Origin of the sequence: Kitasatospora sp. NPDC093102, assembly GCF_040683915.1 — a bacterium.
Lineage (GTDB): Bacteria > Actinomycetota > Actinomycetes > Streptomycetales > Streptomycetaceae > Kitasatospora.
This window is the reverse complement of the sequence record NZ_JBFBFA010000001.1, coordinates 115,344-172,344: the sequence shown is the minus strand read 5'-3', so window position 1 is coordinate 172,344 and position 57,001 is coordinate 115,344. Positions and strand designations below refer to the sequence as shown.

Annotated in this window: 52 protein-coding genes and 1 tRNA gene (2 of these 53 only partly in view); 20 read left to right on the top strand and 33 right to left on the bottom strand. The window is 72.2% G+C overall.

The features are described from left to right. The 7 genes from AB0O11_RS00785 to AB0O11_RS00755 form a co-directional block, all read left to right on the top strand. On the top strand, positions 1-453 hold the 3' portion of the coding sequence (locus AB0O11_RS00785) for an ATP-binding protein (protein ID WP_363380256.1). It extends 555 nt beyond the left edge of the window; only the last 453 of its 1,008 coding nucleotides appear in the window; its start codon lies off the left edge, out of view; it ends in the stop codon at positions 451-453. Positions 454-911: 458 nt separating this feature from the next. Beyond that, the gene (locus AB0O11_RS00780) at positions 912-3,344 is read left to right on the top strand and encodes a SulP family inorganic anion transporter (RefSeq protein WP_363380253.1); all 2,433 of its coding nucleotides are present in this window, start codon (positions 912-914) and stop codon (positions 3,342-3,344) included. 242 nt (positions 3,345-3,586) lie between these two features. Then, positions 3,587-5,545: an acetate--CoA ligase gene (gene acs / locus AB0O11_RS00775; RefSeq protein ID WP_363380251.1), complete on the top strand. Its 1,959-nt coding sequence runs from the start codon at positions 3,587-3,589 to the stop codon at positions 5,543-5,545. A 337-nt stretch (positions 5,546-5,882) separates the two neighbouring features. After that, positions 5,883-7,301, top strand: coding sequence for a Na+/H+ antiporter NhaA (nhaA, locus tag AB0O11_RS00770; RefSeq protein ID WP_363380249.1), 1,419 nt, complete (start codon positions 5,883-5,885; stop codon positions 7,299-7,301). Between the two features lie 259 nt (positions 7,302-7,560). Continuing rightward, a complete protein-coding gene (locus AB0O11_RS00765; RefSeq protein ID WP_363380246.1) occupies positions 7,561-8,037 on the top strand; it encodes a phage holin family protein in 477 nt (158 codons plus the stop codon). 130 nt (positions 8,038-8,167) lie between these two features. After that, positions 8,168-9,259: an alpha/beta hydrolase gene (locus tag AB0O11_RS00760; protein WP_363380245.1), complete on the top strand. Its 1,092-nt coding sequence runs from the start codon at positions 8,168-8,170 to the stop codon at positions 9,257-9,259. 155 nt (positions 9,260-9,414) lie between these two features. Next, entirely contained in the window at positions 9,415-9,624 is a 210-nt protein-coding gene (locus AB0O11_RS00755; RefSeq protein WP_363380243.1) for a hypothetical protein, read from the top strand. A gap of 51 nt (positions 9,625-9,675) precedes the next feature. On the opposite strand, the gene AB0O11_RS00750 is transcribed toward AB0O11_RS00755, so the two are convergent. The 4 genes from AB0O11_RS00750 to nth form a co-directional block, all read right to left on the bottom strand. Then, positions 9,676-10,377, bottom strand: a complete 702-nt coding sequence (locus AB0O11_RS00750) for a metal-dependent hydrolase (RefSeq protein ID WP_363380240.1) — start codon at positions 10,375-10,377, stop codon at positions 9,676-9,678. A gap of 201 nt (positions 10,378-10,578) precedes the next feature. After that, complete coding sequence (locus AB0O11_RS00745) at positions 10,579-11,763, bottom strand: MarP family serine protease (protein WP_363380238.1); 1,185 nt, start codon at positions 11,761-11,763, stop codon at positions 10,579-10,581. Positions 11,764-11,809: 46 nt separating this feature from the next. Further along, positions 11,810-12,583 carry a CoA pyrophosphatase gene (locus AB0O11_RS00740; RefSeq protein WP_363380237.1) on the bottom strand — a complete coding sequence of 258 codons (774 nt, stop codon included), beginning with the start codon at positions 12,581-12,583 and terminating at the stop codon, positions 11,810-11,812. Further along, complete coding sequence (gene nth / locus AB0O11_RS00735; RefSeq protein ID WP_363380235.1) at positions 12,580-13,458, bottom strand: endonuclease III; 879 nt, start codon at positions 13,456-13,458, stop codon at positions 12,580-12,582. Before nth ends, AB0O11_RS00740 begins: the two co-directional genes overlap by 4 nt. Before the next feature lie 123 nt (positions 13,459-13,581). Between nth and AB0O11_RS00730 the strand changes: the two genes are divergently transcribed. Further along, the gene (locus tag AB0O11_RS00730; protein ID WP_363380233.1) at positions 13,582-14,196 is read left to right on the top strand and encodes a response regulator transcription factor; all 615 of its coding nucleotides are present in this window, start codon (positions 13,582-13,584) and stop codon (positions 14,194-14,196) included. 226 nt (positions 14,197-14,422) lie between these two features. After that, positions 14,423-16,951, top strand: coding sequence for an FtsX-like permease family protein (locus AB0O11_RS00725; protein WP_363380230.1), 2,529 nt, complete (start codon positions 14,423-14,425; stop codon positions 16,949-16,951). 18 nt (positions 16,952-16,969) lie between these two features. On the opposite strand, the gene AB0O11_RS00720 is transcribed toward AB0O11_RS00725, so the two are convergent. The 3 genes from AB0O11_RS00720 to AB0O11_RS00710 all read right to left on the bottom strand — a co-directional run bounded on the left by AB0O11_RS00720 (position 16,970) and on the right by AB0O11_RS00710 (position 20,521). After that, positions 16,970-18,205, bottom strand: coding sequence for a histidine kinase (locus AB0O11_RS00720; protein WP_363380228.1), 1,236 nt, complete (start codon positions 18,203-18,205; stop codon positions 16,970-16,972). Between the two features lie 144 nt (positions 18,206-18,349). Beyond that, positions 18,350-18,850, bottom strand: a complete 501-nt coding sequence (locus tag AB0O11_RS00715) for a MarR family transcriptional regulator (protein ID WP_363380226.1) — start codon at positions 18,848-18,850, stop codon at positions 18,350-18,352. 42 nt (positions 18,851-18,892) lie between these two features. Beyond that, positions 18,893-20,521 (bottom strand): FUSC family protein, encoded by a 1,629-nt coding sequence (locus AB0O11_RS00710; RefSeq protein ID WP_363380224.1) that lies wholly within the window; start codon positions 20,519-20,521, stop codon positions 18,893-18,895. 154 nt (positions 20,522-20,675) lie between these two features. Between AB0O11_RS00710 and AB0O11_RS00705 the strand changes: the two genes are divergently transcribed. Both AB0O11_RS00705 and AB0O11_RS00700 read left to right on the top strand, forming a co-directional pair. Further along, positions 20,676-21,464, top strand: coding sequence for an alpha/beta hydrolase (locus tag AB0O11_RS00705; protein WP_363380222.1), 789 nt, complete (start codon positions 20,676-20,678; stop codon positions 21,462-21,464). 281 nt (positions 21,465-21,745) lie between these two features. Next, complete coding sequence (locus AB0O11_RS00700; protein WP_030288117.1) at positions 21,746-22,420, top strand: Crp/Fnr family transcriptional regulator; 675 nt, start codon at positions 21,746-21,748, stop codon at positions 22,418-22,420. A gap of 57 nt (positions 22,421-22,477) precedes the next feature. Here the strand turns inward: AB0O11_RS00700 and AB0O11_RS00695 are convergent, their stop codons facing one another. The 5 genes from AB0O11_RS00695 to AB0O11_RS00675 form a co-directional block, all read right to left on the bottom strand. Next, entirely contained in the window at positions 22,478-23,311 is an 834-nt protein-coding gene (locus AB0O11_RS00695; protein WP_363380220.1) for an MBL fold metallo-hydrolase, read from the bottom strand. Continuing rightward, a complete protein-coding gene (locus AB0O11_RS00690) occupies positions 23,308-23,481 on the bottom strand; it encodes a hypothetical protein (protein ID WP_363380217.1) in 174 nt (57 codons plus the stop codon). The genes AB0O11_RS00695 and AB0O11_RS00690 overlap by 4 nt, the downstream gene beginning before the upstream one ends. 125 nt (positions 23,482-23,606) lie before the next feature. Next, positions 23,607-24,473: an NUDIX hydrolase gene (locus tag AB0O11_RS00685; RefSeq protein ID WP_363380215.1), complete on the bottom strand. Its 867-nt coding sequence runs from the start codon at positions 24,471-24,473 to the stop codon at positions 23,607-23,609. Between the two features lie 115 nt (positions 24,474-24,588). Further along, positions 24,589-25,056, bottom strand: coding sequence for a RidA family protein (locus AB0O11_RS00680; protein WP_363380213.1), 468 nt, complete (start codon positions 25,054-25,056; stop codon positions 24,589-24,591). Then, positions 25,053-25,211, bottom strand: a complete 159-nt coding sequence (locus tag AB0O11_RS00675) for a DUF4177 domain-containing protein (RefSeq protein WP_158835332.1) — start codon at positions 25,209-25,211, stop codon at positions 25,053-25,055. The genes AB0O11_RS00680 and AB0O11_RS00675 overlap by 4 nt, the downstream gene beginning before the upstream one ends. Before the next feature lie 212 nt (positions 25,212-25,423). Here AB0O11_RS00675 and AB0O11_RS00670 point away from each other — a divergent pair, with 212 nt between their 5' ends. Continuing rightward, on the top strand, positions 25,424-26,497 hold the full coding sequence (locus AB0O11_RS00670) for an ArsA-related P-loop ATPase (protein WP_363380210.1): 1,074 nt from the start codon (positions 25,424-25,426) through the stop codon (positions 26,495-26,497). After that, positions 26,494-27,756, top strand: a complete 1,263-nt coding sequence (locus AB0O11_RS00665) for an ArsA family ATPase (protein WP_363380209.1) — start codon at positions 26,494-26,496, stop codon at positions 27,754-27,756. The genes AB0O11_RS00670 and AB0O11_RS00665 overlap by 4 nt, the downstream gene beginning before the upstream one ends. Positions 27,757-27,803: 47 nt before the next feature. On the opposite strand, the gene AB0O11_RS00660 is transcribed toward AB0O11_RS00665, so the two are convergent. Next, positions 27,804-28,127, bottom strand: a complete 324-nt coding sequence (locus AB0O11_RS00660; protein WP_195911063.1) for a WhiB family transcriptional regulator — start codon at positions 28,125-28,127, stop codon at positions 27,804-27,806. A gap of 501 nt (positions 28,128-28,628) precedes the next feature. Here AB0O11_RS00660 and AB0O11_RS00655 point away from each other — a divergent pair. Further along, positions 28,629-30,911 carry a transglycosylase domain-containing protein gene (locus AB0O11_RS00655; protein WP_363380206.1) on the top strand — a complete coding sequence of 761 codons (2,283 nt, stop codon included), beginning with the start codon at positions 28,629-28,631 and terminating at the stop codon, positions 30,909-30,911. A gap of 102 nt (positions 30,912-31,013) precedes the next feature. Here the strand turns inward: AB0O11_RS00655 and AB0O11_RS00650 are convergent, their stop codons facing one another. After that, positions 31,014-31,466, bottom strand: coding sequence for a GatB/YqeY domain-containing protein (locus tag AB0O11_RS00650; RefSeq protein WP_363380203.1), 453 nt, complete (start codon positions 31,464-31,466; stop codon positions 31,014-31,016). A 699-nt stretch (positions 31,467-32,165) separates the two neighbouring features. Here AB0O11_RS00650 and AB0O11_RS00645 point away from each other — a divergent pair. From AB0O11_RS00645 to AB0O11_RS00630, 4 genes are all read left to right on the top strand, one after another. Then, positions 32,166-33,476 (top strand): helix-turn-helix domain-containing protein, encoded by a 1,311-nt coding sequence (locus AB0O11_RS00645; protein ID WP_363380202.1) that lies wholly within the window; start codon positions 32,166-32,168, stop codon positions 33,474-33,476. A 499-nt stretch (positions 33,477-33,975) separates the two neighbouring features. Further along, the gene (locus AB0O11_RS00640) at positions 33,976-34,704 is read left to right on the top strand and encodes a CGNR zinc finger domain-containing protein (protein ID WP_363380200.1); all 729 of its coding nucleotides are present in this window, start codon (positions 33,976-33,978) and stop codon (positions 34,702-34,704) included. Then, positions 34,704-35,648 (top strand): metallophosphoesterase, encoded by a 945-nt coding sequence (locus tag AB0O11_RS00635; RefSeq protein ID WP_363380198.1) that lies wholly within the window; start codon positions 34,704-34,706, stop codon positions 35,646-35,648. Before AB0O11_RS00640 ends, AB0O11_RS00635 begins: the two co-directional genes overlap by 1 nt. A gap of 100 nt (positions 35,649-35,748) precedes the next feature. Then, positions 35,749-35,822: transfer RNA gene (locus AB0O11_RS00630), tRNA-Pro, on the top strand. Positions 35,823-35,941: 119 nt separating this feature from the next. Here the strand turns inward: AB0O11_RS00630 and AB0O11_RS00625 are convergent. The 16 genes from AB0O11_RS00625 to AB0O11_RS00550 all read right to left on the bottom strand — a co-directional run bounded on the left by AB0O11_RS00625 (position 35,942) and on the right by AB0O11_RS00550 (position 49,255). Further along, the gene (locus tag AB0O11_RS00625) at positions 35,942-37,462 is read right to left on the bottom strand and encodes a LacI family DNA-binding transcriptional regulator (RefSeq protein ID WP_363380195.1); all 1,521 of its coding nucleotides are present in this window, start codon (positions 37,460-37,462) and stop codon (positions 35,942-35,944) included. 62 nt (positions 37,463-37,524) lie between these two features. Then, a complete protein-coding gene (locus AB0O11_RS00620; RefSeq protein ID WP_363380193.1) occupies positions 37,525-37,863 on the bottom strand; it encodes a DNA-binding protein in 339 nt (112 codons plus the stop codon). Positions 37,864-38,001: 138 nt separating this feature from the next. Then, positions 38,002-39,261 (bottom strand): DUF3631 domain-containing protein, encoded by a 1,260-nt coding sequence (locus AB0O11_RS00615; protein ID WP_363380192.1) that lies wholly within the window; start codon positions 39,259-39,261, stop codon positions 38,002-38,004. Between the two features lie 81 nt (positions 39,262-39,342). After that, positions 39,343-40,212 (bottom strand): bifunctional DNA primase/polymerase, encoded by an 870-nt coding sequence (locus AB0O11_RS00610; RefSeq protein WP_363380189.1) that lies wholly within the window; start codon positions 40,210-40,212, stop codon positions 39,343-39,345. Between the two features lie 185 nt (positions 40,213-40,397). Then, the gene (locus AB0O11_RS00605) at positions 40,398-41,168 is read right to left on the bottom strand and encodes a DNA methylase (RefSeq protein WP_363380187.1); all 771 of its coding nucleotides are present in this window, start codon (positions 41,166-41,168) and stop codon (positions 40,398-40,400) included. A 191-nt stretch (positions 41,169-41,359) separates the two neighbouring features. Further along, positions 41,360-41,635 carry a hypothetical protein gene (locus tag AB0O11_RS00600; RefSeq protein WP_363380185.1) on the bottom strand — a complete coding sequence of 92 codons (276 nt, stop codon included), beginning with the start codon at positions 41,633-41,635 and terminating at the stop codon, positions 41,360-41,362. Positions 41,636-41,649: 14 nt separating this feature from the next. Continuing rightward, positions 41,650-42,081: a hypothetical protein gene (locus AB0O11_RS00595; protein ID WP_363380183.1), complete on the bottom strand. Its 432-nt coding sequence runs from the start codon at positions 42,079-42,081 to the stop codon at positions 41,650-41,652. 37 nt (positions 42,082-42,118) lie between these two features. Then, positions 42,119-42,307 carry a hypothetical protein gene (locus AB0O11_RS00590; RefSeq protein WP_355266092.1) on the bottom strand — a complete coding sequence of 63 codons (189 nt, stop codon included), beginning with the start codon at positions 42,305-42,307 and terminating at the stop codon, positions 42,119-42,121. 234 nt (positions 42,308-42,541) lie between these two features. Beyond that, complete coding sequence (locus AB0O11_RS00585; protein ID WP_363380181.1) at positions 42,542-44,659, bottom strand: hypothetical protein; 2,118 nt, start codon at positions 44,657-44,659, stop codon at positions 42,542-42,544. A gap of 93 nt (positions 44,660-44,752) precedes the next feature. Continuing rightward, the gene (locus tag AB0O11_RS00580) at positions 44,753-46,414 is read right to left on the bottom strand and encodes a hypothetical protein (protein ID WP_363380179.1); all 1,662 of its coding nucleotides are present in this window, start codon (positions 46,412-46,414) and stop codon (positions 44,753-44,755) included. 90 nt (positions 46,415-46,504) lie between these two features. After that, positions 46,505-46,756 carry a hypothetical protein gene (locus tag AB0O11_RS00575; protein ID WP_363380176.1) on the bottom strand — a complete coding sequence of 84 codons (252 nt, stop codon included), beginning with the start codon at positions 46,754-46,756 and terminating at the stop codon, positions 46,505-46,507. A gap of 17 nt (positions 46,757-46,773) precedes the next feature. After that, the gene (locus AB0O11_RS00570) at positions 46,774-47,148 is read right to left on the bottom strand and encodes an RRQRL motif-containing zinc-binding protein (protein WP_363380174.1); all 375 of its coding nucleotides are present in this window, start codon (positions 47,146-47,148) and stop codon (positions 46,774-46,776) included. Then, positions 47,145-47,519, bottom strand: coding sequence for a hypothetical protein (locus tag AB0O11_RS00565; protein WP_363380173.1), 375 nt, complete (start codon positions 47,517-47,519; stop codon positions 47,145-47,147). The genes AB0O11_RS00570 and AB0O11_RS00565 overlap by 4 nt, the downstream gene beginning before the upstream one ends. Next, positions 47,516-48,535, bottom strand: a complete 1,020-nt coding sequence (locus AB0O11_RS00560; protein WP_363381239.1) for a DUF2637 domain-containing protein — start codon at positions 48,533-48,535, stop codon at positions 47,516-47,518. The genes AB0O11_RS00565 and AB0O11_RS00560 overlap by 4 nt, the downstream gene beginning before the upstream one ends. A 73-nt stretch (positions 48,536-48,608) precedes the next feature. Then, positions 48,609-48,989, bottom strand: coding sequence for a WhiB family transcriptional regulator (locus tag AB0O11_RS00555; RefSeq protein WP_363380171.1), 381 nt, complete (start codon positions 48,987-48,989; stop codon positions 48,609-48,611). After that, on the bottom strand, positions 48,989-49,255 hold the full coding sequence (locus tag AB0O11_RS00550) for a hypothetical protein (protein ID WP_363380168.1): 267 nt from the start codon (positions 49,253-49,255) through the stop codon (positions 48,989-48,991). Before AB0O11_RS00550 ends, AB0O11_RS00555 begins: the two co-directional genes overlap by 1 nt. Positions 49,256-50,282: 1,027 nt before the next feature. Between AB0O11_RS00550 and AB0O11_RS00545 the strand changes: the two genes are divergently transcribed. Then, positions 50,283-50,705 (top strand): GntR family transcriptional regulator, encoded by a 423-nt coding sequence (locus AB0O11_RS00545; RefSeq protein ID WP_363380165.1) that lies wholly within the window; start codon positions 50,283-50,285, stop codon positions 50,703-50,705. A 1-nt stretch (position 50,706) separates the two neighbouring features. Here AB0O11_RS00545 and AB0O11_RS00540 read toward each other — a convergent pair whose 3' ends face one another. The 3 genes from AB0O11_RS00540 to AB0O11_RS00530 all read right to left on the bottom strand — a co-directional run bounded on the left by AB0O11_RS00540 (position 50,707) and on the right by AB0O11_RS00530 (position 55,798). Next, positions 50,707-51,645, bottom strand: a complete 939-nt coding sequence (locus tag AB0O11_RS00540; RefSeq protein ID WP_363380162.1) for an NAD-dependent epimerase/dehydratase family protein — start codon at positions 51,643-51,645, stop codon at positions 50,707-50,709. Positions 51,646-51,656: 11 nt separating this feature from the next. Beyond that, entirely contained in the window at positions 51,657-53,138 is a 1,482-nt protein-coding gene (locus AB0O11_RS00535; protein WP_363380159.1) for a helix-turn-helix transcriptional regulator, read from the bottom strand. A gap of 200 nt (positions 53,139-53,338) precedes the next feature. Then, the gene (locus tag AB0O11_RS00530; RefSeq protein ID WP_363380156.1) at positions 53,339-55,798 is read right to left on the bottom strand and encodes a hypothetical protein; all 2,460 of its coding nucleotides are present in this window, start codon (positions 55,796-55,798) and stop codon (positions 53,339-53,341) included. Positions 55,799-56,610: 812 nt separating this feature from the next. Here AB0O11_RS00530 and AB0O11_RS00525 point away from each other — a divergent pair. Next, positions 56,611-57,001 carry the 5' portion of a response regulator transcription factor gene (locus tag AB0O11_RS00525; protein ID WP_363380154.1) on the top strand. The gene runs 191 nt beyond the window's last position, so only the first 391 of its 582 coding nucleotides appear in the window; it begins with the start codon at positions 56,611-56,613; its stop codon lies off the right edge, out of view.

Below are 57,001 nucleotides of genomic sequence, written 5' to 3'. Positions count from 1 at the left end.
GAGCCGACCCGCAAGGGCGTCTCCGTCTACCGCCAGTACCGGGACTACGCCCGCGACTTCGGCGTGCAGCTGCGGGTGATCGGCAACAAGGTGCAAGGCCCGGACGACCTGGCCTTCCTGCGCCGCGAGGTCGGCGACGACCTGCTCGTCACCTTCGGGCAGTCGGACTGGGTGCGCCGCCTGGAACAGGGCGCCGAACCGCCGCTGAAATCCCTGGAGCCGGCCAACCGGGCGGTACTGGAGGAGCTGCGGATCGAGGCCGACGCGGCGTACGGGCGGCGGGACGCGCGCCGTTACACCGAGCAGGCGGCGCTCTTCCACCGCCGCAACGCGGAGAGTTGGGCCAACGCCAAGGTCGGCACCGACCTCGCGACCCAGGTCGACGAGGACTTCGTCCTGGGCGAGTTCGCGGACGCCGGCGAGCGCACGGCCCCGGCGGGCGCCCACGTCTGACCCGCACCACCGCAGCCGAACGGGCCCGGCCTCCCCCACCCTCGGGGGGGCTGCGGCCCGTTCGGCGTTCCGGGCCCGGCCGGACCGCCCCGGCCGTCCGCCCCGTCCCGGCCGCTGCGACCTGCAGATCCCCGACCGTTCGACCACCACCCAATGGGGTGAATCAGAGAGTTTTCCGCTTCCCTCCCGGAACCACGCTGTGCAAAGCTTTCATTACCCTCGGTTTACCGAGTCTTGATGGTTCGCTCGGCGGCCCCCGGTGAGACGTCCCGCACCTCGCCCGGAGCCCTGGCGGGCCTGATGGTCAACGCCGGCCGGTGACACCCGCACTCCCCCGCCGCGCCCACGCCATCCCGCCACACCGTCGCGACCCACGACAGCCGATCCGCCCCGGAGCCCCACCCCGGATTCACCGCCGGACCTGACTGCGTTCGCTCCCCCGGACAGACGGGAAGACCATGACCCTCGACATCTCCAGCGCCCCCATCGCCTCCGACACCACCGACCACGCGCCGCCGGGCCCGGGCCTCCGGACCCGGTGGGCGCACGACCTCTCCGCGTCCCTCGTGGTCTCCCTGATCGCCGTGCCGTTCTCCCTCGGCATCGCGCTCGCCACCGGCGCCCCGCTCACCGCCGGTCTGGCCGCCGCGGCCGTGGGCGGGATCGTGGTCGGGCTGTTCGGCGGCACACCGCTCCAGGTCAGCGGCCCCTCGGCGGCGCTGACGGTGATCACCGCCGGACTGATCGCCCAGTACGGCTGGCAGGCCACCTGCGCCATCACCGTCGCCGCCGGCCTGCTCCAACTCCTGCTCGGCGCACGCCGGGTGGCCCGGACCGCACTCGCCGTATCGCCCGCGATCGTGCACGGCATGCTGGCCGGAGTCGGAATCACCATCGCCCTCGCGCAGCTGCACGTCGTCCTCGGCGGCTCGCCGCAGAGCTCCGCGATCGCCGATCTCCTCGCCCTGCCGGGGCAGTTGGCCGGCCCGCACCCACCCGCGCTGCTGGCCGGCGCGGTGACCGTGGCCGCCCTGGTCGGCTGGCCCCGGCTCGGCCGACTGCCCGGCCGTGCGGGCGAGTTCGGTGCCCGGCTGGCCAAGGTGCCCGGCTCGCTGGCCGGTGTCGCGCTGGCCACCGCCCTCGTGTTCGCCCTGGACCTGCGGCTCGCCCACATCGAACTGCCCGCCTGGCGGCCGCAGGCGCTCCTGCCCGCGCTGCCGCACGGCCCGGCCCTCGGGCTGCTCGCCGCCGTCCTCACCGTCACCGCCGTCGCCAGCGTGGAGTCGCTGCTGTCCGCCGTCGCGATCGACCGGATGTCCCGCCGCACCGGCGACCTCGACCGCGAACTGCGCGGACAGGGCCTCGCCAACCTGGTGAGCGGACTGGTCGGCGGGCTGCCGGTCGCCGGGGGCGCGGTCCGCAGCACCGCCAACGTGCGGGCCGGCGGCCGGACCAGGTGGGCCTCGGTGCTGCACGGCGTCTGGGTGCTGACCGCCGCACTGGCGCTGACCGGCGGGCTGCGCCGGATCCCGCTGGCCGCGCTCGCCGCGCTGGTGCTGGTGGTCGGACTGCAGATGGTGAGCTTCGCGCACATCCGCAAGGTGCACCGGCACCGCGAGTTCCCCGTCTACCTGATCACCGTGCTCGGCGTGGTGGCCGGCGGCGTGCTGTGGGGCGTCGCGATCGGCGCCGCCACCGCGATACTGCTCGCCCTCTACCGGCTGACCCGCGCCCACGTGGACGTCGGGACCGGTCCCGACGGCACGGTCACCGTCCAGACGCACGGCCCGCTCACCTTCACCGCCGTGCCCCGGCTCAGCCGGGCGCTGGCCGGCATCCCGGCCGGGGCCGAGGTCACCGTGATCCACGACGGTTCCTTCCTGGACCACGCCGCGTACGAGACGCTGCACACCTGGCGGGCGGGGCACCAGAACGCGGGCGGCCGGGTCTCGATGGTGACGCGACGACAGGACGACGAGGTGCTCGACCCGGACGGCACCGTGCGCGCGGGCAGTTCACCGGGTCCGCACCGCTGCCGGGCCTGGACGCCCTGGGTCGGCCACCACTGCATCGAGCAGCAGGAGGACCCGCACGGCCGGCTGCTGGACGGCGTCCGGGTGTTCCAGCTGCACACCGCCCCGCTGATCCGGCCGGAGCTCGCCCGGCTGGCACGGGAGGGACAGACACCCTCCCAGCTCTTCCTGACCTGCGCGGACTCCCGGATGGTCACCAGCATGATCACCAACAGCGGTCCGGGCGACCTGTTCACCGTGCGCAACGTGGGCAACCTGGTGCCCGCCCCGCACGAACCCGGAGCGGCGGACGACTCGGTGGCCGCCGCGGTGCAGTACGCGGTCGAGGTGCTGGAGGTGCGCTCGATCACGGTCTGCGGCCACTCCGGCTGCGGCGCGATGAAGGCCCTGCTGGACGGCGTGCACGAGCACCCCGGGCCGCCGACCCCGCTGGCCCGCTGGCTGCGCAACGGCCGCGGCTCGCTGGACCGGCTCCGACGGGTCCCGGCGGAGTTCGCCGCCCGGCCCGCGGTGGACGTCGTGGAGCAGCTCTGCATCACCAACGTGGTCCAGCAACTGGACCAGTTGATGGCGAACCCGGCGGTGGAACGCCGGGTCGAGGAGGGCACGCTACGGCTGGTCGGGATGTACTTCGACTTCGCGACGGCCCAGGCCTACGTCCTGGACCGGGCCGCCGGGACGTTCAGCCCGGTCGAGGCCCGCGCCGGGAAGCGCACGACCGGAATCGAACGCCACGCCGAGGACCCCGCCGGAACCGGCCCCGGTGTCCGACCGAACACGGCATCGGCCGAACGGGTGAATGTGGATGATCGCGTTCCGGTCAAGGGCGGCGAGGAGGGTCCCGGGCTGGCCGCCTGAGAGCCGGGCCCGTGTCCCCGCCGGGCGGGCCGGGGCACGGGCCCACCGACCCTCGCACGGTCTTCCGGTCCTCCGCGGCGGACCGTACACGAGGCGGGACGGCTGCCGATCAAAGGTCTACACCAATTCCCAGGAGCCTCTTGTCAACTGCCCCGTTCGCCTGGTGAGCTGTGCGCTGGGACACACGGGACAATCCCCACGCACGGGATCGCCCCCGATCATGACTCGATGAGGAGTGCGCGTTGAGCAACGAGAGCCTGGCCAACCTGCTCAAGGAGGAGCGGCGCTTCGCCCCGCCGGCAGAGCTCGCCGCAGCCGCCAACGTCACCACGGCCGCGTACGCGCAGGCCTCCGAGGACCGTCTGGGCTTCTGGGCCGAGCAGGCCCGTCGCCTCACCTGGGCCGTCGAGCCGACCGAGACCCTCGACTGGTCCAACCCTCCCTTCGCCAAGTGGTTCGCCGACGGCAAGCTCAATGTCGCGTACAACTGCGTCGACCGCCACGTGGAGAACGGCCTGGGCGACCGGGTCGCCATCCACTTCGAGGGCGAGCCCGGCGACGGCCGCTCGATCACCTACGCCCAGCTCAAGGACGAGGTCTCGCAGGCCGCCAACGCGCTGCTGGAGCTCGGTGTCCGCAAGGGCGACCGGGTCGCCGTCTACCTGCCGATGATCGCCGAGGCGGTCGTCGCGATGCTGGCCTGCGCCCGGATCGGCGCCACCCACTCGGTGGTCTTCGGCGGCTTCTCCTCCGACGCCGTCGCCTCCCGCATCCAGGACGCCCAGGCCAAGCTCGTCATCACCGCCGACGGCGGCTACCGCCGAGGCAAGCCCTCCGCCCTCAAGCCGGCCATCGACGAGGCGCTCACCAAGGTCGACGGCGTCGAGCACGTCCTGGTGGTCCGCCGCACCGGGCAGGACATCCCGTGGACCGAGGGCCGCGACGTCTGGTGGCACGAGATCACCGCGCGCCAGTCCACCGAGCACACCCCCGAGGCGCACGACGCCGAGCACCCGCTGTTCATCCTCTACACCTCGGGCACCACCGGTAAGCCCAAGGGCATCCTGCACACCTCGGGCGGCTACCTCACCCAGGTCAGCTACACCCACCACGCGGTCTTCGACCTCAAGCCGGAGACCGACGTCTACTGGTGCACCGCCGACATCGGCTGGGTCACCGGCCACTCGTACATCGTCTACGGTCCGCTCTCCAACGGCGCCACCCAGGTCATCTACGAAGGCACCCCGGACACCCCGCACCAGGGCCGGTTCTGGGAGATCGTCCAGAAGTACGGCGTGACCATCCTCTACACCGCGCCGACCGCGATCCGCACCTTCATGAAGTGGGGCGACGACATCCCCGCGAAGTTCGACCTGTCCTCGCTGCGGGTGCTGGGCAGCGTCGGCGAGCCGATCAACCCCGAGGCCTGGATCTGGTACCGCGAGCACATCGGCGCCGGCAAGGCCCCGATCGTGGACACCTGGTGGCAGACCGAGACCGGCGCCATCATGATCAGCCCGCTGCCGGGCGTCACCGAGACCAAGCCGGGCTCGGCCCAGCGCGCCCTGCCGGGCATCGCGGCCACCGTGGTGGACGACAACGCCGTCGAGGTGCCGAACGGCTCCGGCGGCTACCTGGTGATCACCGAGCCGTGGCCGTCCATGCTCCGCACCATCTGGGGCGACGACCAGCGTTACGTCGACACCTACTGGTCGCGCTTCGAGGGCCGCTACTTCGCCGGTGACGGCGCCAAGAAGGACGAGGACGGGGACATCTGGCTGCTCGGCCGGGTGGACGACGTCATGCTCGTCTCGGGCCACAACATCTCCACCACCGAGGTCGAGTCGGCCCTGGTCGGCCACCCGTCCGTGGCCGAGTCCGCCGTGGTCGGCGCGACCGACGCCACCACCGGCCAGGCCATCGTCGCCTTCGTGATCCTGCGCGGCGGCGTCACCGAGAGCCCCGAGCTGGTCGAGGAGTTGCGGGCGCACGTCGGCCGCACGCTCGGCCCGATCGCCAAGCCGAAGCAGATCAAGGTGGTCGGCGAGCTGCCGAAGACCCGCTCCGGCAAGATCATGCGCCGCCTGCTGCGCGACATCGCCGAGGGCCGCGAGGTCGGCGACACCACCACCCTGGCCGACAGCACGGTGATGAGCCAGATCCAGGCCCAGCTGCCGTCCCCGGACAACGGCAACGGCTGAAACCACCGAGCCGGTGACGGCTGAGCCCCACTGAGACGACGGCTGTGCCCCGGGCGGCGACCACCGCCCGGGGCACAGCCGTTTCGTCAGCACCATTCGGGTGCCGGGCCGCCGCTCGGGTGCCGGGCTCTGCTCCTCCGGAGTGCAGAACCAGCCTGCAGGGCTTAAGTCCTTGGATAAGACAATCCGGATGTCACCCGAACGTCCCGCTAGACTGTTAAGGACGCATCAAGGCCCTTGACGGGAATCGTGGGCGTCACAGGGCGCGCCGGGAAGTCTGGTCGGCAACTGCACCACCCGTGCATCCGTTGCCGCTCCCAGCCCCAGGAGGTCCCACGTGACCGATCAGCCGCCCGTCCACGAGCCGACGACCCGCCGCCGGCAATTCCTCGGTCGGCTGTCACTGCCCGAGCGCACCTTCATCACCGACGCCCTGCGTACCGAGACGGTCGGCGGCATGCTGCTGCTGGGCGCCGCCGTCATCGCGCTGATCTGGGCCAACGTCTGGCCGCACGCGTACCAGAGCGTGCTCGACTACACCATCGGCCCCTCCACCCCGCTCCACCTCGACCTCTCCCTGGCCACCTGGGCCAAGGACGGCCTGCTGACGGTCTTCTTCTTCGTCGCCGGGATCGAGCTCAAGCGCGAGTTCGTCGCGGGTGAGCTGCGCACGCCCAGTGCCGCGCTGCTGCCCGTGGTCGCCGCCGTCTGCGGGGTGGCGCTGCCCGCGATCCTCTTCGCCCTGGTGAACTCGGGCAGCGGCGGGCACCTCGGTGGCTGGGCGATCCCGACCGCCACCGACATCGCCTTCGCGCTCGGCGTGCTGGCCGTGGTCGGCAGCCACCTGCCGTCCCCGCTGCGCGCCTTCCTGCTCACCCTGGCGGTGGTCGACGACCTGATCGCGATCCTGATCATCGCGATCTTCTACAGCCACGGCATCAAGTTCTGGGCGCTCGGCCTCGCCTTCGCCGGGCTGGTGCTGTTCTGGTTCCTGCACCGGCGCGGCGTCCACGGCTGGTACCTCTTCGTCCCGCTGGCCGTCGTGACCTGGGCGCTGATGCACGAGAGCGGCATCCACGCCACGGTGGCGGGCGTCGCGATGGGCCTGATGCTGCGCTGCCACCGGGAAGGCGACGAGCAGCACTCCCCCGGCGAGCACATCGAGCACCTGGTCCGCCCGTTCTCGGCCGGCCTGGCCGTCCCGCTGTTCGCGCTGTTCTCGGCCGGGGTGGCGATCTCCGGCCCGAAGCTGCGCGAGGTGTTCACCCAGGCCGTCCCGATCGGCATCGTGATCGGCCTGCTGGTCGGCAAGTCGGTGGGCGTGTTCGGCGGCGCCTGGCTGACCGCCCGGTTCACCAGGGCCGAGCTGAACCCGCGGCTCAAGTGGGCCGACATGGTCGCGGTCTCGGTGCTCGCGGGCATAGGTTTCACCGTCTCGCTGCTGATCGGTGAACTGGCCTTCCCGGACGACCCGGCGCTCGCCGCCCGGGCCAAGACGGCCGTACTGGTCGGCTCGGTGCTCGCCGCGGCGGTCGCCACGATCCTGCTGAAGCTGCGCAACCGGCACTACCGCGAGCTGTGCGAGGAGGAGGACCGGGACGTGGACGGGGACGGCATCCCGGACGTCTACCAGGAGGACGACCCGGCCTGGCGGGCGCGGGTCGGCGAGCCCGCCCGCCCGACGACCGGCGGGGACCACGACCCCGCCCCCGACCCCGGCTCCGGCCACCAGGGCCGGTCGGGACAACCCGGCTGAGGCGCCCCGGAAGGGCCCTCCGGGAGGCGCCCGGAAGGGCCCGGCAGTTGACGCCCCGCGGGCCCCGGCGGAGGCGCCCGGAGGGCTCCGGCCACCGGGACACGTCCCCCCGGCGGGGCCCCGGAGTGGTGTCCGACTGACCGGTAGGGGCATGATTCTGAGCTGTCGACAACCCACAGACGCCTCCGGAACCACCACGGCCCCGGAACCGCACACCCGCGGCGGCGTCACGCCGCACAGCCGCAGAGGAGAACCGCTGATGCCCGCAGGAGCCGCAGACCCGTCCAGCAACGGCCGGGTGCCCTACGAGGGCGAGCGTTCGGTGGGCCAGCTGTTCTCGGCGGCCACCGCCGATCTGTCCGCGCTGGTCCACGACGAGATCGCGCTCGCCAAGGCCGAGATCCGGGCGGACGTCAAGCGCGGCGTCTCCGGCGGTGTCTCGCTGATCGTCGCCGGCGTGGTGGCGCTGTTCTCCATCCCGATGCTGAGCGCCGCGGCGGCCTTCGGCATCCACGCGCTGGGCCTGTCGCTGGGCTGGTCCTTCCTGGTCGTGGCGGGCGCCTACCTGCTGCTCGCGGTGCTGCTCGGGATGCTGGCCTGGCGCTCGTTCAAGAAGATCGAGAAGCCGGTCCGCACCATCGAGGGCGCCCAGAGGACCGCCGACGTGCTGAAGAACGCCCGGCCGCGCCCGGCCACCCAGGAGGAGATCGACCGGGCCTTCGGCCGCATCCCGTAACCGGCCCGGCGTCGGCGGAGCGCCGGCGGCGAGGAACGGCGGCCGGGGACGGACCCGGCCGCTGGGCACGGACCCGCCGACAACGAGTGCCGGGCACGTGTCCGGCGCGCGGATGTGACACGCTCTCGGTATGCCGCTTGACCAGAAGCCCGTGCCCGCGCAGCCGCCCGCCGACTCCGGCACCGGACTCGCCCCCGAAGGCCCCGCCGGTCCCGGAGGACCCGGCACCGCCCCCGAGGGCACCGGCCTGGCGCCCGCGCGGGAACCCGAAGGGGAACCCGTCGAAGCGGCCTCCACCGGAGCCCCGGCGACGGGCGGCGAGGCCTGGAGCGTCCGGCAGGCCGGCCCGTGGACGCACCGCGACCTGGCGGCCAACGGTGCCCGGTTCCACATCGCCGAGCTCGGCTCCGGCCCGCTGGTGCTGCTGGTGCACGGCTGGCCCGAGTACTGGTGGGCCTGGCGCCACCAGCTGACCGCGCTCGCCAAGGCCGGCTACCGGGCGGTGGCGCTCGACCTGCGCGGCATCGGCGGCAGCGACCGCACCCCGCGCGGGTACGACCCCGGCAACCTCGCCCTGGACATCACCGGGGTGATCCGCTCGCTCGGCGAGCGCCGGGCGCACCTGGTCGGGCACGCCTCCGGCGGCACCCTGGCCTGGGTGGCCGCGGTGATGCGACCGTCCGTCATCCAGAGCCTGACCGTGGTCTCCGCCGCGCACCCGAGGGACCTGCGCCGGGCACTGCTGACCGACCGGCGGCAGTTCGCCGCCTTCGAGCACGTGCTGGGCTTCCAGCGGCCGTGGATACCGGAACGACGCCTGGTGGCCGACGACGCCGAGCTGGTCGGCCGCTACCTGGCCTCCTGGACCGGCCCGAACGGCCTGGACGAGGCCGCCGTGCACGCGTACCGGCAGGCGATCCAGATCCCCAGCACGGCGCACTGCTCGATCGAGCCGTACCGCTGGCTGCTGCGCTCGATGGCCCGGCCGGACGGCATCCAGTTCGCCCGGCGGATGAAGAAGCCGATCACCGCGCCGACCCTGCACGTCCAGGGCGCGGCGGACCCGGTGCTGCTGCCGCACACCGCGCTCGGCGGCGGCGAGTACGTGGCGGCGCCGTACCGCTGGCGGCTGCTGCCGGGCGTCGGGCACTTCCCGCACGAGGAGGCGCCGGAGGAGTTCACCGCCGAGCTGCTGGACTGGGTCGGCCGCCACAAGGAGTGACGTCGCACGGAACCGGACGCGGCCGTACGTGCGGTCGGCCGGAAGGGCCGTCGGGCCCAACTGCCGTGCCCTTGCGTTCATATGACAACCGCATAGGCCAATTTCGGCGAAGCCGGGGCGGTTACCTCCACCGGCCCAGGGGCATCCCTTCCGGTATGAGTTGGATGCCCGAAAGCGGCGCCGCCCCGCGCGGCCGACGTCACAACAGCCCCCAGCGCTCCGCCCACCGGCCCGACCGGGCGGACGACCTCGGCTTCGACGGCCCCGACGGCCGTCAGCGCAGGGAGCGGCGGCAGCTCGGCATCCCACGCATCCTCGGCCGGCGCGCCCGCTGGGTGGGCGCACGACTGCGGCGCGAGACCTGAGGCCTCGCGCCGCGCCAGCCCGGCCGGGGTGCCGGGCACCCCGCACCCCGCTCAGTTCACGATCGTCGGCGACAGCGCGGTGAACCAGAGCAGGACGAAGGTCGCCACCGACATGATCGGCACCAGCACCTTGGTCTCGACGTTGTTGCCGCTGCGCTTGATCAGCACGACCTCGTAGCGCTCCTTGTGCGGCCAGAGCAGCGGCGCGCCCTTCTTGGTCAGGCAGTCGCCGAGCAGGTGCGCCAGCGTGCCCAGCGCCACCGCGTACGGCAGCCAGCCGGGCGAGTTGGGCATCCAGGTGTTCATCCCGAAGGTGCCGAGCGCGGCCAGGCCGATGACGGTGATCCACGCCTCCGGGCCGTCGCCCGGCGGGCAGAGCCGCAGGGCCCGGATCGCGAGCGCCAGCAGGAAGAAGGTCAGCCCCAGGGTGAAGTTGCGCCCGAGGAAGGTGACCCCGGCCCAGGTGCCACCGCCGATCAGCGCGACGAACAGCAGCGAGTGGGTGGCGTGCCGGTGACCGCCGGAGACCCAGGCCACGAAGCGGCAGAGCACCTTGGAGACCGGGCCGAGGAAGTTGGCGATCGAGCCGTCGTGGTGGTCGAGGTCCGGCAGCAGGGCCGCGCCCGCGCACAGCACCGTGCCCATCAGTATGTCCGCCGGCTGCAGAGTGGTGTGCAGCAGCAGCGGGGGCAGGAACGGAGCCGAGGCCGCGTACAGCATCGCCCCGCTCACCGCGTGCGAGTGACCCATCATCGGACTGCCACGACCTCCCGTCGGGCCCACTCCGGGACGGCGCCCGGTTGAGCCGAACGGGTGAGCGCGGCCGAGGCTACCAGTGCCACCTGACGGGGCGACGGATATCGGACGGTCCGGCCCGGCGCGCCCGGGCCCACCGCCGCCCGGCGGTCCCGGGCGTCCCCGGAACGCCTTGGAGCGGCTTCCGGCCGGGCCCGGTCAGAGCGCGCAGCCCTGGGTGTCCACCCGGGCAGTCGCGGCGCCGCCCTGCACGACGTCCTCGTGCACCTCGGCCGCGGTCAGCACGTAGCCGGTGTCCCCGCTGTCCAGGGACTTGGCGAAGACCACGCCGTACACCTCACCGTCCGGGGTGAGCAACGGGCCGCCGCTGTTGCCCTGCCGGACCACCGAGCGCACCGAGTAGACGTCGCGGACCACCTGGCCGCGGTGGTAGATGTCCGGCCCGTTGGCCTGGATCCGGCCGCGGATGCGGGCCGGCTGGACGTTGAAGGCGCCGTTCTCCGGGAAGCCGGCCACGATCGCGCTGTCGTTGGTCCTCGCCTCGCCCGCGAAGGACAGCGCCGGCGCGTTCAGCTTGGGCACGTCCAGGACGGCGATGTCGCGCTGCCAGTCGTACCGGACCACCGTCGCGTCGTACAGCTGGCCGACACCGCCGATCTGCACGGTCGGCTCGTTGACCCCGCCGACGACGTGGGCGTTGGTCATCACCCGGTGCGGGGCGAAGACGAAACCGCTGCCTTCCAGGGTCTTGCCGCAGGAGGTCGCCGTGCCGACCACCTTGACCAGGCTCTGCCGGGCCCGGGCCACCGCCGGGCTGGCGGCCAGCGCGGGGTCGGGGGTGTCGACCTGGGTGATCGGCTCGTGCTCGAAGGGGTTGAAGACCTGCGGGAAGCCGTTGCGGGCGAGCACCTTGGAGAAGTCCGAGAACCAGTTCGGCGCGTCGCCGGGCAGCGCGTTCTGCACCTCGCCGAGGACCGCCGAGGAGCGGACCTGCTTGGAAACCGTCGGGAGCGACGCCCCGGCCAGCGCCGAACCGATCAGCCAGGCCACCAGCAGCATCGAGACGACGTTCACCACCGCACCGCCGGTCGCGTCCAGCACCCTGGCCGGGCGGCGCCCGATGTGCCCGCGCAGCTTCCAGCCGAAGTGCGCGGTGATCGCCTGGCCGATCGCGGCGAGGACGATCACCACCACGACGGCCACCACCGAGGCCGTGGTGCCGGGGCCGATGTGGTCGAGCAGCAGCGGCAGCAGCTCGACGGCGAGCAGGCCGCCACCGAGGAACCCGACCAGTGAGAGCACGCCGACCACGAAGCCCTGCCGGTAGCCCGACACGGCGAATGCCACGGCCGCGGCGATCAGCAGCACATCCAGGACGTTCACTCGGACACCCTCCCACGGCCCGCGCGCCGGACGCGCCGCCGGTCGGTCACGAGGCGTCGGCGTCGCCGCCCGGCAGCACCCGGGAGTGTTCGAGGTCCCCCTGGACCAGGGCCAGCGCGTCGTCCGAGAGGTCGACGATCCGGGACGGGTCCCAGGGCAGCTCCAGGCCGCTGTGGTGCAGCACCCGGTCGATCACCCCGGCGGTGAAGCCCCAGACCAGCCGCCCGGCGACCGCGAAGGCCGGCCCGATGTGCCCGGACGGGTGGCGCAGCCGCACCCGGTTCGCCGGATCGGCCAGCTCCGCGACGGTGACCCGGAACACCGCGCCGGTCTCGGCCTCGTCCACCGGGCGCACCGGCGATTCCTCACGCCACCAGCCGAGCACCGGGGTCACCACGAAGCGGCTCACCGGGATGTACAGCCGGGGCAGTTCCGCGAACACCTGCACCCCTGCCGGGTCCAGGCCGGTCTCCTCCCAGGCCTCGCGCAGCGCCGCCGCGATCGGGCCCTCGCCGTCCGGATCGCCGTCCTCCGGGTCCAGCGCACCGCCCGGGAAGGACGGCTGACCGGCGTGCGAGCGCAGCGAGCGGGCCCGCTCGATCAGCAGCAGGTCCGGCCCCTCCGGTCCCTCGCCGAACAGCATCAGCACGGCCGCCGGCCGGCCGCCCTCGGCCGGTGGCAGGAAGCGGCTCAGCTGTTCCGGCAACACCCGATCGGCCGCCTCGCGGACCGGCTCCAGCCAGGTCGGCAGCCCGTCCAGCTCGATGCCCCGCGCGGCGCCCCCGGCGTCAGGGCCGGGATGCCCCCACCCCTCGCTCATGCGTCCACCGCCAGGTCCGCGACCCGCCCGTGGTGGAGGGCGGCGTCCGCTCGGGCGGCCGCCTCGCCGGGGAAGTCGGCCGGCGGCCGCAGCCGCTGCCCGGGCTGGCCGCCCATCTCGTACTTCAACAGTTTGCGTGCCTTCTCCGGGTCGGTCTCCCCCTCACCGTACGAGGGGCAGAGCGGCGCGATCGGGCAGGCGCCGCAGGCGGGCTTCTGGGAGTGGCAGATCCGGCGGCCGTGGAAGACCACCCGGTGCGAGAGCATCGTCCACTCCGACTTCGGGAAGATCTCGGCGACCGCCGCCTCGACCTTCACCGGGTCCTCCTCGGTGGTCCAGCCGAACCGCCGGGCCAGCCGCCCGAAGTGGGTGTCCACGGTGATGCCGGGGACCCCGAAGGCGTTGCCGAGGACGACGTTGGCGGTCTTGCGGCCGACGCCGGGCAGGGTCACCAGGTCGGCCAGCCGGCCGGGGACCTCGCCGCCGAACTCGTCGCGCAGCGCTATCGAGAGGCCGATGAGCGACTTCGCCTTGTTCCGGAAGAATCCGGTCGGGCGGATGACCTCCTCCAGCTCCTCCGGGTTCGCCGCCGCCATGTCCTCCGGTGTCGGGTACTTCGCGAACAGCGCCGGGGTGGTCTGGTTCACCCGCAGGTCGGTGGTCTGCGCCGACAGCACGGTGGCCACCAGCAGTTGGAAGGGGTTCTCGAAGTCCAGCTCCGGATGCGCGTACGGGTACAGCGCCGCCAGCTCGCGGTTGATCCTCCGGGCCCGTCGCACCATCGCCAGGTGCGATTCCGGCTTCCTCGGCTTCACCGCCGCCTTCTTCGCCACCGGCTTCTTCGCCACGGCCTTCCGGACCTTGCTCTCTGCCATGCACGAAGGCTACGCCGACCGGCGGACCGCTCGGGGCCGATCAAGCACGGAAACCGGCCCCGGCAGGGCCTGTTGTCTAATGAACCCCGCCCGTGGCCGTCACCTGACAGGGGGAGAGTGCGGATGATCAGGGTCCTGCTGGCAGAGGACATGAGCATGGTGCGCGGCGCGCTGATGGCCCTCCTCGCGTACGACGAGGATCTGGAGGTCGTCGCGGACGTGGAGCGCGGGGACCTGGTGGTGCCGACCGCCCTGGAGGTGCGTCCGGACGTCGCGGTGCTCGACATCGACCTGCCCGGACTGGACGGGCTGCGGGCGGCGGCCGAACTGCACGAGAAGCTCCCCGGGTGCCGGACGCTGATCCTCACCGGACTGGTGCGACCCGCGTACCTGCGCGCCGCGTTCTCCGCCCGTGCGCTCGGTTTCCTCGGCAAGGACGCCCCGGCGCAGGAGCTGGCCGCGGCGATCCGGAAGGTGGCCGCCGGCGAGCGCGTCGTCGACCCGGAGCTGGCGCTGGCCGCCCTGGACACCCGGGAGAACCCGCTGACGCCCCGGGAGTCGGAGGTCCTGCGGCTCGCGGCGGAGGGGGACTCCGTCAGCGAGATCGCCGCCCGGCTGTTCATCTCGACGGGCACCGCGCGCAACCACCTGGCCGCCGCGGTGGCCAAGACCGGGGGGCGTGGCCGGGTCGACGCGATCCGGATCGCCGAGGAGATGGGCTGGCTGCCGACGACGTAGCCCTGCGGCGGCTCCCGGCGCTCGCGGCGCCTTCGGCGTTCCCGGCACCTTCGGCGCACGGCGCTTCCGGGTCGGCGGGCCGTGCGTTTCGCATGGATCCGGCCGTGGACGGCCCACGACGGGGCCTGCCGAGACCTTCCTTCGTCAACGAAGGGAATGCCGGTCGGAGCGCCCGGAGCTAGGCTCACGAGGTCATCGAGGGCGTACCGCCGGGGGGCTGAGGCGCGTGTTGAAGCTGGCCTGGCGAACGGTACGGGCCCGGAAGGCGGGCTTCGCCGGCGCGTTCACCGCGCTCGTCTGCGCCCTGGTCCTGACCGTCGCCTGCGGGGTCCTGCTGGAGTCCGCCGTGCGCACGGGCACCCCCACCGAGCGCTACGCCGCGGCCCCTCTGGTGATCGGCGACAGCACCCGCATCCCGGACGCCGGGCCGCTGACCGCCGAACTCGCCGGGCTGCCCGGCGTCGCGGCCGCCGTCCCGGAGCTCTCCTTCCCGGCGGCCGTCGTCACCGCCTCCGGGAAGGTCCTGTCCGGGCCGCAGGGCGGCCCCTCGCTCGGGCATGCCTGGACGAGCGCCGCCCTCGCCCCGTTCCGGCTGACCTCCGGCCGAGCCCCGGCCGGACCGGACGAGGTGCTCCTCGACGCCGCGACGGCCGCCCGCGCCGGGGTCGCGCCCGGCGGCACCGTCCGGCTGGCCACCGTTGAGGCGCCGCGCGGCTACACCGTGTCCGGGCTGGCCGCGCCGCCACGGGAGTTGTCCCGACAGAGCGCGCTCTTCTTCAGCCCCGGTCAGGCCGCCCGGCTCGCCGGGACGACGACCGGCGCGGACGCGATCGGGCTCACCGTACGGGACGGGGCCGACCTGCGGGCTGTGACCGAGCAGGCCCGGCGTGCGCTCGCCGCGGCACGGGAGCACGACGGCGAGGCGTCCTGGTCCGGGCCCGGGGTGCACACCGGCGACGAGCGGGGCGAGCTGGAGTTCTCCGGCGCTCCCGGGCCCGGGGACGGCCTCTCCTCGCTGGCCGGGACGACGGGCGTGCTGTCGCTGTTCGTCGCGGTCTTCGTGGTGGCGGGGGCGCTCGCGCTCTCCGTGCAGCAGCGGCTGCGCGAGATGGCCCTGCTGCGGGCGGTCGGCGCCACCACCGGGCAGGTGCGGCGGATGATCGCCCTGGAGACGCTGGTGCTGACCGTCGCGGCCGCCGTCGTCGGCCTCCCGGCCGGGATCGGCCTCGCCGCGCTGCTGCGGGGCGAACTGGTCGACCGCGGGGTGGTCGGCTCGGACGTGCCGCTGCACATCGGGCCGACCGCCCCGCTGACCGTCCTCGGCGGCGTCGTCGTCACCGCGCAGCTGGCCGTCTGGGCCGCCGCGCGCCGGGCCTCCCGGGTCGAGCCGACCCGGGCGCTGCGCGACTCCTCGACACCGCAGCCCGGCGTCGGCCGGATCCGGACCGGGCTCGGGCTCGTGACGCTCGCCGTGTGCGGCGCGGTGCTGGCCGGTTCGACGGACAGCCGCCGCGGAGCGGGGACGGCCGAGAGCATGGTGCTGGTGCTGCTGCTCGGGGTGGCCCTGCTCGGACCGCTGATCGGCCGGGTCGCCAGTGTGGCGATCGCCGGGCCGGTGGGCCGGCTCTTCCCGGTCGCCGGGTTCCTCGCCTCCGCCGCGCTGCGGGCGCAGCCGCGCCGCTTCGCCGCCGCCGTCACCCCGCTGGTGCTCGCGGTGGCCTTCACCGGCACGGTGCTGTTCGTCCCGGTCGTCAAGGCGCAGGCCAACCTGGCCGAGGACGGCCGACGGCTGCTGGCCGACCACGTGGTCCAGGCCGACGGGATCGGCCTTCCGCCGGAATTCGCCGCCGCGGTACGGCAGTTGCCCGGCGTCGCGGCGGCCGACGGCCTGGTGTCCACGACCCTCCTGGCGTCCGCCGACGACTCCGGCCGGCAGGGCCTGGACGCCCGGATCGTCGACCCGCAGGGGCTGGCGGAGCTGGTCGACCCCGGGGTGACGGCCGGTTCGCTGGACGGGCTGCGCGGCGCGAGCATCGCACTGGGGCAGCGGTCGGCCACCGCGCTCAAGGCCGGCGTCGGCGCCACCGTCCGGATCGAGTGGCCGGACGGCACCGACAGCACCGCGACGGTGGCCGCCGTGTACGACCGTGACGCACGGTTCGCGGACGCGCTGCTGCCCGCCTCCTTCGCCGCCGCCCACACACGGGACCGGCTCGCACCGACCGTGCTGGTCCGCTCCGCCCGCGGCGCCGACCTCCAGCAGGTGGGCCGGGAGCTCCGGGGCCTCGTCCCGGCCTACCCGATGGCCCGGATCAGCGACCGGGCCGACTACGACGCGGCGCGCCGGCACCAGCAGGAGCGGGCCACCGCGGTCGGGCGGCTACTGCTCGGCATGATCAGCCTGTTCACCGCGATCGCCGTGGTCAACACCCTGATGATGGCCACCGGCGAGCGGGTGCGCGAGTTCGCGCTGCTGCGACTGGCGGGCACCACGCGCCCACAGATACTGCGGATGATGGCCTGGGAGGGCGGGATCACGGTCGTCGTGGCGCTCGCCCTCGGCGCGGCGGTCACCGCCGCCGTCCTGGTCCCGGTCTGCCTCGCGCTCACCGGTACGGCCCGGCCCGCGCTGCCCGGGAGTCAGGTGGCCGCGGTACTGGGCGGGGCCGCGCTGCTGGGGGTGGGCACCGTCCTGCTGACCGCCCGGCTGGCGCTGCGGCGGAAGCCGGGCGAGGCGATGGGGGTGCACGAGTAGCCGGGCCGTGCGGACCGGTCAGGCGGCGCGGGCGGCTTCCCGGGCGGGCTCGGCCTCGACGACGGCGGCGAGGTGGAACCAGCCGGCCGCGTCCCGCCGGGCGGTCAGCCGGCCGCCGACGGCCCGCAGCCGCTCGGTGAGGTTCTCGATGCCGTGCCCGCCGCCCGGTTCGTGTGCAGCGCCGCCCGCTTCGTGTGCAGCGCCGCCCGCTTCGTGTGCAGCGCCGCCCGGTTCGCCCGGTACGCCGTCGTTGGAGACCAGCAGCCGGACCGCACCGAGGCCCGCCCCACCGGCCCGGATCTCGCAGCGCCGGGCCGCGCTGTGCCGCAGCAGGTTGGTGACCGCCTCGCGCAGCACGGTGGCCAGCACCGCGTCGAGTTCGGGCGTCAGCCCCTCGCAGTCCAGGTCGGCCTCGACCTCGATCCCGGCCGCCCGCAGCGCCGAGACCGCCGAACGTGCCTCCCGCGCCAGGGACATCCGGAGGTCGCCGCTGGAGAGCCGACGGGTGTCCGCCATCGTCTGCCGCACCAGTGCCAGCACCTCGGCGATCTCCGTGCGGGCGCGCTCCGGGTCCTCCGCGGCCAGCCGTTCGGCGAGCTGGCACTTCAGTGCCGCCACCGAGAGGCTGGAGCCGAGCAGGTCGTGCAGGTCGCGCGCGAAGCGGAGCCGCTCCCGGTCCACCGCGAGTTCGGCCAGCTCGGTCCGGGCCGCCCGCAGCTCGGTGACCAGATCCGCGAGTCGGGCCACCCCGTAGACCACGATGCCGCCCACGGCGGTGGACACCGACGCGTTGACGCACTGGCCGAGGTTGTCGCCCAGCGCCGCGCAGAGCGGGTACTGGGCGGCCACCAGCGCGACGAACAGCGCCCAGGAGCACGGTGGCGCGACGGTCAGCAGCACCGATCCGGCGAACGACCCGGGTATGCCGACCCACGCCCCGCCGAAGAGCAGGAACGGCAGGTAGGTCAGCGCCCCGTGGACGACCAGACTCCACGGCCACCAGCGCCGCGCCGGGCGCCACGGACCGGCGTGCCCGATCTGGAAACCGAGCAGGACCAACAGCAGGGCGACGGCGGGCAGTTGGTAGGACAGGCCGTCGTGGTTGCGGACCGTGGCGACCACCGAGGCGGCACAGAAGCCGACGGCGACCATCACGACGATGCCCCGGGTGAGCCGCGCGAGGGGGTCGCCGGGGCCTTCCGAGCGCTTCGGCCGGGATCGATCGCCGTGGCTTCGGTCCGCGCTGTGGCCCAAGGGGAGCTCCCGGTAGACGACTCGACACGCCGCGCGCGGCGCGGGAGCCCGCTTCGCACCCGAAACGCCCCCCGTACGCCCGCACCATGAGCATAGTTTCCCGCCGGAGAAGCGCCACTGATGCTCCATCACGGTTCGCCGGGCTCAGCCCAGGGTGCGGCCGATCGTCCCCTCAAGGCTGTTGAGCAGGCCGCTGAGGGCCTCGGCGAGCCGGTCCTGCTCGGCGGGGGTGAGGCCGGCCAGCAGGGCGCGGTCGTAGGCGACGAGCTCCTGGATCAGGCCGTCCACCAGCGTCCGGCCCTCCTCGGTGAGCGCGAGGTGGGCGACCCGGCGGTCCCGGTCGTCGGTGCGGCGGTTGACCAGGCCGCGCTCCTCCAGCAGCCGCAGACGCTTGGTGACGGCGGCGCCGGAGGCGAAGCTCTCCCGGGCCAGCTGGGTGGGGGTCAGCTCACGGTCGAGGCGGCGCAGGGCACCGAGGATGTCGAACTCGGCGCGGGTGAGGCCGGCCCGGGTGAGCGGGTCGGGGGTCTGCTGGAGCAGTGCGGCGCAGCGGTTGATCCGGCCGAGGACGGCGATCGGACCGGTGTCCAGCCCCGGGTAGGCCCGCTCCCACTGACGCAGCACACCTGCGACGACGTCCTCCACGTGTGCTGCTCCCGTTCTGCGGCCTGCCGATCGGCTTCGATCCTAGGCCGTGTCCGGCAGGTCCCCGCGGCCACGGCGTTCCAGCAGGGCGGCCAGCAGGTGATGGGCCTGCTGCTCGGTGGCGGTGGCGCGTTGGTGCGGGAGGACGGGGCGGCGCCACTCGCCGGCGGCGGTGTCGGTGGCCTCGCGCAGTTCCAGCAGGGCGGCGGCGAGGCCGGTGCGGGCGGCGTGGGCCTCCCGGGCGCTCGCGGCGGAGACGGCGGCCAGCGCCCGGTGGCCGGCGGCCTCGGCTCCGGCCAGGGCGCGGGCCAGCCGGGTGGCGGTGCGGCGGTTGGTGACCAGCAGGCAGGCCGCGAGTCCGGTGAGCGCGCCGACGCAGGTGTCCAGCCAGCGGTCGGCGACCAGCGCCCGGGCCGGCTGCGCGCCCGCGAACTCCGTCATCAGCAGCGCCATCGGGGTGACGAAGACCGTCGCCAGCCAGTAGCTGCGGGCGATCGTCGCCTCCGCACCGAACTGGCAGATCAGCCCGAGCCCGATCAGCGCCACCGGGCCCGCGTGCGCGAGCGGCAGCGCGGCGGTGAACAGCAGCAGGCCGAGCAGGTTGCCCAGCACCCGCTGCAGCGCGCGCTGCCAGGACAGGGTGCTGTTGGCCTGGAACACCGAGGCCGCGGTGACCACCGCCCAGTACGGTCGGCCGACGCCGAGCGCCAGCGAGAGCCACCCGGCGGCGGCGCAGCCGACCGCGACCCGCAGCGCGATCGGCAGCAACGCCGAGCCGGGCCGCAGCGCCCGCCGGAACGGCGGCCGGGGACCGGGACGGCGGGCGGCCGCCTCCGTCTCCGCCTCGGTCAGGTCGAGCGCCGGCAGCGGGCGGCCGCGCCGCAGGTCGCGGGCCCAGCCGAGATACCGCACGGCGTCCTCGGGCCGGTCCGGTCCGGCCAGCGCGGCCTCCGCGCGCACCAGCAGCCGCTCGGGTGCGTCGCCGAGGGCGCGCCGCCGGGCCGGGGTGGAGAGCGCGAGGCTCTGCCGGGCCGCCTCGACCGCACCGACCAGGGCGGTACGGGCGGCGCAGGCTGCGGCGCCCGGCCCGTCGGGCTCGATCCGCAGTAGCCGGGCGGCGGCCTCCAGGGCGCGGGCGGTGGCGATCCGCTCCGGCCCGTACGGGCGCACCAGGGCGGGGGCCATGCAGACCAGCCAGGCCAGTGCGGCGCCGAGCGCGGTGAGCGCCAGGTGCGGCGGCACCTCGGCGAGCCGCTGCGGGACGAAGGTGCAGCTGGCGGAGGTGAAGGTGATGATCAGGCTGCCGGGCGGGCCGACCCGGGCGGCGTCGCAGAGCAGCTTGTGCAGCGCGGCGAGCACCGCCGCCACCGCGACCAGGACGGCAGCGTCGCGGGTCAGCGCGGCAGCGGTCAGGGCGGCGCCGGTGCTGAGCACGGTGCCGAGCAGCACCCCGACCAGCATCCGGGCCCGGGCCCGGTACGGCAGGCCGTGGCCGTACAGCGCGCCCAGGCCGCCGGCCGAGGTGTAGAGGGCGAGGTCGAGCCGGCCGAGGCCGAGCAGGGTGAGGTTGAGCGCGCCGAGGGTGACCACGGCACTGAGCGCGGGCTTGTGCCAGCCGTCCCCGGCCGGTCCGACCCGAAGTGCCTGGCGGAACTGGACGGTTGTGACCATACAAAAAGATTAGCAGGTAATTTACCTGTGAAACATATCTTCTCGGGCACCCCGGTGCAGGGCTTCCTGAAAAAAGTCGCGGCCGGAGCGATGAGTTCTGCGGCGAACCCCGGTCCACCCCCATGACCGACTCGCACGACAGAAGGAACATCCCATGAACACCCTGGTCTCCACCGACGGCACCGTCCTCGCCTGCTCCGTCACCGGCTCCGGCCCGGCGGTCGTCCTGGTCGACGGCGCACTGTGCCACCGCGGCATGGGGCCGAGCGCCGCGATCGCCGAGCAGGTGGCGGGGCACCACACCGTGTGGACCTACGACCGGCGCGGGCGCGGCGGCAGCGGTGACACCGGGCCCTTCGCGGTGGAGCGCGAAATCGAGGACCTGGCCGCCGTCATCGCGGCGGCGGGCGGCTCGGCCGCCGTCTTCGCCCACTCCTCCGGCGGCGCGCTCGCCCTGCGGGCCGCCGCCGCGGACATCGGCATCGCCCGACTCGCCGTCTACGAGCCGCCGTTCAGCACCGAGGAGGGGCAGAGCGAGCGCTTCCGCCAGTACGTCGCCGAGCTGACGGCGGCACTCGCCGAGGAGCGCCGCGGGGACGCCGTCGCGGCCCTCATGGTCTACGCCGGGGCGCCGGCGGAGATGGTGGACGGGATGCGCGGCGCGCCGGTGTGGCCGCTGTTCGAGGCGATCGCACCGACCCTGGCGTACGACGCGGCGGCGCTCGGCGACCGGACCGGGGCGGCCGTCCCGGTGGACCTGTTGGCCACGATCGCCGTGCCGACCCTGGCCCTGGACGGCGGCGCCAGCCCGGAGTCGTTGCGGGCACCGACCCACGCGGTGGCGGCGGCCGTGCCGGGCGCCGAGTACCGGACGCTGGACGGCCAGACCCACGAGGTGGCGGCCGAGGTGCTGGCGCCGGAGCTGCTGACGTTCTTCGCCTGACGCGCGTCCGGGGCACCGCCCGGGCGGGACACGCCCGTCCGGCGACGGTCGATTCCCTGTTCGGGCAGAACGGACAAGGGTTCGACCGACGGCTGCCTGCGGGCTCCCGTCACCGGGCCGGCCCGCTCATCCGCCGGTACGAATGGCCCCGCACGGCACACCTCGGCACACCCCCTCCTCATATGATCGGAGCGACATGCGCCATGCTTGGTGATGCAGAACACTGAACGGAACTTGCGCCGGACGGCCCACCCGCCGTACGGCCGAGAAGGAGGAAGCACGTGGACGACGTTCTGCGGCGCGCCGCACTCTTCGCGGCACTCGACGACGAACAGGCCGGCGAGCTGCGCGCTTCCATGACCGAGGTCACCCTCGCCCGTGGGGAGTCGCTGTTCCACGAGGGCGACCCGGGCGACCGGCTGTACGTCGTGGCGGAGGGCAAGGTCAAGCTGCACCGCGCATCGCCGGACGGCCGCGAGAACATGCTGGCCGTGCTCGGCCCCAGCGAGATGATCGGCGAGCTGTCGCTGTTCGACCCGGGCCCGCGCACCGCGACCGCCAGCGCGCTGACCGAGGTCAAGCTGCTGGGCCTCGGCCACGGCGACCTCCAGCCCTGGCTGCACGCCCGCCCCGAGGTCTCCATCGCGCTGCTGCGGGCCATCGCCCGCCGCCTGCGCCGCACCAACGACGTGATGTCCGACCTGGTCTTCTCCGACGTGCCCGGCCGCGTCGCCAAGGCCCTGCTGGACCTCTCCCGCCGGTTCGGCGTGCAGTCCGAGGAGGGCATCCACGTCGCCCACGACCTCACCCAGGAGGAGCTGGCCCAGCTGGTCGGCGCCTCCCGCGAGACGGTCAACAAGGCGCTCGCCGACTTCGCCGGCCGCGGCTGGCTGAAGCTGGAGGCCCGCGCGGTGGTCCTGCTGGACGTCGAGCGGCTGTCGCGCCGCTCGCGCTGACGCCCACCGACGCGGAAGGGCCCGTCCGATCGGACGGGCCCTTCCGCGTTCACCGGCTCAGTCGGCGCCCGGAATCAGCCCGTGCTCCTCCAGGTAGTCCAGCTGGGCCCGCACCGACAGCTCGGCCGCCGGCCAGAGCGCCCGGTCCACGTCGGCGTAGACCCGGGCCACCACCTCCGGCGCGGTCCGGCAGCCCGCCTCGACCGCGGTCTCCACCTGGGCGAGCCGGGCGGCCCGGTGGGCCAGGTAGAAGTCGACGGCGCCGAGGGCATCCGCGAGCACCGGGCCGTGGCCCGGCAGCACGGTCCGCACGCCGTGCTGGGAGGCCATGGTGTGCAGCCGGCGCAGCGAGTCCAGGTAATCGCCGAGCCGGCCGTCGGGGTGCGCGACCATCGTCGTGCCGCGGCCGAGCACGGTGTCGCCGGTGAGCACCGCGCCGTCGTCCGGCAGGTGGAAGGTCAGCGAGTCGGAGGTGTGCCCCGGGGTGGCCACCACCCGCAGGTCCAGGCCGCCGACGTCCAGGCGCTGGCCGCCCACCAGGCCCTCCGAGCCCAGCCGGTGCGCCGGGTCCAGGGCCCGCACCTCGGTGCCGGTCAGCTCGGCGAAGCGGGCCGCGCCCTCGGAGTGGTCGGCGTGGCCGTGGGTGAGGAGGGTCAGCGCGATCCGCTTGCCCCGCTCCTCCGCGAAGTCGATCACCCGGCGCAGATGGCCCTCGTGCAACGGGCCCGGGTCGATCACCACCGCGAGGTCGGAGCCGGGCTCGGAGAGCAGCCACGTGTTGGTGCCGTCCAGCGTCATCGGCGACGGGTTCGGCGCCAGCACGCACAGCGCCCGAGGGGTGGCCTCGCCGCCGACGACGGCGGCGGGGTCACCCGGCAGGAGTCCGCTCACCGGCCACCTCCGCCGTCTCGATGCAGGGCCCTCAGCGGCAGCACCCGGACGAGGGCGCGCTGCGCCACCTCGGCGAACGGGACCTGGCTGTCGCAGGCGGGGTCACGGGGAGTCAGGCGGCGGGCGGGCATCTCGGGCGCCGTCCGGCGAGCCACGTCGTTGTGGGTCATCGGGCGTCGGTCCTCTCTCTGCGTCGGTTCTCTGCGTCGGTTCTCTGCGTCGGTACGGGGAGGCCGCGTCGTGCGGGTCGTACAGGTCTTGCGGGCCGTACGGGTGGTCCCGGTCGGTGGAACGGTCAGGAGCCCTCGGGGAACTCCCCGTCGATGGTCAGCTCCTCGTAACCGGGCCAGCGGACCGTCAGGCGGTCGCCGCGGACCTCGGCCCGGCCCAGGACCGGCGCCAGCGGACGGTCGACCGCCGCGGCCAGGGCCTCGGCGACGGTCCGCACCCCCGACAGCTCGCGCAGCACCGTCACGGTCGGCGGCAGCATGCCGAACCGGCCCTCCCGGTGGCCCCGCACCGCCTCGGCGGGGGTCAGCCAGGCGACCCGGTCGGCCTCGCCGACCTCCACGGCCGCGCGCTGGCCGGCCGGCAGCGCGGCGACGAAGAACCAGGTGTCGTAGCGCCGGTCCTCGAACTCCGGGGTGATCCAGCGGGCCCAGCCGCCCAGCAGGTCGCTGCGCAGCACCAGGCCGTGGTCCCGGAGGAACTCGGCGAGGGACAGCTCGTGCGCCTCCAGCGCGGCCCGCTCGGCGGACCAGTCGCGCGGGGCGGCGACGCTGTCGGCGTCCGGGCCGGCCAGCAGCACGCCGGCCTCCTCGAAGGTCTCGCGGACGGCCGCGCAGACCACCGCCCGCGCCGTCCGGGCGTCCACCCCGAGCCGCCGCGCCCACTCCTCGGGCGCCGGACCGGCCCAGCCCGGCTCGACCTCGGCGTCCCGCGGGTCCACCCCGCCGCCCGGGTAGGCGTACATCCCGGCCGCGAAGGCCATCGAGGCACGCCTGCGCAGCAGGTACGCCTCCGGCCCCTCGGCGGCGTCGCGCAGCAGCACGACGGTCGCGGCGGGCCGGGGCACCGGCGGGGTCACCGCTCCGGATTCGACCGCCCGGATCCGGGCAGGCCAGCCGGGCGGCATCGGGAGCGTCGTCGCTCGATGGTCCATGCCCGGATGCTAGGGCGTGTCCGACAATTCCCGCCAGGCTCACGAATCGATCGGACACACCCCGGCAACACGGAGGCGGGGCCGGACGGACCCGGCCCCGCCTCCGCGATCGCACTCAGACGGTCTTGACGCGCACCTGGAGCTCGACCTCGACCGGGGAGTCCAGCGGCAGCACCGCGACGCCGACGGCGCTGCGGGCGTGCACGCCCGCGGCGCCCAGCACCTTGCCGAGCAGCTCGCTGGCGCCGTTGACGACGGCCGGGACGGCGATGAAGTCGGGGGCGGCGGCGACGAAGCCGACGACCTTGACGATCCGCTCGATCCGGTCGAGGTCGCCGATCACCGACTTCACGGCGGCCAGGGCGTTCAGCGCGCAGATCTGCGCGAGCTCCTTGGCCTCCTCCGCGGAGACCTCGGCGCCGACCTTTCCGGTCGTCGGCAGCTTGCCCTCGACCACCGGGAGCTGGCCGGAGGTGAACACGAGGTCACCGGACAACACGGCCGGCACGTACGCGGCGACCGGGGCGGCCACCGGCGGGAGGGTCAGGCCCAGCTCGGCGAGCTTCTCCTCGACCTTGCTCATGCGCTCTTCTCCCGCTTGAAGTAGGCCACCAGCTGCTCCGGGTTCGGGCCGGGCACGACCTGGACGAGCTCCCAGCCGTCCTCGCCGAAGTTGTCCAGGATCTGCTTGGTGGCGTGCACCAGCAGGGGCGCCGTCATGTATTCCCACTTGGTCATGGCCAGACTCTAGACGAGCCGTCACGGTGATCCGCGCCGCCCGCCGCGAGGCGTGTGAGGTGGGGCACAAAGAGGGCATGATCGGGCCTGGCGGCCCAGGTGCCCCGGGCATCCGGTGCGCTCCCTGGTTACCCTCGCGAGAGGGCACCCTGGTGAGGGGCACCCCCGCCAGGAGGGGACGCCCGTAGGACGGAGACGGACGGAGACGGAGCGTGGCACGCACCCCCGGCCAGGCGGCCCGGCGCGACCCCGACTGGGAGGGCGTCCGGCTGCACGTGGTCAGCGGCAAGGGCGGCACCGGGAAGACCACCCTGGCCGCGGCACTGGCCCTGGCGCTCGCCGCCGACGGCGGACGGGTGCTGCTGATCGAGGTCGAGGGCCGGCAGGGCATCGCCGAGCTGTTCGGGATCGCCGCGCTCCCGTACGAGGAGCGCCGGATCGCCTCGGTCTCCCACGCCCAACTGGGGCTTCCCGCCGGGAAGGGCGGGCCCGGCGAGGTGTTCGCGCTGGCGATCGACACCGAGCTGGCGCTGCTGGAGTACCTGGAGATGTTCTACAAGCTCGGCCGGGCCGGGAAGGCGCTCCAGAAGGTCGGCTTCGTCGACTTCGCCACCACCATCGCGCCGGGCGTGCGGGACGTCCTGCTCACCGGCAAGGCCTGCGAGGCCACCAGGCGCAAGGACCCGGACGGGCGGCGGCGCTACGACGCGGTGGTGATGGACGCCCCGCCGACCGGGCGGCTGACCCGGTTCCTGAACGTCAACGCCGAGGTCGCCGGGCTGGCCCGGATCGGCCCGATACACACCCAGGCGCAGGCCGTGATGCGGGTGCTGAAGTCGCCGGAGACCGCGGTGCACCTGGTCACCCTGCTGGAGGAGATGCCGGTGCAGGAGACGGTCGACGGCATCGAGGAGCTGCGCGAGGCGAAGCTCCCGGTGGGCGGGGTGATGGTCAACATGGTCCGGCCGCCGCTGCTGGACGCGGCGGCGGTGGCGGCGGTGGACGGGGACCACCGCGAGGAGGTCGCCCTGGCGCTCGGGGAGGCCGGGCTCGGCGGCCGCACGCGCACCGCGGAGAAGGTCCGGGCGGCGGTGGAGCCGCTGATCGACCCGTTGCTGGAACAGGCCAGGGAGCACGCCGAGCGGGTGGAGCTGGAGCGCGCGCAGCGCGCCGACATCCAGCAACTGCGGCTCCCGACGTACGAACTGCCGCTGCTGGGCGAGGGCGTGGACCTCGGCGGGCTGTACCGGCTGGCGGGCGAACTGAAGCGGCAGGGGGCGGCATGACCACCAACGGCAGGGCCACCGACGGCACGGTGACCGACGGCGCGGTGACCGACGGGGTCCGGAGCACCGGGCGGCGACTCGCGGTGGACGAGCTGATCGACGACCCGAAGACCAGGATCATCGTCTGCTGCGGCTCCGGCGGCGTCGGCAAGACCACCACCGCCGCGGCGCTCGGCCTGCGGGCGGCCGAGCGCGGCCGCAAGGTCGTGGTGCTGACCATCGACCCGGCCCGCCGGCTCGCCCAGTCGATGGGCCTGACCGAGCTCGACAACACCCCCCGGGTGGTCAAGGGGGTCACGGGCATGGAGGGGGCGCCGCTCCGCGGCCCGGACGAGGACGGTGGCGGGGGCCGGGAGGGAGAGCTCCACGCCATGATGCTGGACATGAAGCGGACCTTCGACGAGGTCGTGCTGGCCCACGCCGAGCCCGGACGGGCCAAGGCGATCATGGAGAACCCCTTCTACCAGTCCCTGTCGGCCGGCTTCGCGGGCACGCAGGAGTACATGGCGATGGAGAAGCTCGGCCAGCTGCGCGCCGAGGAGTGGGACCTGATCGTCGTGGACACCCCGCCGTCCCGCTCGGCGCTGGACTTCCTGGACGCGCCCAACCGGCTCGGGTCCTTCCTGGACGGCCGGGTGATCCGGATCCTCACCGCCCCGGCCAAGGTCGGCGGGCGCAGCGCGATGCGCTTCCTGAACGCTGGAATGGGCCTGCTCACCGGCACCCTGGGCAAGATCTTCGGCGCCCAGCTGCTCACCGACGTGCAGACCTTCGTCAGCGCGATGGACTCGATGTTCGGCGGCTTCCGGGAGCGCGCGGACCGCACGTACCAGCTGCTCAAGGCACCGGGCACGGCGTTCCTGGTGGTGGCCGCACCGGAGCGGGACGCGCTGCGCGAGGCGGCGTACTTCGTGGACCGGCTGGCCGCGGACCGGATGCCGCTGGCCGGGCTGGTGCTCAACCGGGTGCACGGCACGGGCGCACCGCAGCTCACCGCGGAGCGGGCGCTGGCGGCCGCCGAGGCGCTGGAGGAGAACGGCTCGGAGCACGCCTCGCCCGCGGCGGAGGTGCTCGCGGCCGGGCTGCTGCGGCTGCACGCCGAGCGGATGCAGATCGTGGGGCGCGAACGCCGCACCCGCGACCGCTTCGTCTCGGTGTACCCGGACGTGCCGATCGTGGAGGTGCCGGCGCTGCCGGGCGACGTGCACGACCTGGACGGACTGCGGGCCATCGGGGACCGGCTCAACGGCGCGGTGTAGCCCGCGCCCGAGGGGCCGACCGGCCGGACCGCACGGTGCGGCCGGGCTCAGCCCGCCTGGGCGTAGTCCGTCAGTATCACGCCGGTCGCGAGGGACTCCTCGTACTCGGTGCGCGCCGTCTCCAGCAGCTTCCGCCACGAGATGACGGTCGGGCGGCGGCGCAGCAGCGCCCGGCGCTCGCGCTCCGTCATCCCGCCCCACACTCCGAACTCCACCCGGTTGTCCAGGGCGTCCGCGAGGCACTCCGTCCGGACGGGGCAGCCGCTGCACACCGCCTTCGCGCGGTTCTGTGCCGCCCCCTGGACGAACAGTTCGTCCGGATCACTCGTGCGGCAGGCGGCCTGCGCACTCCAGTCGTCAACCCAGCCCATGCCGGCGCCGTCCTCTCCCGTATCGAGGCTCCCCCACGGCGGCAACGGCATATTCACCGTTGCCAGTTGAGGACGTTACGGAAGAACGACAGCTTGCAACAGCCCCTTCGGGCTCAATCTCGAATGACCCGATTGGACTATGGGTGTCGATCAGCTCACTCGTTGGAGTGATCGCAGGTCGTGCACCTTGCCAAAAGCAGAACACCCACTCTTGCCACAGGCGCCGTCACGGAGCGCAACCGACCACACGGGTACAGCAGGCCCCAGCTGCCTCAAAACCCGGCCATCGACGGGCAATTCGGGCAAGTCTCCTCGCCCACAAGAGTGAATGATGTTGACGCACCGAAGCTGTCGCAAGCTTGTGACAAGCCTAGGCGAACACCTGCCCCCGTGTGCAGGATTCCGCAACGTAGGGTTCTCCTCATGGCACCGAAGCGCCCACAGGCATCCCAGCCCCCAGGCAACACCGGAGCTCCGCGCGGCAGGACCGGCGGATCACCGTTGGAGCACGCCGGCAACGGCGTGAAGTTCCTGGGCGTCAGCGTGCTCTCCGGAGTCCTGCTGGCAGGGCTCGCTCTGCCCGCCGTCGGCGCCATCGGGCTGACCGCCAAGGACACGGCGGAGAGCTTCGACAACGTCCCCGACGACTTCAAGACCCCGCCGCTCACCCAGGCCACCCAGATCTTCGACGCCAAGGGCGGCCTCATCGCCAAGGTCTACGAGCGCGACCGCACCGTCATCACCGCCGACCAGATGTCACCGTTCATGCGGCACGCCCAGGTCGACATCGAGGACGCCCGCTTCTACGAGCACGGCGCTGTCGACCTCAAGGGCGTCCTCCGCGCGATCGGCAAGAACGCGGAGAGCGGAACCGCCTCCCAGGGCGCCTCGACGCTGACTCAGCAGTACGTCAAGAACGTCAACGTGGAGAAGGCCGGCGACGACCAGGCGGCCGTCCTGGAGGCCCAGCGCAAGACCCTGGGCCGCAAGATCCAGGAACTCAAGGTCGCCATCAAGCTGGAGGAGGACCTGTCCAAGGACCAGATCCTCACCAACTACCTCAACATCACCTTCTACGGCCACCAGGCCTACGGGGTGGAGGCCGCCTCCCAGCGCTACTTCAGCAAGAGCAACAAGGACCTGACCATCGCCGAGGCCGCCACCCTGGCCGGCATGGTGCAGAACCCGTCGTCCTACGACCCGGTGCGCTACCCCGAGAACACGGTCAAGCGCCGCAACGTCGTGATCGACAAGATGCTGGAGAACAAGCACATCACCGCCGACCAGGCGAAGGAGGCGAAGGCCGCCCCGCTGGGTCTGAAGTACAAGGACCCGCAGAACGGCTGCATCACCGCCCAGGCCGGGATGGGCTTCTTCTGCGACTACGTCCGCCACGTGGTCAAGCAGGACCCGGCCTTCGGCAAGAGTGCCGACGAGCGCAAGAAGGTGTGGAACCAGGGCGGCCTGAACATCTACACCACGCTGGACCCGGACAAGCAGGCCGCCGCCCAGAACGCCGTCACCAAGAAGGTCTTCGTGACCGACCCGGTGTCGGCCGCCGCGACCATGATGGAGCCGGGCACCGGCAAGATCCTGGCGATGGCCCAGACCCGCCCGTACGGCCTGGACCCGAACAAGAACCAGACCGTCGTCAACCTCAACGTGGATGCCGCGATGGGCGGCGGCAACGGCTTCCAGACCGGTTCGACCTTCAAGCCGATCCTGGCCGCGGCGGCGCTGGAATCGGGCATGCCGAACACCCAGGCGTTCCCGTCCGAGAACAAGATCGAGTACCCGCAGATGTCCACCTGCACGGGCACCTGGAAGAACACCGTCAAGCCCAAGGAGACGGTGAAGAACGAGCAGGACAGCGAGGTCGGGCCGTACCAGCTGAAGGAGGCCATGGCCCGCTCGGTCAACACCTACTTCGTGCAGATGGAGCAGCAGGTCGGCCTCTGCGCGATGAAGCAGATGGCGAACAAGCTGGGCATCATCCAGTCCGCCAAGGGCGACGCCTTCCAGGAGGTGCCCTCGATGGTCCTCGGCACCCTGGAGCTCTCGCCGCTGACCATGGCGAACGTCTACGCGACCTTCGCCGCCCGCGGCAAGTACTGCACCCCGGTCGCGATCAACAAGATCACCACGGTGGACGGCAAGGACGTCCCGGTCCCGCAGTCCCAGTGCAGCCAGGCCTTCTCCGAGCAGACCGCGGACTCGCTCAACGCCGTCCTGCTGAACGTGACCGAGAAGGGCACCGCGGCCGCCCTGACCATGGACGACGGCCGCAAGATCGCGGGCAAGACCGGGACCACCGACGAGAAGAAGGCCGCCTGGTTCAGCGGGTACACCCCGTCGCTGGCCACCGCGGTCTGGCTCGGCGGCCCGGCCGGCGGCGTCAAGATGAAGAACATCACCATCGGCGGCAAGCCCTTCACCGAGGTGTTCGGCGCCGACGGCCCCGGCCCGATCTGGGCGATGGCGATGAACCAGGCGCTCAAGGGAACCCCGCTGGAGCCGATCCAGACCGCCAACATCCCGGACCCGCTGCCGGCCGCTCCCCCGGCGGCCACCCCGCCGGTCGACCCGAACGCCCAGCAGCCCGGCGGCAACCCGCCGCCGCAGGGCGGCAACCCCGGGCAGCCCGGCGGTCAGCCCGGCGGCCTGCCCGGCGGGCTGCCCGGCGGGCTGCCCGGCGGGCTGCCCGGCGGGTTCACCTTCCCGCCCGGCCCCGGGAACGGGAACGGCGGCCGGCACGGCGGCGGCAACGGCAACGGCAACGGCTGACCCGCCCTCCCGGCCACCGGCCGAGGAACATACCGAAGGGGCGCTCTCCCTCGCGGAGGGCGCCCCTTCGGCGTGCTGCCGGGGCAGCGGGGATGCGCCGGGTCAGGACAGAGCGGCCTTCACGGCGGCGGCCACCCGACCGCCCTCGGCCAGACCGTCGACCTTGGGCTTCACCAGCTTCATGACGGCGCCCATCGCCTGGGGGCCGCTCGCACCGCTCTCGGCCACGGCGGCCGCCACGATCGCGGCCAGCTCCTCGTCGGAGAGCTGCTTGGGCAGGTAGCCCGCCAGCACCTCGCCCTCGGCCAGCTCCCGCGCCGCCTGCTCCGCCCGGCCGGCGGTGCCGAAGGCCTCGGCCGCCTCCCGGCGCTTCTTCGCCTCGCGGCCGATCACCTTCAGCACGTCGGCGTCGGACAGCTCGCGCTTCTGCTTGCCCGCCACCTCCTCACTGGTGACGGCGGCCAGCGTGAGCCGGATGGTGGACGCGCGCAGCTCGTCCCGGTCCCTGATGGCAGCCGTGAGGTCCTCCTGCAGCTGCTCCTTGAGCGTTGTCATTTCCTCTTCTTATCCTTCGGCTGTGGGTGGGCTCAACCGGGTTTCCAGTGGGCATCCACCGGGGGTTTCCGCAGATGAACGAGTATGCCCCGTCAGCCCCGGCCGGTCTTCGCCCGACGGCGCGCCGGGCGAAGACGGTCCGGACCGGGAACGGGCGGCGGTCGGGTCCGTGAACAATCGGTGATCGGAGCCGGAACCGGGCGACGGGATTCGGCCAAGGTGGCCGATAATTCTCGCACAATCTCGGACGAAATGCCGAAAATTGCTGGAGCCGACGCGAAGTTGCCGGTCCGGAACGGGCAGATCGAACGTTGTGACCGCTTCGCCGAAATAGTCCGCGTAGTACACTCGTTCGCGCGTCGCTTGAGCAGCCCGATGGCGGCGATCACCTCACCGTCGAATCACCGTCGAATCACCGTCGAAGACCGCCCCGAACAGTTGCGCCAAACCGTCACCACGTCCCCGATTCATTATTCCACGGCACTGACACACTGCCACTCAGGCCTCCTGCGGCCCTGACACCTTGCGACCCGGGCGCCTTGCGGCCCATGCCGTCCCGAGCGTTCACGGCTGCGCTCCACCCGGCCGCACGGCCGCCCGGTCGGCAGTGATCGCTTTTTGGAGTGATTGGCGCCGCCATAAATCGGCGCATTGAGTTCTGACTTTTATTCTGCTCACGACAGCAGGAAGCGCGGGGGAATGGACAACAATCAACTTCGCTCGATGTTGATAACCCAACGAAAGATGATCGGATGGAGCCAGGAGCAGCTAGCCGAACACTCCACGGTCAGTGTGCGGACCATTCGCAATCTGGAAACCGGCGCCATCAAGAATCCGCGGCGCAGTTCCGTGGAGCTCCTGGTGGGCGCGCTGTTCTCCGCGGCGACCGACCGGGACGCCACCCTGCTCTCCCAGGCCGTCCGGTCGGGCGCTCCGGCCGGGCTGCTCCCCGCCCGACCGGAGCCCGGACCGCTGACCCGCGTCGCCGAGCTCCCGGACAACGCGCGGTGGCGGGGGCTGCGCCCCAAGACGGACGTCACCGTGGGCCGCCAGGCCGACCTGCTGCACGTCATGACCGCCCTGCGACCGGGCCGCCCGCTGGTGCTCACCGGGCCGGCCGGGGTCGGCAAGACCCGGCTGGCGCTGGACTCGGCCGCCCACCTGCTGGACCGCTTCCGGGACGGCGTCGTGGTCCTGGAACTCGGCTCGGTCACCCCCGAGGGCGTCGACCCGGCAGCCGCCTCGGCCCAGGCCCAGCGCGCGCTCGACACCCTCTTCCGGGGCCTCGACCGCGACCCGCGGACCAACCCCGAGCTGCAGATGCTGCTGGTCGTCGACAACGCCGAGCACGTCATCGACACGGTGGCCCGGCAGGTCAGGGCGCTGCTGGAACAGCACCCGGCGCTCCACATCGTGATCACCTCGCTGCGGGCGCCGGCCGGGGTCCCCGCCGACCTGTGGGAAGTGTCGCCGCTGTCGGTCGACCACCCGGACGGCCCCTACGGCTGCCCGCCCGCCGCCGAACTGTTCTGCCGGCGGGTGCACTCGGTCGTCCCGACGCTGGACCTCGGCGACCAGATGCCACAGGTGGTCGAGCTCTGCCGACGCCTCGGCGGTCTCGCGCTCGCGATCGAGAACGCCGCCGTCCGGATGCGCTCGGTGCCCCTGCACGTCCTCGTGGACGAGTGCCGGGTGCTGCCGATCCTGGGCCAGGAGGAGGTCGGCGGGCTCTCCCACCACCGCTCGCTGCACCGCAGCCTCGCCTGGGCGTACGGACTGCTCGACGAACGGCAGCGCCGGGCGCTCAGACGGCTCTCCCGGTTCCCCGAGGAGTTCTCCATCGACGACGTCCGGCAGCAGCCGGTCGACGGCGGCCGGGAGCCCTCCCGCAATCTCGACGTCCTGGCCGAGCTGGTCGACTTCTCCGTCGTCCAGGTGAAGCGCGGCCACCAGTACGCGTACCGGGTCCCCCGGATGATGCGCGAGTACGTCAACGCCATTCCGGCCTGAGGCCGGGCCGCACCGCCGCACTGCCGCACCGTCAGCTCGCCGGCCCCTTCCGGCCCTTTCCGGCCACTTCCGGCGGGGACGGCTGCATCGCCGTGCCCGGAGTACCGCTCCGGGCACGGCGCGGAGCGCTCCCACCGGGGCGGAGCGCGGCCTTCAGTCGCGGACGGCCACAACCGCCGTGCGCCCCAGGAGCATTGCGCCGAAGGAGATCGTCAGGAAGCCGGATCCGGCGGCAGGGAGCGGAGGTCAGCCGCTGGCCCCTGGACCCGCGGAGGAGCCCCGGCGCCAGGACGACGGCGGTGAGGACCTCGACCACGGCGCCCCTCGCGGGAAGCCCCTCGCGGGCGAGGCGTCCGACGGCCTCCGGGCGTCTGCCGAGCGCCCGCCGGAACGCCTCCGCGGACCGGGCCGCCCCGGCGAAGACCGTTACACCGGCCGTCGGCACCGCCCATGCCCCGGCCCCGTAACCCCTCTTGCCGGTTACACCTATCCTGGTCGCATGACCGACGGAGACGACGGACCCGACGCAGCCGGCCGGAGCACCGCCGGCGGGCAGCCCACCAGCCCGCCCGGGCTGGTCCTCACCACCCCCGGCGGCAGCCGCTTCCACTTCGATCCCGGCGCCCTCTGCCTCGAACTGCTCACCACCGGCGGCCCCGGCCCGTACGCCCGGTACGAGGTGCTGCACCGGCCCGCCGACCTCGCCGCCTGGCTCCCGCCGTCCCGGCTGCGGCTGCCCGCCGACGCCGTACGGATCTCCCCCGCCGAGTTCGCCACCGCCCGCACCCTGCGCGACGCGCTGTGGCGCCTCGCCGCCGCCCGCGCCCACGGCGGCCCGGGCGAGCCCGAGGACTACGCCGTCCTCAACCGGACCGCCGAGCACCCGCCGCTGGTCCCCCGGATCGCCCCGGACGGCACCGCGGCCGCCCCGCTGCCCGCCGACGGCGCGCAGCTGGCCTCCACCCTCGCCCGCGACGCCATCGCCCTGCTCACCGGCCCGTACGCGGACCGGATCCGGGAGTGCGGCGCGCACGACTGCCGGCTGATCTTCGTCGACACCTCGCGGCCCGGCCGTCGCCGCTGGTGCTCGATGGAACGCTGCGGCAACCGCCACAAGGTCCGCGCCCTGCGCGCCCGCCGCGACTCCGAGGAGGCTCCCCCGGCCTCCGCCGTCCCCGCCGACTCCGGGCGTGCGCCGGCTGATCGACCGTCTGAGAGCATGGGCTGATGCGACCGCTGTACTCCGTTCCCCTCGGCATCGCCGCCGCCGGCGCCGCCTGTCTCGCCTACTCCGTCGGGTACGAGGTCCGGGCCTTCCGCCTCCGCCGGATCGAGGTCCCCGTCCTCCCGCGCGGCGCCCGCCCGATCCGGGTCCTCCAGGTGTCCGACATCCACATGGTGAGCGGGCAGGGCAAGAAGCAGCGCTGGCTGAAGAGCCTGGCCGGCCTGCGCCCCGACCTGGTGGTCAACACCGGCGACAACCTCTCCGACCCGCTCGGCGTCCCGGCCACCCTCGACGCGCTCGGGCCGCTCATGGAGTTCCCGGGCGTCTACGTCTTCGGCTCCAACGACTACTACGGCCCGGCCCGCAAGAACCCGGCGCGCTACCTCCAGGCCATGCGCAGCGGCGCCCACGGCATGAACAACCCCGACGGCACCGCCCGCCGCGGCATCACCGGCGCCGTCCACAACCCGTGGGAGAAGCTCCGAGACGGCTTCGACGGGGCCGGCTGGCTCGACCTCACCAACAGCCGCGGCCGGCTCACCGTGAACGGGCTCGACCTGGAGTTCGCCGGCCTCGACGACCCGCACATCCGCCGCGACCGCTACAGCGAGGTCGCCGGCGGCCCCTCCGCCGACGCCGACCTCTCCCTCGCCGTCGTCCACGCGCCCTACCTGCGCGTCCTCGACGCCTTCACCGCCGACCGCTACCCGCTGATCCTGGCTGGCCACACCCACGGCGGCCAGCTCTGCATCCCCTTCTACGGCGCCCTGGTCACCAACTGCGACATCGACACCCGCCGGGTCAAGGGCCTCTCCACCCACACCGCCGGCGGCCACCGCTCCCACCTCCACGTCTCGGCCGGCTGCGGCACGAACCGCTACACCCCCGTCCGCTTCGCCTGCCCCCCCGAGGCCACCCTCCTCACCCTCACCCCGGCCCCCCGCTGACCCCCGCCGGACGCCCGCCCGGAACCGGATTTCGTGTCTCGGCGAGCGTCCGGTAGAGTTCTACTCGTCGCGAAGGAGACGGAGCGACAAACCGCAAGACCGGGGTGTGGCGCAGCTTGGTAGCGCGCTTCGTTCGGGACGAAGAGGCCGTGGGTTCAAATCCCGCCACCCCGACCCAGTAACACCAGCTCAGGGCCGGTGTCCCGCAAGGGACACCGGCCCTGACTGCTTCTCCCAGGGCTCTCGGGAGAATCCTGGGAGAAAAGCTCTGGAAAACCGGTCTTCCGGGCTTATCACTGAGGCGCGCTCAGTAGGGCGTCGAGAACCGCCACGGGCGATCCGGGTGACATCTGCCGACGAGCTTCGAGTGACGCGAGCCACATTCGGGTCAGCCCCTCCATGAGGTCCCGGCGCATCTCCGCCGTGATGTGGGAGTAGCGGGCCTGGACCGAGCCGTCCTCGTGCCCCATCCGCTCGTCCTTGAGCTTCGGCGGCGTTCGCAGCTCGTCCATCACCGTCTTGTGCGCGTGCCGCAGCCCGTGCGGCGTGAGACCGCGCGCGATCGGCAGCCAGCAGGCCTGCGCGCGGCCGGCCGCTCCCCGGCCGCGGGCTGGAATGCCGGGCCACGGGTCGGCCAGCAAGGGCACCGGGTGAGCCTCGTCCGGAGCCTTCTTCGGGTACCAGCCGGTGGCCGCCGGGTGGAACAACCAGGTAGCAAACCCGGTCCTCCGCCAGTGCGCCGCGTTCTCCCCGGACGCCTGCCATCGAACGTAGCCGAGTTCGGCCATGGCCTTCTCCACTCGTACCCGGGTACCCTCGGCCACCGCCGCCGGGCGGTTCAGCACGTTCGACACGGTCCCGGTGGAGACGCCGGCGGCCCGCGCAACGTCGGCCAGCTTCGCGCCAGGCCGCTGGGCCGCGCCATTGGCGGCGCCGTGCCCGCTGAACAGGTATCGCAGGCCGTGGCACTCGCAGGGCCTCTGACTCGCCCGCGCCATCTGCCCGGCGAGCAGGGCGGAGAGGAACTCCGGCGTATCGATCGTGCGGTAGGAGTCGTCCTTGGGCGGGCACCGGTGGAACTCCCCAGAGTCCAGCTCGTACAGCTGGTGCTCGACCCGGACGGCAGCCGAGCGGACGAACTCGGCCTCCAGGCCGACGATTTCACCCCACCTCATCCCGGTGTAGCCCTTGAGTACGACGGCGACGAACTCATCGTCGCGGCCTGAGAGCAGAGCGACCCGCTCGGCGATCAACAGGATGCCGAGGGCATCGGTCACGACCTTCTCGGGGCCCCGATTGCGCGAACGACCAGCGCGCTTGCCCCGGCCGCGACGGCGGGTAGCCGGGTTGGAGTCCCGCAGCCCCTCGTCCACGGCGTCCGCGAGGATCAGGTGCAGCGTGCCGCGCCACGTCTTGATGCTGCTGGCCGCGTAGCCGCGCTCACGTTCCTTGCGCTCCCAAGCGTCGATGTCGCCCTTGGTGACCTCGTCGATCAGGGCGTTCTCGAACTCGGGGAGAAGGTGCTCCTCGATGTGGCGGCGGTAGTTCTGCATGGTGGAGGCGGCAAGGTCCTGATCCTCATACCAGCCGCTCGCGTACTCGCCGAACGTCATCCGCTCAGGCCCCGGAGCGGCGGGCGGCTGAGCGGCCTGCTTGGTCACCTCCTCCTCGGCCACCGCGGCAGCCTTCTCGGCCGCGCGCTTGGTCTTGAACCGGACCGCCTTCCCGTTGGCGTCGAGGACGGTCCCGTACTTGCCGGGCGCGATCTTGTACCGGGCGCGCCAGTAGTCGCCGCGGTTCTCGCCGTATCCCAATGTGTTCTCTCTACGACAGGGCCCCGCCCGGCAGTGGCACCGGGCGGGGCATGCGGGTGTGATCAGGCAGCGTCCGGCTGGTGGAGCGCCGCCCGGCGCGGCATCCGCGCACGGAGCCGGACACCCGACCGGGGCGGCTGCGGATCGCGGACCGGCTTCTTCAGGACCGCGACGGCGGCGACCTGGGTCTGCGGTCCGGCCACGATGGCCGGCCGCACCTCGTACATGCGGACGATCTCGGCGAACTGCTCGGCCGTGAAGCGGTAGGCGCGTCCGGGTTTGGTGGACGGGATGCGTCCTCGGCGGGCCTGTTCCTTCACCCACCACTCGGACATGCCGATGGCCTTGGCGATGTCGGCCGGGTAGTAGAGCGGCGGCAGTGCGCCCCGGTCCTTGGGCATGCGGAACCCTCCAGATCGTCGATGGCGGGGCTTGGCCCCTTCCTTCTCTGAGGTCCGCTACCGCCGCTACTCCGCTACCGTGCTGGTCAGATGGGGTGCGGTGGTAGCGGATGGGGTAGCGGTAGCGGATTGGCGCGGTCAGCCGACGGTGGTGAGTTCGGCCGGGGTTTCGGTGGCGGTGGGCGGGTTGGTATCCGCTACCGCTACCGGTTCCGCTACCGGGAAAAGGGCCCTGACCTGGGCGGTAGCGGGAGTAGCGCTGGTAGCGGTGGTTTCGGGGATGGGCGGGCAGTAGCGCAGCCAGGCGTCGGCGAGGTCGGTGGCGTAGTAGCCCTTGGCGACGGCGGTGCCGATCTTGATGTTGCGGGGGCGGATGGGCTGGTTGGCGGCGGTGACGTAGTCGCCGAGCAGCTTGGCGAGGGAGCGGGTGTTGAGCGGGCGGCCGTCGAGGTCGGCCCACGGGGCGTCGTCCATGCCGGTGAGGCGTTCGATGATGGTGGCGCTGGTGAGGCGCTCGGCTCCGGCGAAGACGTCGCGCAGGTCGGCGAGCAGGCGCACGCCGATGGAGCCCTTGTCGTTGGCCTTGGCGGCGTTGACGAGTTCGAGGCAGGCGGCGCGGGCGCGGTCGGGCCAGTCGCCGCCGGCGGCGTCGGCGACGGCGAGCAGGGGTTCCCACACGTCGGCGGGGCGGTCGGTGACGCCCTCGGGCATCTCGGGCCAGGCGCCGGTGAGCTGTTCGCGGACGGTGTCGGCCCAGTCGGCGAGGCGGTCGCGCAGGGCGTTGCCCTCGGCTTCGTGGATGCGCTGGCGGAACGCCTCGACGCGCTCGTTGGGGGCTCGGCGGCGCATCCGGATGACGATGGAGCGGCTCATGATGGTGTCGGGCAGGTCGCCGAGTCCGGCGAGGACGAGCGCGGCGTAGACGGGGAACTTCTGGACGACGTGGTTCTCGCCGTCGCGGACGCTGCGGACGACACCGCCGGTGCGGCGGTATCCGGCGTTGATCAGGCCGCGCAGGTCCTCGTTGCCGCCCGCCGCCGCGCCGAAGACCGTGTCGACCTCGTCGAAGAGGACGGTGGGGCGAGCCTGCTCGTCACACACGGAGCGGAACAGCGCGGACGCGCTGATGTCGACCGTGGTGAGCGGCCGGGGGACCAGGGTCTCAGTGATCTCCAGCGCCCTCGTCTTGCCGCTGCCGGGCTCGGGGCTCAGGAAGGCGAGTCGGGGGGTGGCCTCGAACGCGTCCATGAGGTGGGCGTGGGCGTCCCACAGGGTCACGGCGACGTAGGCGGACTCCGAGGGGAAGACGTTGAAGCGGCGGTGGTGCCGCTCGACCTCGTCAAGCAGCGTGGCGCCGTCCTCGGTGGTCGTGGTGACGGGCGGGGTGGGATCGGTCATGCTGGCCTCTCCAGTTCTGTTGGGCTGGTTGGGAGCGGGCCGCCGGTCTTTGGTCGGATGCGGCGGCCCGCTTCGGGCACATCAGGCGGCCTGAGCGCCGGCGGTGGCGAAGCCGCGGTCGACGGCACGGGTGGCGTAGTCGTGGGGGACACCGACCGCGACGGCGGCGTCGATGAGCTGCCGGGCGATGGTGTCGAGGCCGCAGGGGCCGGGACATCGGGTGTGTTGGGCAGCGAGGAAGCGTGCGACGCCGAAGGCCTGCGATCCGGCGCCGCTCTTACGACAGGCCCCGATTTTGGCGAGGCCGCGTTGCAGGCCGGTGTGGATGAAGCGCTCGGTGTGGCGGCACCCGCTGCCCACGGTGCGGGTCCAGGTCGGCGCAGGTGAAGAGGCCAACCGCCCCCTGTCCGGCGGCGGGCTGGTCTCTTCCTTGACCACCAGGGCGCGGACGGTATCGGGCAGCGGCGCCATGGTGCCGGTGCCGTAGCCGAGCCAGCGGGCGTACTGCATCAGGGACTTGACGTCGATACCGGGGCGGACGGCGTTGGCCGAGGCCATGGCGCCCCGGTAGACCCAGTGCTCGCCCCGGGTGCTGGGCACGGTCAGGGTCGCGGGCAGGGCGGCGCGGGCCCATGCGACGGCGGCGGCGTTGTCGAGGTCGACCACGGTCAGGCCAGCGCCACCGGGGTGGTAGGCCACCGCTTCGGCCTCCCGCCACGCTCGCAGCCATGGCGGGCTGTTCAGGACGGTGGGGTCGGTGGTGGCGGCGGCCCACGCGTGGCAGGGCGCCGGGCAGGGGCACGGGCCGGGGATCTTCATGTTCGGTCGGCCGCCGCAGGCGTTGTCCTTACAGGCCGGGCAGTTGCCGACCGGGCGTTTCCCGGCCCGAAGGGGCAGGGCCGGAAGGCCGAGCGGGGCCAGTTCGAGGGCGAGTTGCAGGGATGGGGTCACGCCGGTCTCCAGACGTCGGCGGGGGCTGCTCGGCGGCGTGCTGTTCGGCGCAGACCTTGTGTGCGGGTCTGTGCTGCTCGTCGCGAAGCGGGGTGGGACGACCGCACCAGCGGCAGGGCCGAGGGCCGGTGCGGTCGTAGTGGTGGGCGTCGCGCCAGTCAAGGACGGTCGCCACGACGGTGGTCCTACGCGACCTGAGCAATGGGTGCGGCGCCGAGCTGGGCGGCGGCCTGTCGGCCGATCAGCCGCGTGTAGTCCGGGGGGATGGCCTCGGCGATCTCGCGTCGGACGGTGCTCCAGTGGATGCCCATGGCGTCCTGCCACTCGGGCACGCTGCCCTTGCCGCCGCCGTTGCCGTAGACCTGGAAGTACCGGCCCTCGTCGGGGCTGACGTACCGGCCGTGTCGGTAGCCGATGGTCAGGCCCCGGTGCGGGATGTGTTGCGGCTGGTCGAGCAGCAGCCCGCCGCCGGCCTCGAAGTTGCGGTGCCTGAGCACCCGTCGGCCGAACATCTCCCCGCATAGGGTGAGGTCGATCCTCATCCTGCGGGAGGCGCGGCCGGGGGGCTGCTCGATGACGTACGGGCGGCCGGTGGACTCCAGCGCGGCGCGGGTGGGTTCGAGCAGGTCTGCGTATCGGTCGCGGCGGGCGGCGTTGGTTCCTGCGGTCAGGGTGCAGTCGAACTGGCAGGGTGGCCCGGCGGAGATCAGGTCGAATCGGCGGCCGTGGGCGGTGATGGTCTCGACCGCGTCGCCTTGCAGGAACGGGAACGGGTAGTTCGGCTGGGGCAGGATGTCGACGCCGACGACGTCGAACCCGGCCAGCCAGAACCCCATGCCGGCGCCGCCGATGTTGCAGTAGGCGTCCAGGACGGTGCGGCCGTTCCAGGGGCGGGCAGGCAGCCAGTGAGCGGCCGGGCGGGCGTTGTCCAACGTGGCGCGGTCCAAGTCGGGCATGCTGGTCCCATCTCTGATGAGGGACGCGCGAAGCCCCGCACCAACCGTCTGTCTTGGCGGATCGCCGGTTGGTGCGGGGCTTCGTGCTGTGCGGCAGCGGGCCTGCCGGTCCCCCGCGCCGTCCGGGCCCCGTCGCTGGCTGCGGCGGTGGTCCGGGCGGCACGGCCGGTCAGGCAGGCACTCGGGTGCGGCTAGAACGGCGGCTCGTCGGAGTAGACGGGCTCGTTCCAGCCGAGCCAGCGGCGGGCGAGCCAGTGCGGGACGGGCAGCAGGCGGCGGGTGCGGTCGGGGTTCCAGCAGCTGCACCAGATGTTCTCGGTGCCGGCGTACTCGCCGGTGTCGTAGTCGCCGTAGTCCTCGGTCCAGCCGCCGACGCCCTCGCACTCGGAGCACTTCGGGTTGGGGGTGTCGGCCAGCTCGATCGTGGGGCGTGGCCAGGTGGCGCATCGCAGGCGGAGACGGGGCATGGTGTTCTCCCAGGTCAGCGGTTGCGGTTGGAGACGGTGACGTTGACGTTCACGGCGCCCTGCCCGCCCCCGCTGCCGGAGCCGCGGGTCTTGGCCAGGCAGTAGGCGCCGGCACCGATGGCGGCGAGTCCGCCGAGGCTGCTGCCGGCGGCGGCCACGGCCTGGAGGGCGTAGCCGATGCCGAGTCCGGCGGCGCCGAGGCCGATGCCTCCGGCGGCGAGGCGGGCGGGCCGCGGGTCGCGGCCGGGCGGCGCCGTCGGGGCGGGGGCCGGGATGACGACGGTGGGCTGTTGCGAGACAACGGGGTGGGCGTAGACGGGGGCGGGCTGCGGTGGGGCCTGGTAGAGGGCGGGGGGTGCGGTGATCGGGGCGGTGGCGTACAGGGGTTGGCCCTCGGCGGTGTAGAGCACCGGGGCGGGTGTGGGGGTGTACGGGGTGTGGTCCACGGTGCTTCTCCCGTCGGGGTGTGGTGCGGGGCTGGGGTCAGTGGCCGGAGACGATCCGGGTGACGGTGGCGAGGATGTTGTTCACCGGGTCGGCCATGCCGGTGGAGGCGAGGGTGAAGCCGCTCAGCCAGAGCACGAGGGCGGTGGGCAGGGAGACGCGACGGCCGCGTATGAGGACGGCGGAGAGGATCGCGAAGACGACGGTGATGCTGAGCGAGACGATCACGGCGAAGCCCTTCCCGTGGGTGCTGTGAGGGTGTGGAACGGCCCGCCCGCGGGGCGCCGGGGCGGGCCGTGGAGCCTGTTGCGTGCCTGTTGCGTGAGCCTGTCTGTCGCCTGTTGCCTGTCGCCTGTCTGTAGCCTGTAGTCCCGCAGGTCACAGGGGGGATGACAGGTGTTCGGCCCGCGCCGGACCCCCCTTCCGGGGAGGGCGCTACAGGCGACAGACAGGCCGATTCGGTCAGGCGTCGGCGGGCGGCTCGGGCAGGTGCTGGCGGTGGACGTAGCGGGCCTTGCTGCCCTCTCCGACGCGCACCACTTCGCCGCTCTCGGCCCACGTCTTGAGCCACCCGGCGATGGTCGGCCGGGTGGTCCCGAACTCGGGCTTGAGGATCTTCTCCATGGCGCTGGCGCCGGTGCCCTCGGGCCCGGCCGTGATCAGGAGCATGAGTGCGGCCTCGCGCGCGCCGGGCTCCGGCGTCTTGTCCTCGCGGCCGGTGGTCCAGGTGGACGGGTCGGCCCAGTCGACGCCGTCCGGGGCGGGGTCCTTGGTGGCGGAGGGCAGCAGCCAGATCGACTCCAGCTCGTCGTCCGGGTCGGCCGGGGGCGTGTCCCATCCGGCGGTGGCCTTCCACCCGCCAGCCGGAGCGGCGCCGGCGGCCGGGCCGGTGGGCGCCGGGCCGGACGTGCTGCTCGTCGCGGCCGGGGTGGCGCCGGCGGTGACGGGTTCGGTGCCGGCCCAGAGGTGGCCGCAGCGGTCCATGGTCCAGCGGTCGGTGTAGTCGGTGCCGGCCGCTTCGAGGGAGGGGGTGTCGAGGGCGGGGCGGCGGTGGGCGGTGAGCGCGCTGATCTCCTCGATCATGTCGGGGGTGATGCGCGGCTGGCGGGCCTTGGCGGGCTGCTTGCCCTCGGTGCCGACCAGCACCGACCCGGGCCCGGAGAACGAGTCCTCGGCGCGCAGGGCCCGCCAGCCGAACAGGTGGCCGAGTTCGGAGTCCTCCAGGGCGCCGGTGGCGAGGCGGTTGGAGGCCATCTTGCGCACGAGCGGGTCGGGCAGGACGTCCTGGGTGACGCGCAGGACGGAGAGCACGGCGCGGATCGCCATGGCGCGGGCGATGCGCACGACTTCGGAGACCCCGGCGATGATCTGGCGGGCTTCGCGGGTGGCGGCGGCCTCGGCGCCCTCGTCCATGATGAGGACGATCTCCGGGATCTTCGGGGACACCGGGAGCTTGTCGTCGTTGGCGTCGCGCATCGCGTCCTGGTAGGCGACCTTGCGGGACTTGGCGATCCGCACGGCGGCGGCGAGCATGCGCTTGGCCTCCTCGATCGTGGAGGCGACCCAGTCCACGCCCGGGACGGGAATATCGGCACCGGCCCAGCGCGAGCCCTCGCGGCCGATCTGCGCGTCGCGCCAGGCGTTGAGCCACGGCAGGCCGATGGAGCCGCCGTTGAGGTCGATCACCCACACCAGCACGTCGTTGGTCTGGTTCAGCCGGGCGATCAGCGAGTGCAGCCAGTTGGTCTTGCCGGTGCCGGTGGGGCCGGTGACGATCGTGGAGGCCTGCCGCAGGTCCATCTCCGCCCGCGCTCCGTCGGACAGCAGCGCGACCGGGATCGGGTTGTTGACCGTGGTGGTCTCCTCGATCTCCTCGATGGGGAAGAGGAGTTGGTCGGTGAGGACTTTGGTGGTGACCTGGATGAGGACGCGGCGGCGGGAGATGCCGGGCATGACCTGGAGGCCGCAGCCGTCGGGCAGGTCGAGGTCGGAGCCGAGGCCTTCGGCGCGCTCGGCGATGGCGCGGCGGGTGGTGCCGCCCTCGGGCAGTTCGAGTTCGAGGGTGTAGCCGGCGCCGGAGGACCAGTGCTCGATGCCGAGGACGGTCACCTCGACGTTGCAGACCCGGCGGATGCGGTCGGTCCAGTCGGCGGCGAGCTGGCGGCGGGCGCCGATCAGCAGCAGGTGGGCGCGCTTGGCCTGCTCGACCTCCTCGTGCGCGGCGAACGCGGCACCGAGGGTGCCGGCGGCGATCCCGGCGACGGCCAGCGACCCGAGCTCGGGCCACTGCCAGGGGCCGCCGTGGGCAAGCGCCCACGATGACCAGCCGCCCGCGGCCATCCAGCACGTGCCCCGGAACGCGAGCGTGGCGGCGGTGAGCTTGCGGCGCAGGCCGGCGCCGAGGGTGCCGAGCGCTCCGGCGGCGCCGGCGGCCAGCGCCCATCCGGCGGGCATGCCGGTGGCGTGGCCGAGCGCGGTGGTCGACAGCGCGCCGAGGGTGCCGTTCAGGGTGCCCGACAGCAGGCCGTGCCCGGCGCTCCAGTCCAGGCGCGGGCCGTGGTTCTTGGTGTTCTTGGTCATGGTGGCGGTCTCCAGCCGGGAAAGGGGGCCGGGCCGTCCACAGGGTGTGGACGGCCCGGCGAGGGGTGTGGGTGCTGGGGATGCGACGGTGGGTCAGACGTTCCACTTCCGCTCGGCCTCCAGGCCGTTGCGCGGGTTGTCGTAGCGGGCCAGCTCGGCCTCGTGGACCTGCCGGAAGGTCGGGGCGACCTCTTCCAGGGCGTCGATGACGCCGTGCATGGCCTGGTAACCCTGGCTGATCTCCTCGACCACCGTCGGGTCCAGCGGCAGTTCCTCGGCGCCCTTCTCGGCGAGGACCCGCAGGACCTCCTGGAGGGTGCCGAAGGCGATGGGCAGCTCATCGGCGAGCCTGAGGAAGTCCAGCATGGTCTCGGGGTCGAAGGTGGTCGCGGCGGTGAGGAGTTCCTCGGCGGCGGCGGTGAGGCTGAACGGGCCGGCGGTGGTGCTGTCGGAGGGCGTGGTCACGGTGGCGGTCTCCTTCACGGTGGGCTTGCCGAGGGTGATGGGCGTGGTGGTCGTGCTCTCGCCGGGCTCCTGACGGCCGGGGGCGGGCTTGGCGCCCTCCGGACCGGTGCCGGGCGTGGTCGAGGCGGGGCGGCCGGGGATGTTGACGGTCTCGGCCGGGACCGGCACACCCGCCGCCCCGGTGGCGGGGTCGGAGGTGGGGTCGCCGTGGCCGAGGATCGCGGCGTCGCGGGCGTCACGGACGACGCGGGCACGTTCGGTCATGCGCCGCCACATGCGCCGCATGTGGCCGCTGACCTTGCCCTTGTGGCGCCAGTTGCCGACCAGCGCGGAGCCGAGGCCGACCAGGCCGGCCGCGACCGCAGCACCGCCCATCCGGGCCCGGTGGCGCATCGCCGAACGCTTCAACGCCTTGGCCTGCACCGGGTTGACCTGCCCGCGAGCGGCGGCCGGGCTCTTCGGGTGGGCGCCGGCGCCGGTGGCCGGGTCGATCCCGGCCGCCTGGAGGGCCTTGGCCTGGCCCTTCGCGACCCGGCGGGCGGTGCGCTCGGCGACCTTGGCGAGGCGCTCGTCCCGGCGCTGGGCACGCCGTGCGGCCTGCCCGGCGGGGGCCGGGTCCTGGAGGCCCGGCAGACGGGAGGCGGCCTTGGCCAGGGTGTGCACGATCGCGGGCGGCCGGTACCCGGTGCCCGTGCTCCGGCCGGCCGCAGCGGGACGTTCGGCCTGCCCGGGCGCGCCGACGGCCCCGGCGCGGTGGGCGGCGTGGTGCATGGTTCCGGCCGTTCGCTGCATGCCGGGCCGTCCCTTCGGGTCTGCGGTGTGGTGGGCGGGAACACCGGCCGAGCCCCGGCTACCGGCCGAACCAGGGCCGGACCGGCGGGCGGCAGCGGGAGAGGTCGCCGAACGGCTCTGCGGCGAAGCAGAGTTGGCGTCGGCGGCGCGGGCGGGCGGGGTGAAGAGGCCACCGGCCCCGCCCGCACGATGGGCGGCGGCCATGCGGGCGGAGGGGCGGGGGTTGGAGGTGTGTCGGTTGCGGGCCTTGCGGGCCAGGCTGCCGAGGGCAGCGGCACCGGCGGCGGCACCGACCACGGCAACGGCTCCTCCGCCGAGCGATGCGGCCCCAGCACCGGCGGCCCCGAGGGCGTTGGCGACGGCCACCGCCAGCGGGACACCCGGCACCGCGCCCTGAGGCGCGGGCTTCGGTTCGGGCTTGGGCTTCGGATCGGGGGGTGGCTGGTTCTGGGGTGCGGGGACGACCTCGACCAGCGTCGAGGCGGCCGGTTCGGACATGATGGGCACTCCGGTTCTCTGCGAGGACGGGAGGCCCGGAACCGCCGCCGTGCTGGCGAGCTGTCGGCGGTTCCGGGCCGTTACGGCTGGTCAGAGCCGGTAGGGCTCCAGCGAGAAGAACACAAGGTGCGCGTTGCACTCGGCCAGCTCGGGCTCGTACCGCGCGAGCCAGACCCGGATGGCGACATAGGCCCGCTCGCGGGAGCTTCCCGGCGCGAAGGTCGAGCTGCCGTGGCGGCTGGTGACGGCGAAACCGCCGTTGCCGAGCGGGTACTGCAAGGTGATCAGCCAGGTGTGCGTGGGCTCGGCGGCCGGGATGGCGCCGGCGGTGGTGTCGGGCATGGGGACTCCGTTCCTGGTCAGGCGGCGAGTGGGGTGTGGTCGGCGCAGGTCAGGCAGGTGCCGAGGTGCGCGGGCAGGGCGTAGCCGGCATCCGTGCCGCAGGCGGGGCAGGTGCGGCGGGCGGCGTTGGCCTTGGCCAGGGCAGTGGCCCGGGCGGGGGTCATCGGCCGTACGGGCTTGGCCAGTGCGAGGCGGTAGAGGTAGGCGGCGCGGGTGCCGCCGTAGCGGGAGCGCCACATGACCTGCGCGGCGACGTCCTGTCCGCCGGGTCGAAGCCCCTTGGCGCGGAGCTGGCTGCGGGTGAAGAGGCCAAGCGGCGCCATGCGCCACGGGTAGGTGGGCGTGCCGCCGTGGCGGGCCCCGTCGGGGTCCCAGTGTCGAGGGCGGCTCACCGCTTGCCGTCCCTGGCAGCCTCGGGCAGCTCAAAGTAGCCGACCAGCCTGATCGGCGTGCCGGCGTAGGTGGTGGTGACGCTGAGCCAGGCAAAGCTGCCCGTCGTGGCGAGGCCGACGCCGGCCGGGTCGAGGCCGAGGCGCTGGCGCCACTGCTCGAAGTCGGCGAGGGCGGTGTCGCGGTGGTGGAAGGCGAGGGTCAGGCCCTCGGTGAGGACCAGGTCGCCCGAGGCGTCGCGCTCGTCGGTGACGACGCGCTCGCTGGTGATCCTCGACGCGGGCAGGTCGGGGTGCGCGGTGAAGAGCGCGAGCAGGGAACCGACGGCGTTGATCTGGGTGCCGGTCCTGGTGGTGTCGGTGGTGGTGGTCACGATGCCTGCTCCTCGACGCGGGGGGCGGTGGTCTCTTCGGTGGTGACGGGGACGGCGTGCAGGGTGGGCCACTCCGGCTGGGAGCCGCGCAGTTCCTGGTAGCGGGCGGCGACCCAGCCGACGGACCAGCCGGTCAGGTCGACCGCCCGGCGCTGCGGGATGGTGAGCTTCACGCAGGTCTGGATCTTCAGCCGGGCCTCGTCCTCGGGCAGACGCTCGTCCACGGCCGGCGCGGCAAGGAGTTCCTGCCGCAGCCGCTCGACCTCACGCTCGGCGTTCTGCTCACGCTCACGCTCACGGCGCTCACGCTCGCTCACCTCGCGCTCACGGCGCTCACGCTCACGCCGCTCGGCGTCCACCCGGCGCTGCTGTCCCTCGCGGACAGCGGCCTCGCGGCGGGTCCGCTCCTCGCGTTCCTCACGGGCCATCTGCTGCTCGTGCTCACGCTGCTCGCGGATCATCCGCTCGTCGTGCTCACGGCGCTCACGCTCGGCCCGCTGAGCTCGGTCGTACTCGGCCAGCCGGTCTTCGCGTTCCTGCCGGCGGCGTTCCTCGGCTCGGCGCTCGCGCTCGGCCCGCTCATCGCGCTCACGGGCCTCACGGGCGGCCAGCGCGGCGGCGATCGCCCGCCGGTAGGCGAGCGAGGTCTCCGCCGTGACGATCAGCAGCAGCGGCGCCACCGCGTGGACCGCCACTCCGACCTTGTCGTGGTCCAGGGCGGACTGACCCACGTTGAGCAGCACTGTCATGGCGCCGGTCATCCAGCGCAGCACGACCGGCCACCGGCCGCCGTCGCCGCCGAGGCGGGCGAGCGTGCTGTCCAGGCGTACCACGATCACCACCGCCGCGTCCACGACCAGCGGCAGGATCGGCGCCGTCCACTCCCAGCCGTCCGGGCTGTGCCCGGACATCAGCGGGGTCACCGTGAGCATGCTGTAGAGGACCGCGCCGAGCGTGATCGTCCACGTGCCCACGTTCAGCGCGCGCTCCGCCGAGCGGATCTGGTCCGGGCTCATCCGCAGCTTCACCGCGACCACCGCCGGGTGCGCGGTGAGCGCGTCGTGAACGCGGTGAGCATCGGGGCGTTCATCAGTGAGCACCCCCGGCCGCGCGACGCTCGCGGGCGGCGAGCTTGCGGCGGCGCTCGCTCACGCTCCACCGCTCGGCGGCGTTCAGCCCACCGAAGACGCCGTGCTTCTCGCGCCGCTCCAGGGCCAGCTCCAGGCACATCGTGCGGACCGGGCAGCCAGCGCAGATCATCTTGGCGCGGCGCCCGGCCCACTCGGCCGCCTCGGCCCCGATCTCCTCGGGGTCCGGGTAGAAGAGGTTGGTGTCGGCGCCGGCACAGGCGGCGCCGCGCAGGTCGCCGTCGCCGTCCGGGCGGTACTCGGCGAGCACGGTGGCCGCCGGGCGGGCGGCCAGGTGCGGGGTGCGGGTCGCGTTCGTGGTCAGGGTGCGGGGCTGGGCCATCACGCCGCCGCCTTCCAGGTCAGCACCCGGCGGCGTTCGGCCGTACGCATCAGCGCGGACGCAAACCGGGCCGCCGGCCCGTCCAGGTCCCGCAGGACCGCCCGGGCGACGTCGAGCCGCACGATCCGGTCCTCGTCGGTGGTGTCGGCGCTGCCGTCAAACAGCTCGGTGTCGACACCGAAGCCGAAGTCGGCGCCGGTACCGAACGCGAGTTCCGCGAACTCCTCGGGGGTCGCGGCCTCCTGGCCTGCAACAATGAGTTTCATGGGTTCACCTCGTCCAGATAGGGGGTGAGCCCGCAGGGCCGCCGCGCGTTCCTTGGCCGGAGCGCGGCGGCCCGACTTCGCGGGCTCGGCTTCTCGTCGTTCACGAGCAGCCGCGGACCCCGACGCGAACCCGCCGCCGCGAGGGCGGCCGGCGCGCGCCGGGGACCGTGATCGCTGGTAACGCGATCGGAAGCGGTGAGCCCCGCCCGCTGGTCAGCGGCGGGGCCGGATACAGCTCTGGGGCATGCCCATGGGCGCGCCCTCCTCAGGTCGAAGCCCCGGTGGGGGCTGGTGGCTTGGGGGGGTGCCCGTCCTACGGGCGTCAGGTCTCTCGGGCCTGGTCCGGTGCTGCGTCTCTGCTCAGCACCACAGGGCGGCGCACTCCCCGATCGGGGTGCTGCGTGGCTCGCTGCCGCCGGCAACATCACCCGGTCACCACGGGGGCGGTCTGTCTCATCCCGCCACGTGCGTTGGGACTCCGCTGTACTCCCGGGGCGCCATCCAGCCGTACGAATCGGCCTGGTCAGCGTCCCGTTCGGCCCCACACCCCCGGAGGGGTGGCATGCCACTGCGTAGGGGGAGGGCTTCGTTCATCACGGCGGTTCGCCCCCGGTTTCTCAACCTAGGCGCCTACCGTGACCGCCGCCCTCGCGTCGGTCCCGCACGATCGATCTTCAGTTCTCAAGGAACCGCGATGCCGACCAGTCCGTAGGGCGTGCGGCGAAGCCGCCTTCCCCCGACAGCCGTCGGTCGCATTTGCCCAGCTCAGGGCAGCCCAAAGAAGGGCCCCAAGAGCTGATGGTGTTCGCAGTGGCCCCACTTCTTGCGGGCCTGTCCTGCTGCAACAAGCCTGCTCCGGCGCACAGCGCCAGACCAATGACGGCCTGTCATATGAGGCTTTCCGCCGAGGCGTTGCCCTCACAATGAACATGGTGCACTTAGTGCGCCAAGTTGGCAAGCGCTTCGCCGCCTCGGGCCTGCGGCACACTGGTGCACTAAGTGCGAGACGTCGACTGGAGGATCACTGGTGACCGAGTTCCAAGGCGAGCCGGCCTATCTCCAGCTAGCCGATGACCTGCGGGAACAGATCCGCAGCGGCAAGCTGGCCGCAGGCTCCGCACTGTCGTCAACGCGGAAGCTGATGGACGACCACGGCGTGTCGAGCACCGTCGTGAAGGCTTCCGTCTCGCTGCTTCGCGCCGAGGGCTACGTGGTCGGACATCAAGGGAAGGGAGTGTTTGTCCAGTTCCCGCCGCGCCTTGCAGAGCATTCCCGAGGGGCCGCCGACTGGGCCGTGCCGGCCTTGCAGGCCGGACAGGCCATCGAACAGGCCCTTCGTGAGTTGGCCCACGCCGGAGGCGGGACCGCAGATGCCGAAGCGGCTCTCCAGCGCTGGCAGGATGCGGTCGATGCGCTTCCCGACAGCGTGAAGAACCGCTTGGCGGAGTAGGTCAGAGGTCGTCGCGGCTGGTCGCCGCCCACCCGTCTCGGATCAGGTCGTGTAGTCCAGACCGCTCGGGCTTCCACCCGAACTCCGTTGTGATCCGGGTGAGGTCGGCGACCAGCCGAGGGGGTTCCGGCTGGGGCGGGCGGTGGACTACCGGCACGGGCCGCCCAGTCACCTGCTCCACAGCCCCGACGATCTCGCGCATGCTCGCCGGAGTCGCGCCCACGTTGTATGCCCGGTACGCGAAGTCCCCAGCGTGCACCGCCAGAACATACGCGCGGGCGAGGTCGTCCACGTGAACGAAGTCCCGGACAGCGCTCCCGTCGCCGTTCATCTCCAGGTGCGGGTAGCGGCCGACCGCCACGGCGAGTGCCTTCGGGATGATCCGGGACTCGTCGGAGTCCGCCACCCCGCCCACCGATCCTGCGATGTTGAAGCACCGCAGGCTCACCGCCCGTACGGTGCCGCGTTCGCCTTCACGCTTGAGCAGCTCGTCTGCGGCGAGCTTCGAGGCACCGTACGGGTTGCTCGGAGCAGGCACGACGTCCTCGCCAATGGGCTGCTGCTCAGGGGCACCGTAGATCGCGGCCGTCGAACCGAGCACAACCACGGGGCGCTCCGTGGCCGCTCGACCGGGCAACGCGGCCAGCAGGGCTGCGGTGCCGTTCACGTTTACGTCGTGGTACTCGTCCGGCATCTCGAAGGACTCGCGCACCCGCGTGAGCGCGGCGAGGTGGCAGACGGCGTGCACGCCTTGCACGGCTGATGCAACGGCTTGCTCATCGCGGATGTCGCCGTGGACCACCTCGGCCACCGGCAACTCGGGGAGCGAGGCGCCCGAGGGCCGATGGGTCAGGGCAACTACCTCGTGGCCCGCCTCAGCGAGTCGTCGGACAACCGCATTGCCGACGAAGCCGAAGGCACCCGTCACGAGTACACGCACGGAGTTCCTCCTCAGTTCAGGATCAGTCCGCGATGCTGCCACGCCAGGTCGAGGCACGCGGCGGCGGCAGACGCGAGCGGTTCATTCTCCAGCAGATGGCGAATGTTGGCCTCGGTGAAGTCGATCCCCCCGGCATTGCCCTTACCAGCGATGACGCTGCCCTCGGTGTTGCGGGAGACCATGCCGGAGAACACCGTGTCGTAGACGTCAGCCTCGATGACCACAACGCTGAGGATCTCGCCCGCGAGCGTGAGCGGGTCCAAGCCGATCCCGAAGCAGTACGGCCGGACCTTGCCCGCGCGCCGGGCTTCGTTGAGCGTCCGGAACGGCTCGACCCCGTCGTAGTCGATGGGCTCGCCACTGCTGCCGTCGGCCTCCGGGTCGCCCAGGAACTCCTCCGCGTACTCGCGGAGCACGTTGCGCCAGAGGTCGAAGTCGTTCGACTGGTCCCACGGCATCACCGAGGACGGCTGAAACACCCCGGCGGGCATGATGTGGTAAGTCCCGCCAGCCAGCGCCACGTTGCTCGCCGCCCGGTGGTGCAGCGGGAACGACGCCGTGCCGTCCGCAGCAAGCCGGATGGTCAGGGTGTCGATGGACGGCAGCAGTGGCCGGTGGCCGAGGTCGAACGGGTCACCGACCAGCCTGCGGAACGGGAGCGACTCCCAGTCCGGCTCTCCGATCCATGCCGGGTCACTGCCCGTCGCCAGCCATGCGCCCGCTAGCTCGTGGGCTACCCCCTCGCAGACATCCGCCATGTCGAAGTAGGTCGTGTAGCCGAACGACAGCTTGGGCCGGCCGTCGACCTGGGCGACGTCGAGCAGCCGGAAGCTCGGCCGGTTCACGAACAGCGACGGCCGGTCGACCATGCGGATCGCCTGCGAGTACCGGGCGAATCGCCCGCCGGTCGCGGCCAAGGGCCGGACGCCCTCGGACTCAGGCTCGGCGCCGACGATCTCCGGCGGCGCCGTATGCGGCAGCCACGTGAGGTTGATGTCGCCGAAGTCCAAAGGCTCCGGCCACATCCAACCGGCCGTCGTAAGCACCGGGCTGTTCCCCGCACGGGCCGCGTTCGGGTACAGCCGGGCGGCGGCGCTGGTGAGTTCGCTCCGGTGCCGGTTCAGGTCCCGGCGGATCATCCGCCAACGGCGCTGTTCTTCGGCGGCGTCCTGCGGACCGGTCTCGCCGCTGGCGGCCGAGACGACGGTCGGCTCGACGGTCGGCAACAAGCCCAACTCGTCCTCAGGCAGCCCCAACACCTGAGCCAGACGCCGAAGCTCGTCCATGTCCTTGATCACGCGCTTCCCGCGCTCCAGCAGCGAGACGTACGACTGGTCGTAGCCCAGCAGGTCGGCGAGATCCTGCTGCTTCAGCTTGTGGAGTACGCGGTAGGCCTTCAGGACGTCACCGAGGTTCGACCCGTCCGGCGGCGCGGTGCGCTCGGCCGGGGCCGAGAGCCAGCTGACTGGCTTGGCCGCCGGGGTGGCCTGCATGACTGCGGCGGCCGGCCCGATCGTACGGCGGCACGGGCTGCACACTGTGTCGCTGTTCCCGCGGCTGAGGCGGGCGCCACAACGAGCGCAGACTGCGGGCGCCGTAGCTGAAATTGCCATGAGGCATCTCCCCTTCGAAGATCCGCCAAAAATAGCTGCGATAAATTACACCCGCACGAACGGAATCTTAGCGCGTCTTCTCATTTTCTTTCCATCGCAAGGAATTCATCCACTCGCGCCAGATAAATATCGGCCAGCCCGTCCACCTCTCGCAAGGACGCCATAAGTTGTTCAGCGTCCCCGAGAGGTAGAAGAGGGCCATTCTCCGCCATTCTGCGACAGTAGACCCTGTAGTGCTCCGGGCTGGCCACTTCCTTAAATTCGGCTATCACATGTCCCGCCGCGCCGGAGATTTGAGGGTCATATTCTCGCGAAAATCTCCCGGAAAGACTTTCGGCGGCCTCTGAGAGTCCTGCCTCACGGAAAGAGCTGATCATTTCTAGCGGTGCATACGAGCTGTCAATCACCAGATCAGCCACTGCGACAGCAGCCTTTTTCAGAAGATCGAGTGCAAGGTACTCTAGCCCAACGCTCATCAAATTCTCGGTTAGCGGTCTCAAGCTTAGGAGGTCCCGCACGTCGACCTCGCCAGCCTGGGCCCGAATCCTCTGCAGCACATCCTCGAAAAGCTGACTATCCAGGTCCCTCACCACGGCGCCCAGGAACGCCAGATCCCCGATGCTTCTTTTCTCGTAGGCGAGAAATCTTTGTGCGATGACGATACTCGAATCAAGCGCTCGCTTGCTCTTAGCGCAAGCTAGAGTCTCGATGAGATATAGCACGCTGCTTGAGTCCTCCGAATCGGAATACACCCACTCTTCTGCCAATGTTGCAGAAAACTCCGAAACCGCATCATGAAACCCCCAATCGCCCAGCGTCTCCAGGATTACCGCACACTCGAAAGAGGGTCCAGCCTCCCAAGAGGGAACACACTGACTAATGAACCTGGCCAGCTTACCTATCAGCTCTTCGTGATCGGCAACTTCTTGAAGCTGGCAAATCATGAACCCGATAGCTTCAGGGTTCGAGTAGTCGAGCTCTTCTAGTGCCTGATCTAGTAGCTCGCGCACCACTCTCGGGTCGGCTGCCGGGTTCTTGAGCAAGCTTGTGATCGCTACAGGGTCGCCACATGCGGCAAGGGGCTCCCAGAGTCCTGCTGCCAGCGCATCCTTTCCGCGATCTTCGGCGGCCCAAATGATGTAATACGACACACTTGGGTCACCACTCAGCCTGCCCACCGCACTCCAATAGCTTTCCGGAGCCGGGCAGCGCTTGCGCTCTTGCTGGGCATGCTGGATTAGGTAATCAGCCAGCTTGTATGTGAATTCCCCACTAGTCCTTCCCTGCGATCTCAGGCGCGCAAGAGGCGAGGTAGCGCCCCTGAGCTGCTCCCCTAGTAGATCAGTGGCCTGACTGAACCATGCCTCTTCTGCGGCGCCCCACTCCTCTTCCGTGAGATATCCAGGCGCGGCGCTGCGCAGGAATTCTGGGGTTGCCGTGTTCGATCCGTTCATTGCCGACCAGTCCATGGCCGCGCTAAGCACTGCCCATGCAGTCGGCGAAATTTCACGGGAGTCTTTGAAGAACTCAAGCAGGGCGGGGCCGGCTGCAAGATACTGGGTTACTCTTCCATTCGAGAGCTCCGCTGCACTCCTTATCCTTCCATCTACGCGCGCATACTCCTCTAGCATGGAACTGGGAAAATCTGGAGTAATGTCAATCCTGTGCGCCATGCCAGAAAGCAGCGCGCGAGATTGACTAAAGCAATCCTCTGCCGACGATGCTCGGGCCATGACTCTCCGCCAATAAATTGGCCACATGGTCCCGATGAAAAGGGTTTCAGATTTTCGAGAAAGCGCGACGCGAAGAGACGCGGCGACGCGCTCTCCCACAACAGACGGGAAGAGATAGTCTTGAAGCTCATTCAGCCAGACTACTGTCTTTTCGGGACCCGCCTCACCGTCCAGAAAAGAGAGAAGTGCTTCCGGCTTGCTGGGTGCGATGGGGTGATAAAAGCTCCACCCTTGAGGCAATTCCCTGATGGCCTCGTATGCGGCCCGCGTCTTTCCCGTTGAGGATCCTCCGACAAGAACAATTAGTTGTGGATTTTTGCCGAGCAGGGCGGAGCGGAGGACGCTATCGTGCGCGCGTGCCATATATGCAGGCAAGCCTGCAGGGGCTCCGTCAATTACGATCGGTTTATGCACTTCCAGGGTATAAGGATTTTCCAGGGCCATACTCAGCGGCGTTGTTCCGCCTGCTGGAACGGCACCGCCTCGCTTCGATCTCTTCTCGGATCGCGCGGCGAGGCGAAGGCGCTCAAAGTGCGCTTCCCTCCCAGTTCTGGAAGCCTTTTCCCAGGCTGCCTCGCCGGGGCTGTTCCAAAAGTCCAGGACTCGCACCAGAATGGCAAGTTCTCGCTGTCGAGCAGGAACTGACTTTCCGTTGATCCACTCGTTGACAGAGGAAGTATTAAGGCGCGTTGCAGAGGGCGCCTTCGCGGCTCTCCTGATCACCGAGTCCAGTGGTGGTCTTCCTGCCGCTGTGTAAAGGCCTCCCAGCTCCTCTGTGAACCGTTCGATGGCGCCCCTGGAGTCCACCAGCGCTCTCCCTGCCGCTGCCTGTCCGGCATCCGTCCGGCATCCGTCTCCGGATGGTTCTTGTGGGCGTCTGACCTGCCGTTTTGTGACTAGCGGCTCCAGAGCCCTTCTGCGTACCTCCACAGTCTGGCTCAGCGCAGATCAGTTGCGCAGAGGTACACAGAACCTGGAGGTTGCTTTGACTGTGCTCGGGCAGATGCCGGCTTCGGCCGTCGCGTTGCTCCTCATCCTGACGCTCATGGGCGTCATCGTGGTCGTAGGCGTAGTCCTCCCTGCGGTGTGGTCCCGGCGTCCGTACAGGCGTAACGCCGCCCAAGTGGTCCTTCGGATGCTCGTGTTGGCCTTGTCGAAGCGGGGTCGGGTCATTTCAGAAGAGGGTGGGGGAGATGAGCCCGCGCCCAGGAGGTGAGGCTCCGCCGGAACAGCACACACCTCACCGAGGCCGACTTGCTCGTGCCCATAGGTCTGACTGTGAATGCTGTCGTGCGCCTGCCTGGTTGGTGCGGCGTACATCACCAGCCAGTCCCTCGGTGGCCGCCTCCTGGGGAGAGCCTTGGGAGAAGACGCTGCGGCTAAGCCTCCACCAGGGCTGCCGTAACCAACGGAACCCAACGCTCTGACCTGCAAGTTCACGCTGCAGCGCAGGTAGCCATTCACCCCGGACCTCATTCGGGACGAAGAGGCCGTGGGTTCAAATCCCGCCACCCCGACCCAGTGCAGAGGGCCTGCCGGAGAAATCCGGCAGGCCCTCTGTCGTTGTGCGTGACCGGCCGGGTGACCGAGCCTCAGCCGGTCCGGCGCCGGGATCCGTCATGCGCGCCGGCCTCGTCGCCCTGCTCGCCTCGGAGCCCACCGTCGTCGGCGGGGGCGGCGACGGCCGCGAGGCCGTGGAACTCGTCGGACGCCTACGGCCCCGCCCGGCGCTGCTCGGCCTCAGGATGCCGGTCCTCGACGGGGCGAGCGCCACCGCCGCGATCGCCGCCACCCGGTCGGCGACCCGCGCGCTGGTCCTGACCACGTACGACACCGGCAAGGAGATCGAGCGCGCGGTCGAGGCCGGAGCCATCGGCTCCCTGCTCAAGGACACCACCCGCGAGCAACTCGTCGACGCCATCCACTCCGCCTCCAGGGGCGAGACCGTCCTGGCTCCGAGAGTCACCGGGCGCCCAGTCGCCCGCATGCGGCGCCCCGCCCCCGTCACCC

Bases quoted from the DNA above. Each gene is read 5' to 3' on its own strand.
- AB0O11_RS00780 (WP_363380253.1), top strand. From the start codon at position 912: ATGACCCTCGACATCTCCAGCGCCCCCATCGCCTCCGACACCACCGAC.
- AB0O11_RS00765 (WP_363380246.1), top strand. From the start codon at position 7,561: ATGCCCGCAGGAGCCGCAGACCCGTCCAGCAACGGCCGGGTGCCCTAC.
- AB0O11_RS00760 (WP_363380245.1), top strand. From the start codon at position 8,168: ATGCCGCTTGACCAGAAGCCCGTGCCCGCGCAGCCGCCCGCCGACTCC.
- AB0O11_RS00755 (WP_363380243.1), top strand. From the start codon at position 9,415: ATGAGTTGGATGCCCGAAAGCGGCGCCGCCCCGCGCGGCCGACGTCAC.
- AB0O11_RS00750 (WP_363380240.1), bottom strand. From the start codon at position 10,377: ATGATGGGTCACTCGCACGCGGTGAGCGGGGCGATGCTGTACGCGGCC.
- AB0O11_RS00740 (WP_363380237.1), bottom strand. From the start codon at position 12,583: ATGAGCGAGGGGTGGGGGCATCCCGGCCCTGACGCCGGGGGCGCCGCG.
- nth (WP_363380235.1), bottom strand. From the start codon at position 13,458: ATGGCAGAGAGCAAGGTCCGGAAGGCCGTGGCGAAGAAGCCGGTGGCG.
- AB0O11_RS00730 (WP_363380233.1), top strand. From the start codon at position 13,582: ATGATCAGGGTCCTGCTGGCAGAGGACATGAGCATGGTGCGCGGCGCG.
- AB0O11_RS00710 (WP_363380224.1), bottom strand. From the start codon at position 20,521: ATGGTCACAACCGTCCAGTTCCGCCAGGCACTTCGGGTCGGACCGGCC.
- AB0O11_RS00705 (WP_363380222.1), top strand. From the start codon at position 20,676: ATGAACACCCTGGTCTCCACCGACGGCACCGTCCTCGCCTGCTCCGTC.
- AB0O11_RS00690 (WP_363380217.1), bottom strand. From the start codon at position 23,481: ATGACCCACAACGACGTGGCTCGCCGGACGGCGCCCGAGATGCCCGCC.
- AB0O11_RS00685 (WP_363380215.1), bottom strand. From the start codon at position 24,473: ATGGACCATCGAGCGACGACGCTCCCGATGCCGCCCGGCTGGCCTGCC.
- AB0O11_RS00680 (WP_363380213.1), bottom strand. From the start codon at position 25,056: ATGAGCAAGGTCGAGGAGAAGCTCGCCGAGCTGGGCCTGACCCTCCCG.
- AB0O11_RS00675 (WP_158835332.1), bottom strand. From the start codon at position 25,211: ATGACCAAGTGGGAATACATGACGGCGCCCCTGCTGGTGCACGCCACC.
- AB0O11_RS00665 (WP_363380209.1), top strand. From the start codon at position 26,494: ATGACCACCAACGGCAGGGCCACCGACGGCACGGTGACCGACGGCGCG.
- AB0O11_RS00660 (WP_195911063.1), bottom strand. From the start codon at position 28,127: ATGGGCTGGGTTGACGACTGGAGTGCGCAGGCCGCCTGCCGCACGAGT.
- AB0O11_RS00650 (WP_363380203.1), bottom strand. From the start codon at position 31,466: ATGACAACGCTCAAGGAGCAGCTGCAGGAGGACCTCACGGCTGCCATC.
- AB0O11_RS00645 (WP_363380202.1), top strand. From the start codon at position 32,166: ATGGACAACAATCAACTTCGCTCGATGTTGATAACCCAACGAAAGATG.
- AB0O11_RS00640 (WP_363380200.1), top strand. From the start codon at position 33,976: ATGACCGACGGAGACGACGGACCCGACGCAGCCGGCCGGAGCACCGCC.
- AB0O11_RS00635 (WP_363380198.1), top strand. From the start codon at position 34,704: ATGCGACCGCTGTACTCCGTTCCCCTCGGCATCGCCGCCGCCGGCGCC.
- AB0O11_RS00620 (WP_363380193.1), bottom strand. From the start codon at position 37,863: ATGCCCAAGGACCGGGGCGCACTGCCGCCGCTCTACTACCCGGCCGAC.
- AB0O11_RS00615 (WP_363380192.1), bottom strand. From the start codon at position 39,261: ATGACCGATCCCACCCCGCCCGTCACCACGACCACCGAGGACGGCGCC.
- AB0O11_RS00605 (WP_363380187.1), bottom strand. From the start codon at position 41,168: ATGCCCGACTTGGACCGCGCCACGTTGGACAACGCCCGCCCGGCCGCT.
- AB0O11_RS00600 (WP_363380185.1), bottom strand. From the start codon at position 41,635: ATGCCCCGTCTCCGCCTGCGATGCGCCACCTGGCCACGCCCCACGATC.
- AB0O11_RS00585 (WP_363380181.1), bottom strand. From the start codon at position 44,659: ATGACCAAGAACACCAAGAACCACGGCCCGCGCCTGGACTGGAGCGCC.
- AB0O11_RS00580 (WP_363380179.1), bottom strand. From the start codon at position 46,414: ATGTCCGAACCGGCCGCCTCGACGCTGGTCGAGGTCGTCCCCGCACCC.
- AB0O11_RS00575 (WP_363380176.1), bottom strand. From the start codon at position 46,756: ATGCCCGACACCACCGCCGGCGCCATCCCGGCCGCCGAGCCCACGCAC.
- AB0O11_RS00560 (WP_363381239.1), bottom strand. From the start codon at position 48,535: ATGAGCCCGGACCAGATCCGCTCGGCGGAGCGCGCGCTGAACGTGGGC.
- AB0O11_RS00555 (WP_363380171.1), bottom strand. From the start codon at position 48,989: ATGGCCCAGCCCCGCACCCTGACCACGAACGCGACCCGCACCCCGCAC.
- AB0O11_RS00550 (WP_363380168.1), bottom strand. From the start codon at position 49,255: ATGAAACTCATTGTTGCAGGCCAGGAGGCCGCGACCCCCGAGGAGTTC.
- AB0O11_RS00535 (WP_363380159.1), bottom strand. From the start codon at position 53,138: ATGCAGGCCACCCCGGCGGCCAAGCCAGTCAGCTGGCTCTCGGCCCCG.